The 57671-nt window shown below is 65.1% G+C and carries 51 protein-coding genes (2 of these 51 running past the window's edge); 19 read left to right on the top strand and 32 right to left on the bottom strand.

Annotation, left to right across the window (positions count from 1 at the left end; translation table 11 throughout):
• Both ACIBG0_RS25480 and ACIBG0_RS25475 read left to right on the top strand, forming a co-directional pair.
• A protein-coding gene (locus ACIBG0_RS25480) for a PucR family transcriptional regulator (protein ID WP_397035475.1) crosses the window boundary here: on the top strand, window positions 1-447 show its end. It extends 795 nt beyond the left edge of the window; 447 of the gene's 1242 nt are visible here — the last part of the coding sequence; its start codon lies off the left edge, out of view; it ends in the stop codon at window positions 445-447.
• 95 nt (window positions 448-542) lie between these two features.
• Window positions 543-1004: a DUF2231 domain-containing protein gene (locus ACIBG0_RS25475; RefSeq protein ID WP_397035474.1), complete on the top strand. Its 462-nt coding sequence runs from the start codon at window positions 543-545 to the stop codon at window positions 1002-1004.
• A 247-nt stretch (window positions 1005-1251) separates the two neighbouring features.
• Here the strand turns inward: ACIBG0_RS25475 and ACIBG0_RS25470 are convergent, their stop codons facing one another.
• Window positions 1252-1914, bottom strand: coding sequence for a response regulator (locus tag ACIBG0_RS25470; RefSeq protein WP_397035473.1), 663 nt, complete (start codon window positions 1912-1914; stop codon window positions 1252-1254).
• Window positions 1911-3074 (bottom strand): sensor histidine kinase, encoded by a 1164-nt coding sequence (locus ACIBG0_RS25465; protein ID WP_397035497.1) that lies wholly within the window; start codon window positions 3072-3074, stop codon window positions 1911-1913. The genes ACIBG0_RS25470 and ACIBG0_RS25465 overlap by 4 nt, the downstream gene beginning before the upstream one ends.
• A 211-nt stretch (window positions 3075-3285) precedes the next feature.
• Here ACIBG0_RS25465 and ACIBG0_RS25460 point away from each other — a divergent pair, with 211 nt between their 5' ends.
• Window positions 3286-4188 carry a sterol desaturase family protein gene (locus ACIBG0_RS25460; protein ID WP_397035472.1) on the top strand — a complete coding sequence of 301 codons (903 nt, stop codon included), beginning with the start codon at window positions 3286-3288 and terminating at the stop codon, window positions 4186-4188.
• Window positions 4189-4223: 35 nt separating this feature from the next.
• Here the strand turns inward: ACIBG0_RS25460 and ACIBG0_RS25455 are convergent, their stop codons facing one another.
• A complete protein-coding gene (locus tag ACIBG0_RS25455) occupies window positions 4224-5027 on the bottom strand; it encodes a nuclear transport factor 2 family protein (RefSeq protein WP_397035471.1) in 804 nt (267 codons plus the stop codon).
• Between the two features lie 341 nt (window positions 5028-5368).
• Between ACIBG0_RS25455 and ACIBG0_RS25450 the strand changes: the two genes are divergently transcribed.
• Both ACIBG0_RS25450 and ACIBG0_RS25445 read left to right on the top strand, forming a co-directional pair.
• Window positions 5369-6115, top strand: a complete 747-nt coding sequence (locus ACIBG0_RS25450) for a thioesterase II family protein (RefSeq protein ID WP_397035470.1) — start codon at window positions 5369-5371, stop codon at window positions 6113-6115.
• 57 nt (window positions 6116-6172) lie between these two features.
• The gene (locus ACIBG0_RS25445; RefSeq protein WP_397035469.1) at window positions 6173-6556 is read left to right on the top strand and encodes a hypothetical protein; all 384 of its coding nucleotides are present in this window, start codon (window positions 6173-6175) and stop codon (window positions 6554-6556) included.
• Window positions 6557-6640: 84 nt separating this feature from the next.
• Here ACIBG0_RS25445 and ACIBG0_RS25440 read toward each other — a convergent pair whose 3' ends face one another.
• Window positions 6641-6841 (bottom strand): hypothetical protein, encoded by a 201-nt coding sequence (locus ACIBG0_RS25440; RefSeq protein WP_397035468.1) that lies wholly within the window; start codon window positions 6839-6841, stop codon window positions 6641-6643.
• A gap of 270 nt (window positions 6842-7111) precedes the next feature.
• Between ACIBG0_RS25440 and ACIBG0_RS25435 the strand changes: the two genes are divergently transcribed.
• Window positions 7112-8260: an alpha-hydroxy-acid oxidizing protein gene (locus tag ACIBG0_RS25435; RefSeq protein ID WP_397035467.1), complete on the top strand. Its 1149-nt coding sequence runs from the start codon at window positions 7112-7114 to the stop codon at window positions 8258-8260.
• 2 nt (window positions 8261-8262) lie between these two features.
• Here ACIBG0_RS25435 and ACIBG0_RS25430 read toward each other — a convergent pair whose 3' ends face one another.
• The gene (locus ACIBG0_RS25430) at window positions 8263-8886 is read right to left on the bottom strand and encodes a TetR/AcrR family transcriptional regulator (protein WP_397035466.1); all 624 of its coding nucleotides are present in this window, start codon (window positions 8884-8886) and stop codon (window positions 8263-8265) included.
• A 92-nt stretch (window positions 8887-8978) separates the two neighbouring features.
• On the opposite strand from ACIBG0_RS25430, the gene ACIBG0_RS25425 reads away from it, so the two are divergent.
• Complete coding sequence (locus ACIBG0_RS25425) at window positions 8979-10262, top strand: glycosyltransferase 87 family protein (RefSeq protein ID WP_397035465.1); 1284 nt, start codon at window positions 8979-8981, stop codon at window positions 10260-10262.
• Here ACIBG0_RS25425 and ctaD read toward each other — a convergent pair whose 3' ends face one another.
• Complete coding sequence (ctaD, locus tag ACIBG0_RS25420) at window positions 10263-11999, bottom strand: cytochrome c oxidase subunit I (protein WP_397035464.1); 1737 nt, start codon at window positions 11997-11999, stop codon at window positions 10263-10265.
• A gap of 391 nt (window positions 12000-12390) precedes the next feature.
• Here ctaD and ACIBG0_RS25415 point away from each other — a divergent pair, with 391 nt between their 5' ends.
• Window positions 12391-14337, top strand: a complete 1947-nt coding sequence (locus ACIBG0_RS25415; RefSeq protein ID WP_397035463.1) for a cytochrome c oxidase assembly protein — start codon at window positions 12391-12393, stop codon at window positions 14335-14337.
• A 1-nt stretch (window position 14338) separates the two neighbouring features.
• Here the strand turns inward: ACIBG0_RS25415 and ACIBG0_RS25410 are convergent, their stop codons facing one another.
• Together ACIBG0_RS25410 and ACIBG0_RS25405 are read right to left on the bottom strand one after the other, a co-directional pair.
• On the bottom strand, window positions 14339-16621 hold the full coding sequence (locus ACIBG0_RS25410) for a heavy metal translocating P-type ATPase (RefSeq protein ID WP_397035462.1): 2283 nt from the start codon (window positions 16619-16621) through the stop codon (window positions 14339-14341).
• 16 nt (window positions 16622-16637) lie between these two features.
• The gene (locus ACIBG0_RS25405; protein ID WP_397035461.1) at window positions 16638-17372 is read right to left on the bottom strand and encodes a zf-HC2 domain-containing protein; all 735 of its coding nucleotides are present in this window, start codon (window positions 17370-17372) and stop codon (window positions 16638-16640) included.
• Window positions 17373-17437: 65 nt separating this feature from the next.
• On the opposite strand from ACIBG0_RS25405, the gene sigC reads away from it, so the two are divergent.
• Entirely contained in the window at window positions 17438-18004 is a 567-nt protein-coding gene (gene sigC, locus ACIBG0_RS25400) for an RNA polymerase sigma factor SigC (RefSeq protein ID WP_397035460.1), read from the top strand.
• A 196-nt stretch (window positions 18005-18200) separates the two neighbouring features.
• Here sigC and ACIBG0_RS25395 read toward each other — a convergent pair whose 3' ends face one another.
• From ACIBG0_RS25395 to ACIBG0_RS25385, 3 genes are read right to left on the bottom strand one after another with little or no spacing between them, the layout of a single operon-like run.
• Entirely contained in the window at window positions 18201-19052 is an 852-nt protein-coding gene (locus ACIBG0_RS25395; protein WP_397035459.1) for an ABC transporter ATP-binding protein, read from the bottom strand.
• The gene (locus tag ACIBG0_RS25390; protein WP_397035458.1) at window positions 19049-20098 is read right to left on the bottom strand and encodes a FecCD family ABC transporter permease; all 1050 of its coding nucleotides are present in this window, start codon (window positions 20096-20098) and stop codon (window positions 19049-19051) included. The genes ACIBG0_RS25395 and ACIBG0_RS25390 overlap by 4 nt, the downstream gene beginning before the upstream one ends.
• The gene (locus ACIBG0_RS25385; RefSeq protein ID WP_397035457.1) at window positions 20095-21138 is read right to left on the bottom strand and encodes an ABC transporter substrate-binding protein; all 1044 of its coding nucleotides are present in this window, start codon (window positions 21136-21138) and stop codon (window positions 20095-20097) included. Before ACIBG0_RS25385 ends, ACIBG0_RS25390 begins: the two co-directional genes overlap by 4 nt.
• A gap of 209 nt (window positions 21139-21347) precedes the next feature.
• Between ACIBG0_RS25385 and ACIBG0_RS25380 the strand changes: the two genes are divergently transcribed.
• On the top strand, window positions 21348-21809 hold the full coding sequence (locus ACIBG0_RS25380) for an STAS domain-containing protein (RefSeq protein ID WP_397035456.1): 462 nt from the start codon (window positions 21348-21350) through the stop codon (window positions 21807-21809).
• A 13-nt stretch (window positions 21810-21822) separates the two neighbouring features.
• On the opposite strand, the gene ACIBG0_RS25375 is transcribed toward ACIBG0_RS25380, so the two are convergent.
• The 6 genes from ACIBG0_RS25375 to ACIBG0_RS25350 all read right to left on the bottom strand — a co-directional run bounded on the left by ACIBG0_RS25375 (window position 21823) and on the right by ACIBG0_RS25350 (window position 30679).
• Window positions 21823-23001 (bottom strand): DoxX family membrane protein, encoded by a 1179-nt coding sequence (locus ACIBG0_RS25375; RefSeq protein WP_397035455.1) that lies wholly within the window; start codon window positions 22999-23001, stop codon window positions 21823-21825.
• Between the two features lie 658 nt (window positions 23002-23659).
• On the bottom strand, window positions 23660-25423 hold the full coding sequence (locus ACIBG0_RS25370) for an amidohydrolase family protein (RefSeq protein WP_397035454.1): 1764 nt from the start codon (window positions 25421-25423) through the stop codon (window positions 23660-23662).
• Between the two features lie 4 nt (window positions 25424-25427).
• The gene (locus ACIBG0_RS25365; RefSeq protein WP_397035453.1) at window positions 25428-27101 is read right to left on the bottom strand and encodes a class I adenylate-forming enzyme family protein; all 1674 of its coding nucleotides are present in this window, start codon (window positions 27099-27101) and stop codon (window positions 25428-25430) included.
• 20 nt (window positions 27102-27121) lie between these two features.
• Window positions 27122-28162 (bottom strand): NAD(P)-dependent alcohol dehydrogenase, encoded by a 1041-nt coding sequence (locus tag ACIBG0_RS25360; protein WP_397035496.1) that lies wholly within the window; start codon window positions 28160-28162, stop codon window positions 27122-27124.
• Window positions 28162-29301, bottom strand: a complete 1140-nt coding sequence (locus ACIBG0_RS25355; protein WP_397035452.1) for a serine hydrolase domain-containing protein — start codon at window positions 29299-29301, stop codon at window positions 28162-28164. The genes ACIBG0_RS25360 and ACIBG0_RS25355 overlap by 1 nt, the downstream gene beginning before the upstream one ends.
• Window positions 29302-29311: 10 nt before the next feature.
• Window positions 29312-30679 (bottom strand): flavin-containing monooxygenase, encoded by a 1368-nt coding sequence (locus tag ACIBG0_RS25350; protein WP_397035451.1) that lies wholly within the window; start codon window positions 30677-30679, stop codon window positions 29312-29314.
• Window positions 30680-30833: 154 nt separating this feature from the next.
• Between ACIBG0_RS25350 and ACIBG0_RS25345 the strand changes: the two genes are divergently transcribed.
• A complete protein-coding gene (locus ACIBG0_RS25345; protein ID WP_397035450.1) occupies window positions 30834-31454 on the top strand; it encodes a TetR/AcrR family transcriptional regulator in 621 nt (206 codons plus the stop codon).
• Here the strand turns inward: ACIBG0_RS25345 and ACIBG0_RS25340 are convergent.
• The 4 genes from ACIBG0_RS25340 to galK all read right to left on the bottom strand — a co-directional run bounded on the left by ACIBG0_RS25340 (window position 31451) and on the right by galK (window position 36000).
• The gene (locus tag ACIBG0_RS25340; RefSeq protein ID WP_397035449.1) at window positions 31451-32680 is read right to left on the bottom strand and encodes an epoxide hydrolase family protein; all 1230 of its coding nucleotides are present in this window, start codon (window positions 32678-32680) and stop codon (window positions 31451-31453) included. The two genes, ACIBG0_RS25345 and ACIBG0_RS25340, sit on opposite strands and share 4 nt — an antisense overlap.
• A 73-nt stretch (window positions 32681-32753) precedes the next feature.
• Window positions 32754-33005, bottom strand: coding sequence for a hypothetical protein (locus ACIBG0_RS25335; RefSeq protein ID WP_397035448.1), 252 nt, complete (start codon window positions 33003-33005; stop codon window positions 32754-32756).
• A 12-nt stretch (window positions 33006-33017) separates the two neighbouring features.
• Complete coding sequence (locus tag ACIBG0_RS25330) at window positions 33018-34709, bottom strand: sodium:solute symporter family protein (RefSeq protein ID WP_397035495.1); 1692 nt, start codon at window positions 34707-34709, stop codon at window positions 33018-33020.
• A gap of 154 nt (window positions 34710-34863) precedes the next feature.
• The gene (gene galK, locus ACIBG0_RS25325) at window positions 34864-36000 is read right to left on the bottom strand and encodes a galactokinase (RefSeq protein WP_397035447.1); all 1137 of its coding nucleotides are present in this window, start codon (window positions 35998-36000) and stop codon (window positions 34864-34866) included.
• Between the two features lie 173 nt (window positions 36001-36173).
• Between galK and ACIBG0_RS25320 the strand changes: the two genes are divergently transcribed.
• The 3 genes from ACIBG0_RS25320 to ACIBG0_RS25310 are packed head-to-tail and all read left to right on the top strand — an operon-like array spanning window position 36174 to window position 38973.
• A complete protein-coding gene (locus ACIBG0_RS25320; protein WP_397035446.1) occupies window positions 36174-36764 on the top strand; it encodes a pyruvoyl-dependent arginine decarboxylase in 591 nt (196 codons plus the stop codon).
• A complete protein-coding gene (locus ACIBG0_RS25315) occupies window positions 36761-37387 on the top strand; it encodes a hypothetical protein (RefSeq protein WP_397035445.1) in 627 nt (208 codons plus the stop codon). Before ACIBG0_RS25320 ends, ACIBG0_RS25315 begins: the two co-directional genes overlap by 4 nt.
• A complete protein-coding gene (locus tag ACIBG0_RS25310) occupies window positions 37387-38973 on the top strand; it encodes a diguanylate cyclase domain-containing protein (RefSeq protein WP_397035444.1) in 1587 nt (528 codons plus the stop codon). Before ACIBG0_RS25315 ends, ACIBG0_RS25310 begins: the two co-directional genes overlap by 1 nt.
• Before the next feature lie 85 nt (window positions 38974-39058).
• Here ACIBG0_RS25310 and ACIBG0_RS25305 read toward each other — a convergent pair whose 3' ends face one another.
• The 9 genes from ACIBG0_RS25305 to ACIBG0_RS25265 all read right to left on the bottom strand — a co-directional run bounded on the left by ACIBG0_RS25305 (window position 39059) and on the right by ACIBG0_RS25265 (window position 50484).
• The gene (locus ACIBG0_RS25305; RefSeq protein ID WP_397035443.1) at window positions 39059-39781 is read right to left on the bottom strand and encodes a DUF6319 family protein; all 723 of its coding nucleotides are present in this window, start codon (window positions 39779-39781) and stop codon (window positions 39059-39061) included.
• A 449-nt stretch (window positions 39782-40230) separates the two neighbouring features.
• Window positions 40231-41682, bottom strand: coding sequence for a PepSY-associated TM helix domain-containing protein (locus ACIBG0_RS25300; RefSeq protein ID WP_397035442.1), 1452 nt, complete (start codon window positions 41680-41682; stop codon window positions 40231-40233).
• A gap of 318 nt (window positions 41683-42000) precedes the next feature.
• A complete protein-coding gene (locus ACIBG0_RS25295; RefSeq protein ID WP_397035441.1) occupies window positions 42001-42564 on the bottom strand; it encodes a hypothetical protein in 564 nt (187 codons plus the stop codon).
• Between the two features lie 169 nt (window positions 42565-42733).
• Complete coding sequence (locus ACIBG0_RS25290; protein WP_397035440.1) at window positions 42734-44392, bottom strand: acyl-CoA synthetase; 1659 nt, start codon at window positions 44390-44392, stop codon at window positions 42734-42736.
• Between the two features lie 151 nt (window positions 44393-44543).
• On the bottom strand, window positions 44544-46169 hold the full coding sequence (locus tag ACIBG0_RS25285) for an acyl-CoA synthetase (RefSeq protein ID WP_397035439.1): 1626 nt from the start codon (window positions 46167-46169) through the stop codon (window positions 44544-44546).
• A 190-nt stretch (window positions 46170-46359) separates the two neighbouring features.
• On the bottom strand, window positions 46360-46866 hold the full coding sequence (locus ACIBG0_RS25280) for an ArsR/SmtB family transcription factor (RefSeq protein ID WP_397035438.1): 507 nt from the start codon (window positions 46864-46866) through the stop codon (window positions 46360-46362).
• A gap of 108 nt (window positions 46867-46974) precedes the next feature.
• Window positions 46975-47601, bottom strand: coding sequence for a hypothetical protein (locus tag ACIBG0_RS25275; protein WP_397035437.1), 627 nt, complete (start codon window positions 47599-47601; stop codon window positions 46975-46977).
• A 233-nt stretch (window positions 47602-47834) separates the two neighbouring features.
• A complete protein-coding gene (locus ACIBG0_RS25270; RefSeq protein WP_397035436.1) occupies window positions 47835-49055 on the bottom strand; it encodes an acyl-CoA dehydrogenase family protein in 1221 nt (406 codons plus the stop codon).
• A 34-nt stretch (window positions 49056-49089) separates the two neighbouring features.
• Window positions 49090-50484 (bottom strand): acyl-CoA dehydrogenase family protein, encoded by a 1395-nt coding sequence (locus ACIBG0_RS25265; protein ID WP_397035435.1) that lies wholly within the window; start codon window positions 50482-50484, stop codon window positions 49090-49092.
• A 129-nt stretch (window positions 50485-50613) separates the two neighbouring features.
• On the opposite strand from ACIBG0_RS25265, the gene ACIBG0_RS25260 reads away from it, so the two are divergent.
• Window positions 50614-52527 (top strand): hypothetical protein, encoded by a 1914-nt coding sequence (locus ACIBG0_RS25260; protein ID WP_397035434.1) that lies wholly within the window; start codon window positions 50614-50616, stop codon window positions 52525-52527.
• 275 nt (window positions 52528-52802) lie between these two features.
• Window positions 52803-53768 carry an SMP-30/gluconolactonase/LRE family protein gene (locus tag ACIBG0_RS25255; protein ID WP_397035433.1) on the top strand — a complete coding sequence of 322 codons (966 nt, stop codon included), beginning with the start codon at window positions 52803-52805 and terminating at the stop codon, window positions 53766-53768.
• Between the two features lie 37 nt (window positions 53769-53805).
• On the opposite strand, the gene hisN is transcribed toward ACIBG0_RS25255, so the two are convergent.
• Window positions 53806-54588: a histidinol-phosphatase gene (hisN, locus tag ACIBG0_RS25250; protein WP_397035432.1), complete on the bottom strand. Its 783-nt coding sequence runs from the start codon at window positions 54586-54588 to the stop codon at window positions 53806-53808.
• A gap of 104 nt (window positions 54589-54692) precedes the next feature.
• Window positions 54693-55280 carry an NADPH-dependent FMN reductase gene (locus tag ACIBG0_RS25245; RefSeq protein WP_397035431.1) on the bottom strand — a complete coding sequence of 196 codons (588 nt, stop codon included), beginning with the start codon at window positions 55278-55280 and terminating at the stop codon, window positions 54693-54695.
• A 216-nt stretch (window positions 55281-55496) separates the two neighbouring features.
• Between ACIBG0_RS25245 and ACIBG0_RS25240 the strand changes: the two genes are divergently transcribed.
• From ACIBG0_RS25240 to ACIBG0_RS25230, 3 genes are all read left to right on the top strand, one after another.
• On the top strand, window positions 55497-56354 hold the full coding sequence (locus tag ACIBG0_RS25240) for a helix-turn-helix transcriptional regulator (protein ID WP_397035430.1): 858 nt from the start codon (window positions 55497-55499) through the stop codon (window positions 56352-56354).
• Window positions 56355-56418: 64 nt separating this feature from the next.
• Window positions 56419-57534, top strand: coding sequence for a peptide chain release factor 2 (gene prfB / locus ACIBG0_RS25235; protein WP_397035429.1), 1116 nt, complete (start codon window positions 56419-56421; stop codon window positions 57532-57534).
• Window positions 57535-57671 carry the 5' portion of a mechanosensitive ion channel family protein gene (locus ACIBG0_RS25230; protein WP_397035428.1) on the top strand. It continues 721 nt past the right edge of the window, so 137 of the gene's 858 nt are visible here — the first part of the coding sequence; the start codon lies at window positions 57535-57537; its stop codon lies off the right edge, out of view.

The following is a 57671-nucleotide window of genomic DNA, read 5'->3' as shown; positions in this document are numbered from 1 at the left end:
GTCGATGTCTTCCTCGCCGAACGTCGCGCGGTCGAGCGGAATCTGCTGCCTCATGCGGTGCAGGAGGCGACCGATCTGGCCGAACTGGCCCGCCTGCTCAACCGGCCCAGCGGGCTGTACGACCTGGATGATCTGCTGCTCGAGTACCAGTTGACCCGGCCGGGTCCGGCCCGGGACCGGCTTGCCGACCGTATTGCCCCGCTGCTGTTGCGCCCGCACCTGTTCGAGGCGCTGGAGGCGCATCTGCGGCACGGGTCCGATCGCAAGGCAGCCGCGGCGCAGGTGCACGTGCATCCCAACACCTTCAGCTATCGGCTCAAGCGTATCGCCGAGCTCACCGGTATTGATCCGAGCGAGCCCAATGGTTCGCGGTTACTGGCGGCGGCGCTCACGGTGCATCGGTTCTATCCGGTGGGTGAGGCCGCGGAGGTCGTCGAGGGGGACTGATTGGCGGGATGAACCGTGTACCGCCCTGATCCGTGAGGTGAGGCAGGTACTTGGGCCGCGACAGCCGCGGCGGCCACGAACTCCGGGAGTGCACCATGTCGACGATCAACGGGTTACCCGCGCATGTGCTGCTGGTGCACCTCATCGTGGTCTTCGTTCCGCTGACCGCGGCACTGCTCATCTTGTCGGCGGTCTGGCCCGCGGCTCGTCGGCGGCTGATCTGGCTGGTCACCGGGTTGGCCGCGAGCACTGTCGCGCTGACCCCGGTGACGACCGAGGCGGGGGAGTGGCTTCAGCACAAGCTCGGCGGATCCCCCGCCATCGATGAGCACGCAGATCTCGGCGACACGATGATCTACTTCGTGGTGCCGCTGTTGCTCGTAGCGGCATTGCTCATCGTTGTCCACCTGCGCGACGAGCGTGGACGTCCGGTGCGGCGCGTGGTCACTGTGCTGGCGGCGGTATTGGCGATCGCCGCAGGCGGTGCGGCGACCACGCAGGTATACCGCGTCGGAGATTCGGGCTCACATGCTGTGTGGGGTGCCCAAGCGCCGTAGTGGCATGATCGGTAGCTGCATGGCTGTGCGGCTGCGGCTTCAGCTCCTGAGCGAATCCCTCACTTCCAGGGCCGGATTCGACCAAGAGTTGGACGACCGGCCGGGCGAAATATCTGACCAGACCCGATGCACGGTGTCCCCCAACTCCAACTCGCATCGGTCTGGGTGTCGCCGACGAAGCCCAACGGCTGGGGAGTATCGCGCAAGGGCTATCGCTGGTGCGGCCGAGTGCTGGGATACGCGACAGCTAGTGGCTGTGGGGAGGGACGAGGCCGTGTTTGTGGGCGTACACGACAGCGTGGATGCGGTCGCGCACACCGAGTTTCGCGAGTACTCGGGATACGTGTGTTTTGACCGTCTCTTCGCCGACGCCGAGTGCCGCGGCGATCTCGGCATTGCTGCGCGCATCGGCCAGTAGCAGCAATACTTCTCGCTCCCGGGCGGTCAACTGCTCGACCTCGGATGGGCTGTCGGTTGGAGCGAGCGTGCCAGCGAACCTCGATATCAACCGTCGCGTCATCGACGGGTCGATCAGGGCATCACCACGGGCCGCGATTCGGATGGCGGCCACCAGCTCCTCCGGCGGCAGGCTTTTCAGTAGGAACCCGCTGGCACCGGCCTGCAGTGCGCGGTAGAGGTTGGCGTCGCTGTCGTAGGTGGTGAGTACAAGGACGCGAGTGCCGCCCGCCGCGACAATCGCCGCGGTGGCCGCGAGTCCGTCCAGCTTCGGCATGCGGACATCCACAATCGCGACATCCGGGCGCAGCCGGGCGGTTTCGGTGATGGCACAGCGGCCGTCACCGACCTCGGCGACGCATTCGAGATCGGTCTGACTGTCGACCACCGCGCGCAGTCCGGAACGGAACATGCTGTGGTCATCGGCGATCAATACGCGCACCGGTGCGTTCACGAACCTCCGATCGGCAGGGAAACCCTGGTGTGCCAATGGTTTTGCGCATCGTTCGGACCGAATCGCAGTTCACCGCCGAACAACTCGGCACGTTGGCGAATCCCGCTGAGCCCACGGTGCGCCGCCGTATCGCCCACCTCGGCGGTCTCGGCGAGCGGGTTGATCGACTCCAGCACCACGCGGTTGGGCTGATAGTCCACGACCAGCTGCGCATGCGCGCCGTCGCCGTGGCGCAGCGCATTGGTCAGCATCTCCTGCACGATGCGATAAAGGGTCAGGTTCAGCGAATCCGGCAGCGCGACCGCCGTACCTCGCACGGTGAAATCGACGGCGAGACCCGCCGCGCGTACTCGCTCCAGCAGATCCTCGATATCGGCGAGCCCGGGCTGTCGCTGGCCGTCCTCCTCGCGTCCGTGTAGCAGATCGAGTTGACGGCGCAGGTCGACCATGGCCGCGCGACTACTCGATTCCACCGCGGTCAGCGATCGGGCGGCGGCGGCATTCCCGGTGTCGGCCATGGCGATGCGCGCCGCGCCGGCATGGATGCCGATGGCGCTGACGTGATGGGAGATCACATCGTGCAGATCCCTGGCAATGGCGGCGCGTTCCTCGGCGACGGCGCGGGCGAGTGCGCTGCGCTGCTCCTGTTCGCGCAACTTGGCCTGCTGCTCCAGATCGGCGATATACGCGCCCCGCGCCGCCGTATACCGGCCGACCAGCCAAGGCACCACACCGGCCGATACCGTCGAGGCCAGCAGCAACCGCCAATCATGTGAGGTATTGCTGCTGATCAGTAGATGCGCGCTGGCGAAGCCGGCGCTCATCGCGATAACGGTCAGCACCGATTCGGGACCGACCATCCAGGCGCCCGCCCGATATCCCGCCACCAGGAATCCGACATCGGCGAAGCGTGCGGCGAAGCCGTGCCGGTGCAGCATCATGGCCTCGGCCAGGCGCAGCGCCACCTGGATCAAGGCCACCACACCGGCGGTGCGTGGCGGCGCGGCCAATGCCAGATCGGCCGCGACGATGGCGATCAGCACCGCGGCGGTCTGCCATGGGGCCACCGCGAAGATCCCATTCAGCGTCAACATCGCGGCATCGACCGCCGCGGCCGCGACGGCGACCACCAGCGATTGGCGGGCCAGCGATCTGCTCACATCCAACAGTTCGCACCACCTTCGCGCCGTCCGGGTCGAGCCGTCCGCGGGCGATCCTACCCAGCGTTGGTCCATATTCCGCGAAAGTCTGCCTGGGCGACAGCCGCGGCGCATCCCCCGCCCGGGGGACGGCAAATCCCTCGTCAGCGCGATGTTTGCCCAGGCCAGCGCCCGTAACGTGGCGGTGGAGCAGCACAGCGGAGGAGCCATTGTGATTGGTGCGCAGTTATTCATCTACGCCTTACCGGCGTTCGCCGTACTCATGTTCGTGGAGTGGATCGACTATCGCCGCGACCCGGACCGTCCGGCCAACGGTCACTCCGGACGGGATATGGCCTCCAATATCACCACCTACCTGCTCGGCCGATTCCTGAAGCCGGTGTTGCAGTATCTGATTCCCTTCTCGGCGGTGGTCGTCGCGGCCGCCATCACTCCGCTGCACCTTTCGCCGACCACATGGTGGGTGTGGGTGCTCGGGCTGGTGATCACCGACTTCTGCTACTACTGGGCCCATCGCGCCGACCATCGGGTCCGGCTGCTGTGGACCGCGCACAGCGTGCACCACTCTAGTCAGTACTTCAATCTGTCGACGGCCATCCGCCTGCCGTGGGTGCATCCGGCCGCCACTGTCGTGCGCGGATTCGCCTGGGTGCCGGCGGCTTTGATCGGGCTACCGGCGTGGATGATCTTCCTGCTGCAGACCATCGGGCTGCTCTACCAGTTCCCGATCCACACCCAGCGCATCCGCACCCTGGCGCGCCCGATCGAATTCCTGTTCAACACCCCGGCGCACCACCGCATTCACCACGGTTCGAATCAGCCCTATATCGATAGGAATTACGGCGGCGTCTTCATCGTCTGGGACCGGCTCTTCGGCAGCTTCGCCGCGGAGAGCGAACCCATTCGCTACGGCCTCACCAAGAACATCGGCACCGACAACCCGCTGAAGGTCAATTATCACGAACTCGGCGCGCTGATCAGTGATGTGCGCCATGCGAATACGTGGCGCGGGCGCCTCGGCTACATCTTCGGACCGCCCGGTTGGACCGAAGCGGCGCCGGTCGATCCGACGGTCATCCCAGCCGCAGCGCGCGAGGGATCGGTCGCCGCTTAGCTTTCGCGGTGTCTGACCGTCGCCGCGAACCAGGTCTAGATCGAGTGAATGAATATGCGGATGGCGGTGATTCGTCGACTGTCCGGGGCGAACTCGACAAAGGCGACACCCTGGGCGGCATCGAGCTGGACGCTGGCACTCACCGTGCGTCCGGCCGCGATCAGCTTGCCCCACTGCATATTTCGAGAACGATTGGTGAATTCCTCCAGCGAGATTCTGGTTCCGGCCAGTTCGATGATCGTGCGTTCGCTGAGCAGGCGACGAACCCGCGAGATGTCCGTGGCGGCTGCGGCCGAGAATATCTGGGCCGCAACGCGTTTGCCCGACCGGCCGATACCGCCCAGCGCCTGCATCATGCCGAGCATGCCATCGAAGCCCTGATTGGCGATCAGCTGCGGGCCCAATTTCAGTGCGGCGCCGAGTCCGGGCAGTCCGGTGCGCAGAAGCTGCACGATCATCGCGGCCAACTCCCAATGGGCGGCCAGCCGGGTGATCTTCCAGACGCCGTCCTGCTCGACGAGGTCGTAGCGCAGATGCATGGGCACCGCGACGGTGGCGCCGGTCGACATGGTGGTGCGGATCAGCAGGTCGCGGACTACGGTCGACGGGCCGACGAAGTCGTGGTCGACCTGGAAGGCGATGGTATTGGGGCCGATGAAGGTGTCGTAGAACCGTTCGATCGCGGCGCGGCCGATATGCGGGCGGGAACCGACCGGATCGTTGACCGTCGCCTCGGCGGTGAACAGTTCGACCCAGGCCACCTTGTCATGAGCCGTCACCGCACGCGGTGACGCCTGGACGGCCGCGATCAGGTCCTGGGCTGTGGAATCCAGCGGCATGGCAGTTCCTCCTCGCTACTGCGTCTTATGGTAGAACATGTTCTAATTTCGGCGCTGCGGGGTCGGTGCGCCGCTGGACCGGCGACACCATCCCCGGCTCAGCCGGCGCCCGTCTCGGCCACTCTCGCCGTCATGGATACGGGGCGGTGTCGATGTCGATGTCGCCTTGATCAGCGCCTGGTACGGGCGGGAGGGCGTGCTGATCTCCCATGACGAAGTTCGTCGCCGAAGCCGGTGGCGGCCTGGTCGCCGTGCTGTACGAAAGTTGCGGGTGCGCAGGCGTACCGAACCGCGATTTATGCTGAGCACCAAATGCTGAACTGATCTGGAGATAATCGCGGATGACCGAATCCACTGTGCACGAGCGCTGGCTGCAGCGCCTACGCCCGCACCCGCGCCCGGTGGCGCGCGTGATCTGTTTCGCACATGCCGGTGGTTCGGCGAGTTCGTTCGCCACACTCGCGCGAGCCATCGACGGGCCACTAGAGGTGCTCGCGGTGCAGAGTCCGGGGCGGCAGGACCGGCACAGGGAACCGTTGTTGGAGACGGTGGCCGAATTGGCTGCGGGCGCGCTGCCCGCCGTGCTCGAGCACCGCGAGCTGCCGATCGCGCTGTTCGGACACAGTCTCGGTGCGGTGGTCGCCTTCGAGGTCGCCAGGCTCATGGAGGCCGAAGGTGTAGCGCCGCTGCATCTTTTCGCATCGGGACGGCGCGCGCCGTCGTCGCTGCGGTACGAATCGGTGCATCGGCGATCGGATGCCGGAATCCTCACCGAACTGCGGCTGCTCGGCGGGCCGGGAGTCGAAATGCTCGATGATCCCGAGATCGCCGCGGCATTCCTGCCGGTAATTCGCAGCGACTACCGTGCCGTGGAGACCTATCGGCCCGACCCGGGCGCGCGCGTGGGCTGCCCGCTGACGGTACTGGTCGGTGACCGCGATCCCCGGGTGAGCGAGGCCGAGGCCGAGGCCTGGCAGTCGCATACCTCAGGCGCCTTCGAGCTGCGGGAATTTCCCGGCGGGCACTTCTACCTGTGGGATCGGCTGCCAGAGGTCGCGGCCGCGGTCCAGCGGGAGCTACTCGTCTAGCGTTGGCACCGCGGCGGCACCGAGCACCGGGCCGCGTTGCATGGCACGCTGGCGCCCGTGTCTGAATCGCCGAATCTCACAGGGCAGGGGCGCGTCGCGTCGGTACTGCGTTTTGCGACCGAGCTCATCGCCTGGATCGCGACGCCATGGGCGCTGGCCGGGCATTCGGTTGTGCTGGCGGTGTTTTCGGTGGTTGCGCTGATCGGGCTGCCCACCGTATTTGCTACGCCGGGTGACAAGAAGCAGGTGCTCGTCGCCGTACCAGGGTGGGGCACTATCGCGCTGGTAGTTCTGCAACTGGTCGCGGCGGTCGTCGCGGCATGGGTGGTCTGGCCGGTGTGGCTCGCAGTTCCGGTCAGTGTGTTGGCGGTGCTCACCGTGCTCATGGAGCTGCCGCGCTGGCGCTGGCTGTGGCGTGCCGGCGGTCTCGTCATCCAGTGATGCGCGGACGAAATTGTGGTCCTACAGGCCGTCGACCGCCACGACCGTCATGTCCCGCGCGGTCGTGCCCTGCGATTATCGAGGCTAGAATTCGCCGCTGGTCGCCGGATCGGCCAGCGCCCCCTCCGCGGTTCGTAGTCGGTCGGTGAGTGCGGTGAGTAAGTCCATGGACTCGGCGGATAGACCGAGCGCCAGTTGCACCAAGCGGCGTAGTGGACGGCTCTTGATCTGATCGGCCACCAGAAGGTCGTGGTCACCAGGTCTATCGAGGTAGTCGGGATTCACGGCGCGGTTCTCACAATCTGTCAGCTGCTCGGTGGATTACCCGTCGCTCCAGCGGTTAGTCGCGCTACAGCAGGTACGGCCGTCGGACCTCGATGCGCAGGTCATCCGGTGCGAACACTACGAGACTGTGACGCACATCGCACAGAGTCCTCGGCTGTGCCGTGGTCGAATGTTTCGCGGTTCGTCCGGCGTTGATCATGGACATTAGCGTCTAATATTCCGGCAAGCGGAGGCCACCCCTCCGATCGACCCCTACCGAAGGGCAGAACAGTGGCGTTCGGCGACTATCAGAACGAGATCTACTTCGCCGCCCTCGGCGGGCATGCGCCCGAGTTCCCGATGGATTTCGCGACGCTCGAGGCAAAGGCCTCGGCCGCACTGCCGGCAACGCTGCACTCCTATATCGCGGGCGGAGCCGGCGACGAGTTGACCCAGCGGCGCAATGTCGAGGCATTCGAGGACTGGGGTGTAGTGCCGCGGATGCTCGTCGGTGCGACCGAGCGCGATCTGTCGGTACACGCCTGGGGACTCACCTTTCCCAGCCCGATCTTCATGTCCCCGGTCGGTGTGATCGGCTTGGTCGGCGATAAGCACGGTGATATCGCAGTCGCCGAGGCGGCGGCGAAAACCGGTGTGCCAGCGGTCTTCTCGACGCTCATGGCGGATCCGCTGGAGCAGGTCATCGCGCACGCGGGTGCGACGCCGAGCTTCTTCCAGCTGTACACGCCGAAGAATCGCGATCTGGCGGCGAGTCTGGTGAGCCGGGCCGAGGCGGCCGGATATCGCGGCATCACGGTCACGTTGGACACCTGGATTCCGGGCTGGCGACCACGTGATCTGTCGAGCGGGAACTTCCCGCAGTTGCGCGGGCATGTGCTGAAGAACTACACCTGCGATCCCGTTTTCCAGAAGATGGTCGGCTCGGACGATCCACAGTCCATCGTGCTGCACTGGGTACAGACCTTCGGAAATTCGCTGACCTGGGACGATCTCGAGTGGCTTCGGTCGCTGACCGAGTTGCCGATCGTCCTCAAGGGCATCTGCCATCCCGATGACGCGCGCCGCGCGATCGATGCGGGTATCGACGGCATCTACTGCTCGAATCACGGTGGGCGCCAAGCCAATGGCGGTCTGAGCGCACTGGAGACGCTGCCCGGCGTGGTCGAAGCCGTTGCCGACCGGGTGCCGGTGCTTTTCGACTCCGGCGTGCGGTCGGGCACCGATGTGATCAAGGCCCTCGGACTGGGTGCGACGATGGTCGGCATCGGCCGTCCGTATGTGTACGGCCTTGCGCTGGGCGGGGTTTCGGGTCTGGTGCACGTATTGCGGATGATTCTGGCGGAGGCGGATCTGCTCATGGCGGTGAACGGCTATCCGGATGTCGCCGCGGTGCGCGAGAATATCCGGTCGCGGCGCTGAAGCTACGGTGTCATCAGGCTGATCAGGAATCGGGTAAGCACCTCGGTGATCCCGGCGAGGTCGGTCTGCTCGTCACCGGTGCTCCACTGGTGTACCAGGGCGAGTAGTGCGCCGAAGTATCCGATCACGGCGGTATGGAAGCCACCTGGCGGCTCGAAATCGGGTCCGAGCGTCCGACGCATCTGGTTCTCGAAGAAGTCCATCCACAGCGCCCGCTGCTCCAGCCTGCGTTGCTCGACGCGTTCACCGACCCCGACGACCTCGACATGCGCGATCCGGGCCACGCGCGGGTCACGTCCGATCGATTCCGCGTAAGCCCGCACCGCCGCCTGCGCCAAGCCGACCGCGTCACCCGTTGCCGCCATCGCGGCGGTGACCGCCTGCCTGGCCTCGGTCTGGATCTGGTCGTACACCGCGATCAACAGATCATCGCGGTTGCCGAAATGCTCATAGAACTGGCTGCGCGCCAATCCGGCCGCCCGGCACAGCGCGGTAATCGAGCTGTTCTGGTAGCCGCTCTCCCCGAATACCTCGACTCCGGCGGCCAGAAATTGCTCCCGCCGTCGCGCACGGCGGGCGGCAACGGGCCGTCCGTCGTACATCCGCGATGAGGAGCCAGCAGGCATCCGAGGACCATACCGGTCCTACCGAGCGGTGTGCGTCGCACGCGCGGTGCCACTACCGTGGGTCGGCGAGTCCGGACCCCGATCGCTGGGAGATGAGCGTGCCTGTATCGACGATCGAGACCACGGCGCCGCCAACCGCGGCACCGACAGAGCCCGAACGCCGCGCCATTCCCGCCGCGGCGTGTTGGGTGATCTCGATCCTCGGGGCGGTCGCCGGTGTGTACTACATCCACCAGGTGCGGCAAACGATGCAGGTCATGATGCATCTGATGGATCTGAGCGTCTATCAGATCGCCGGGCACCGCGTGGTCGACGGCGCCTCCATCTATGACACGCCGCTGCTGGGGCAGACTCGAGGCGTCTGGGAGTTCGTCTACACGCCGTTCGCCGCGCTGCTGTTCGTTCCGCTGGTCGATCTGCACGGTGACGTCTTCACCTACGTCGGTGCCTTCGGCAACTTCGCCATGCTCACCGCGTCGGTGTTGGCGGCGCTTTCGATGCTCGGCTACCGTCGCGACCTGCGGTTGGTGTTGATCGCCGTGCCGATCGCCGGACTGCTGATGTGGTGCGAGCCGGTGCGCGAGACCATGGCCTTCGGTCAGATCAATATCTTCCTGTTGATGCTGGTGCTCGCCGATATGGCGTTGCCCGATTCCTCACGCTGGAAGGGCGTGCTGACCGGGATCGCAGCAGGCATCAAACTCACCCCCGCCTTCTTCGTGGTCTATCTGCTGGTGACCCGCAGGTATCGGGCGGCCGTTACGGCCATCGGTGTATTCGCGGCGACCGTACTCATCGGTCTCGCGGCCATGCCCAAGGACTCGCTGTCCTTCTGGAGCGGTGCGTTCGCCGACCCCACGCGCGTCGGTGTGCCGGAGAATCCGCGCAACGAATCATTGCGCGGTCTGCTCGCACGCACCATCGGTGTCCAGGGTGTACACCAATTGCTCTGGCTGGCAGGCGCTTTCGCGATTGCAGCGGTATGCCTGTATCTGGCACGTCGGCTGTCGCTGACCGGATACGAACTGCCCGCGGTGGTGCTGGTCGGACTCACCACCACCGCGGTGTCCCCGTACAGCTGGGTTCACCACTGGGTATGGCTCGCACCACTGCTGGTCTATCTGGCAGACCTGGCCTTGCGCAGACGCGGTGCGGTCACATCGATCGGGCTGCTCATCGCAGTGGTGGTCGCATCCGGAGGTGTGATCGCCTTCTTCGACCCGACCATGAGCAGCATCTACGACTATCCCGCGGGAAGCCACCTCGCGACCTTCCTCCACAATGGATACATCTGGCTGACGCTCGCATTATTCGGTGCGGCCGCCGTTGCGCTGCGACGTTCGGCACGTGACGCACTCCCCGCCCCGGCGCGGTAATCAGGCCTCCGAAGCGTCCGCCGGTTCCCGTTCCGCGACCGCGGCGGCGTGTTTGGCGCCCGAGCCCCAACCGACGTGCAATTCGGAGCGCATGCGATCGGCCATGTGCGGGTAGTGCAGCTCGAAAGCGGGACGCTCGGAACGGATGCGCGGCAGTTCGTAGAAGTTGTGCCGCGGCGGCGGGCAGGTGGTGGCCCACTCCAGTGAGTTGCCGTAACCCCACGGATCATCCACCGTGACGACCTCGCCGTAACGGTAGCTCTTGAACACATTCCAGATGAACGGCAGCATCGACGCGCCCAGGATGAAGGCACCGATGGTGGAAATCGTGTTCAGCGTGGTGAACCCGTCACCGGGCAGGTAGTCGGCATAGCGGCGCGGCATACCCTCGGCGCCCAACCAGTGCTGCACCAAGAAGGTGGTGTGGAAGCCGACGAGTGTGGTCCAGAAGTGCCACTTGCCCAGGCGCTCGTCCAGCATGCGTCCGGTCATCTTCGGGAACCAGAAATAGATCCCCGCGAATGTCGCGAACACGATGGTGCCGAACAACACGTAGTGGAAATGCGCGACCACGAAATAGGTGTCGGTGACGTGGAAGTCCAGGGGTGGGCTGGCCAGGATGACGCCGGACAGGCCGCCGAAGAGGAAGGTGACCAGGAAGCCGAGGGAAAACAGCATCGGCGTCTCGAAGGTGAGCTGGCCGCGCCACATGGTGCCGATCCAGTTGAAGAACTTCACACCGGTCGGGACGGCGATCAGGAAGGTCATGAACGAGAAGTACGGCAGCAGCACCGCACCGGTGGCGTACATGTGGTGCGCCCACACCGCGACCGATAGCGCGCCTATGGCCAGTGTCGCGTAGACCAATGTGGTGTAACCGAATAGCGGCTTGCGACTGAATACCGGGAAGATCTCGGTGACGATGCCGAAGAACGGCAGCGCGACGATGTACACCTCGGGGTGGCCGAAGAACCAGAACAGGTGCTGCCACAGCACGACGCCGCCGGTGCCGGCATCGTAGATATGCCCGCCGAGGTGGCGGTCGTAGGCCAGCGCCATCAGAGCCGCGGTCAGAATCGGGAAGGCAAGCAGGATCAGGATGCTGGTGACCAGGATGTTCCAGGTGAAGATCGGCATCCGGAACATGGTCATACCGGGAGCACGCAGGCAGACCACAGTGGTGATCATATTGACGCCGCCGAGGATGGTGCCGACACCGGAGACCGCCAGCCCCAGGATCCACAGATCCGCACCCGCTCCCGGCGCGTGCTCGATGGTGCTCAGCGGGGTGTAGCCGGTCCACCCGAAGTCGGCGGCGCCGCCGGGCGTGACGAAGCCCGCCGTGGCGATGGTCGCGCCGAACAGGTACAGCCAGTAACTGAGGGCATTGAGCCGGGGGAACGCCACATCCGGCGCACCGATCTGCAGCGGCAGCACGCAGTTGGCGAAACCGAACAGGATCGGCGTCGCATAGAACAGCAGCATGATCGTGCCGTGCATGGTGAACAGCTGGTTGAACTGCTCGGGTGACAGGAACTGCATACCGGGGCGTGCCAACTCACCGCGCATCAGCAGCGCGATGAGACCACCGATGAAGAAGTAGGTCATCGCGCTGGTCAGATACATGACCCCGAGGACCTTCGGATCGGTGGTCGTGAGCATTTTCCAGAAATAGGAGCCCTTCGGCCCGACCCGCTGCGGATAGGGCCGCGCAACTTCGAGTTCGGTCGTAACCACGGCCGTCGCCACCTTCCGATCGCTGATCAGCCTTGTCCGGATTATGCGCCTCTTCGATCCGCGACATGCGTGCTTTGCGCCATTGCCGCCGACTTGTCTGCTGTCACGGTATGACTCCGGCTGCGATCACGGTGGGATGTGCTCTGGTGCGACACCTGCTATTTCCGCATCCACTGCTTCTTCGCCACGGGCGTGCGATTCCTGCACCGGTTGCGGTGCGCGCTCGGATACCTTCGGCGCCGTGAACCCCGTCGCCGTCCGGCTGTGACGCCTGCCATATGACGTGCATCACACTGGTCGCGGACCGGGAACCAGCCGCTGGCAGCGGCCGACCTGTGTGCGAGGGCTGGCACATCCATGGCCGTCGCGGATCTTTGGCAATCGAGGATTGGTGGAAAACGTGCAGGTCAAGCGCTCCGATCACCTCGTGTGGCTGATCGCGGCGCTCGCCGCCGGCGCGCTCGTGTTGCTCTCTGTGCGCGCGGCCGGTGATATGCCCTACCGGTCGGCGGGCATCGCGTATCCCGGGCTCCCGGATGTCGTGTTCTACATCGTGCTGCGGGTGGTCGCCGCACTGGCGGGTGCGTTCACATTCGGCGCATTGATTTACGCGCTGTGCTGCACCGTTGTTACCGCGCGTGGGCGGGTCGATGTGGACGGCTATGCCGGGGTCCGGGTGGCGGAGCGGGCGAGTCTGGTGTGGCTCGGCTCGGCGCTGGTCCTGATACCGGTGAGTGCGGCGAATGGTGGTGGGTTGTCGATGGGTGTCGCGCTGGAGCGAGGTGCGGTCGGCGCGCTGGTCGATGCGAGCGAGCAGCCGAAGGCATGGATTGTGGTCTCGGTGCTGGCCGGCGTGGTCGCGCTGGTTACGCGGATGACTTTGGCGTGGACCGGACTGGTGGTGCCGACTGTGCTCGCATTGATCGCGGTGCTGCCGCCCGCAATGGTCGGCAATGCGGGGGAGGGGCCGAATCACGACTTCGCCACCGGCGCGATGATCATCTTCCAACCGGCGGTCTCGGTGCTGCCGGGTCTGGCCTGGTGTGTGGCGGCGCAGTTCCGGCGGAACCGCTCCCAGGCCGCGGTCCGGCGGTACGGGCTCATCGGGCAGTTGTGTCTTACCGCGGCCACGCTCAGCGGGCTGGTGCTCGGTGCCGTCCTATTGCCGTTGTCGGCGCTGGTCAGCACGGACTACGGTCGGCTCGCCCTGGTGCTCGTCGGGTCGGCCGTCGCAATCGGGATCATGCTGAGAAGGATTGCTGCCGAAGATGTTTCGAGCGTTCTGATCTCAGGAACCGGCGCGCTTTCCTTAGTCGCGACGGCTGCTCTGGTGTCGATGGCCGTCCAACCGGCGCCCGCCTTCGCCGACCGCTCATTCACCGCGCAGGAGGTGTTCCTCGGCTTCGATCTGCCGGGGCGGGCCGACGTCTGGCGACTGATGACCATGTGGCGCTTCGATATCGTCCTCGGTACCGCAGCTCTCACCGGTATCGCGCTGTACGCCGTCGGCGTACTGCGCCTGCGGCGGCGGGGGGACACCTGGTCGCCATGGCGCACGCTGTCGTGGACCAGCGGCTGTGTCGCCCTGCTGATTTCGACGTCGTCGGGCATCGGCGCGTACGGCTACGCCATGTTCAGCATGCACATGATCACGCATATGGCGCTCAATATGTTCGTACCGGTGCTGCTGGTACTCGGCGCGCCGGTGACCCTGCTGCTGCGTACCGTTCCCGCCGCGCCCAAGGACGCGGTTCCCGGTGTGCGCGAATGGGTTCTGTGGATATTGCATTCCCGCCCGACCGCGATACTGGCCCATCCCGGCACCGCGATCGCGGCGTTCGTGCTCTCGCTCTACGGCCTGTACTTCACGCCGCTGTTCCAGAACCTGATCCGTTATCACTGGGGCCACGTCTTGATGAACGTGCACTTCCTGATCATCGGCTATCTGTTCTACTGGGCCATTATCGGCATCGACCCGGGTCCGCGCCGCCTGCCGCATCTGGGTCGGCTCGGTATGTTGTTCGCCATCATGCCCTTTCACGCCTTCTTCGGCGTCGCGGTGATGTCGATGAACACCATTATCGGCGAGCGTTTCTACGAACAACTCCAATTGCCCTGGCATATGGACCTGATGGCCGATCAGCGGGTCGGCGGCGGCATTGCCTGGGTCTCCGGCGAAATCCCGATCCTGCTTGTGGTCGGTGCGCTGCTGACACAGTGGGTGGCCCAGGATCGTCGCACCGCGGTGCGTTCCGATCGCAAGGACGACGAGTACGGCGACTCCGAACTCGCTGCCTACAATGCCATGCTGGAGAAATTGGCGCAGTCGCGCCGTTGATTCAGCGCGCGAACCGCACCCGCCGCAGGCGCAGACTGTTGGAGACAACGAAGAACGACGAGAACGCCATGGCCGCACCGGCGATCAACGGATTCAGCAGGCCGAGCACCGCCACCGGGATGGCGACCACGTTATAACCGAAGGCCCACACGAGATTTCCCTTGATGGTGCGCAGGGTGGCATGGGCGAGTTCGATGGCATCGGCAACGGCGGCGAGATCGTCGCGGACCAGGATGACATCGGCGGCCGCGATCGCGACATCGGTACCCGTCCCGATGGCCATGCCGAGGTCGGCGGTGGCCAGCGCGGCGCCGTCATTGATGCCGTCGCCGACCATGACGATGCGGCGGCCCTGCTCCTGCATGCGGGTAATGAGTTCGACCTTGCCCTCCGGAAGCAGTTCGGCGACAACCTCATCGATGCCGATCTCATCCGCGACCGACTGTGCGGCATAGGCATTGTCACCGGTGAACATCAGGATGCGCAGCCCGAGAGCGTGCAGTCGGGCGATGGCATCGGCGGCGGTGTCCTTCACGGTATCGGCGACCGCGATCACCGCGCGGGCCGCACCATCGACTACCGCGAGCACTACGGTGCGTCCCGCGCGTTCCTCCTGGCACACAGCACGACTCAGCGTCTGCGGGACGTCGATACCGTGATCGTTCAGTAGGCGGAGACGACCGACCATTACCTCGCGACCCGCGACTACACCGCGTGCGCCCAAACCCGGTAGTGCCGTGAAGGATTCGACCACCGGCAGGTCGTCGAGCAAGGTCCTGGCGTGCCGGGTGATGGCGGCGGCCACAGCGTGTTCGGAGGCCGCCTCCACCGCACCCACCAATCGCAACACTTCGTCCTCGGTCGCCGAATCCGTGACGGTCACCGCGACCACGCTCATCACGCCGTTGGTGACCGTGCCGGTCTTGTCCAACACCACGGTGTCCACATCGCGGGTGGCTTCGAGCGCCTGGTGTCCCTTGATGAAAATGCCGAGCTGGGCTCCGCGCCCGGATGCCACCATCAGCGCCGTCGGAATCGCCAGCCCCAAAGCACACGGACACGCGACCACGAGCACGGCGAGGGCGGACGAGGCGGCCCGGTCCACACCGGAACCGAGCAGCCACCAGGTCGCGAAAGTGCCTGCCGCCACCGCGAAGACGAACGGCACGAAGACCGAGGAGACCCGATCGGCGACGCGCTGCATGCGCGCCTTCCCGGTCTGTGCCTGCTCGACCAACCGGATCATGCCGGACAGCTTCGTATCCGCGCCCACCGCGGCCGCCTCCACGACAAGCCGACCGGTGAGCGCGGTAGTGCCACCGATGACGGCCATCCCCTCGGTCACCTCGACCGGAATGGATTCGCCGGTCATCGCGCTGGCATCCACACTCGACTCGCCGGAAACCACCAAGCCGTCGGTGGCGATGGTCTCACCGGGGCGAACCACGAACCGCTGTCCCTCGACGAGTTCACCGATGGGGACCCGCATATCGCGATTGTCGCGGGTCAGCACCGTGACCTCGCGCGCGCCGAGTGCGGCAAGCGCACGCAGCGCACTGCCCGCCGAACGCTTGGCCTTCGCCTCGAAATACCGCCCGGCGAGCACGAATGTGGTAACCCCCGCCGCGGCTTCGAGATAGATCGCATCACCGGACCAGAACGCGTCCCATACGCCGTTCGGGATTTCGGTTCGCTCCGCGTGCAGGAACATGGTGTCGAGCGACCACAGCGTCGCGGTCGTTACGCCGACGGAAACCAGTGTGTCCATACTCGCCGTAAAATTCTTCGCGCCCACCAGGGCCTTTCGGTGGAATGGCGCGGCTGCCCACACCACCACGGGCAGCGCAAGCACGGTCAGGATGATCTGCCAGCCGGTGATCCGGGTGGCCGGGACCATCGCGAACATCACCGACAGATCGGCGAGGGGGAAAAACAGCAGTAGTGCGACGACCAAGCGGCGGAACAGATCCCGGACTGCCGCCTCCTCGGGGGCACAGGAGACGGGTCCGATGCTATCGGTGATCGGCTGCGCGCCGTAACCCGCCGCGACCACCTCGGCGCAGAGCTGGTCGGTGGAGATGTCCTTGGCCGCATCGACGGTGGCGACGCCGGTCGCATAGTTCACCGAGGCCAGTACGCCCTCGACCTTATTGAGCTTGCGTTCCACTCGGTTCGCGCAAGCGGCGCAGGTCATTCCGGATACCGCGAGCGAAATGCGGGTGGTTTCGCGTTCCGGACCAGTGCTGAGATCTGGGGCGACCGCCGCTCGCGTTGCTGTGTTCATTCAATTCCGTTCGGTGTCAGGCGGCAGGATCTTGGGTAGAGCGGAGATGGCCGGTGCGGCGGCCGAATCGGGCGCCGGGTGGCAGGACGAGTTCGGTGGGCGCGGGATTGCTAGTCCGTGACGGCGGCGAGGTTTGCGGTCGGCGGGTGCGATGCACCACCACGACCAGCACCAACGCGGCGACCAGAATGCCGTGCGAGAGCACCCGGGGGATCGGCACGACCCCCGAATACAGATCACCGATGACGAAGGCGGTGAGCGTTGCCACCAGCACGCCCAGTACCGGCAGCACACCGGAGGTGGCGTACGGCCGCAGCGCGCAGTAGATAAATCCGATGCCGATCGCCAGGCTCCATGCCGTCGACTCGTTCATCAGGTGCTGAGTCATTTCAGCGTCGTGGTGATGCGTCATGCCGAAGTCGAATCCGGCGAACTGGCCGATCGCCAGCACACACTGCACGATCCCGAGCAGACCGAGCAGCAGCCTGAGCCACTTCACCTCGGAAAGCAATGTCCGCCACACCGATCCGCGCGGACGCTCCAGATCGGCGGCCGCGAATATGGCATCGGTGAGATCGGGTGCGTACGCCGAACCGCCGCGCAGCAGGCGCGAGGTCTCCACGGCGGCCGCGTACCAGGAACAGCACTGCGCGCACTGTTCCAGGTGTTCGTCGACACGCGCCGCGGGCACGGTTTCGCGTTCGCCATCGATCCGGGCCGACAGTGCGGTCCGGCAAACCTTGCACTCCACGTACAGATTGTCGTCCGCCAGCACCGCAAAGTTCCCGAGGGCGCGCAGGGGTTATTGTCGAACCCATGCCGACGCCCGCCGAGGATGACGAGACGACTCAGCTGGCACTAGCGGCGGCGCGTGGGGATCGACGAGCTCTGGAAGCTTTTATCCGGGGTACCCAGAAGGATGTCTGGCGATTGTTGGCCCATCTCACCGAGCTGTCGCGTGCCGATGATCTGACCCAGGAGACCTATCTGCGTGCGCTGGGCAGCATCAAACGCTTCGAGGGTCGTTCCAGCGCCCGGACCTGGTTGCTGTCGATCGCGCGCCGTGTCGTCGTAGATCAGGTGCGAATGGCCGTGGCGCGGCCGAGCATTGCGCAGGGCGTCGATTGGGTTGCCGCGGCGGACCGTCTGGTGGCGCGGCGCGATGGGCTCGCCGACATCGTGGAGCTGAAGCTGTTGCTCGAGGATCTGTCCGCGGAGCGTCGGGAGGCGCTGGTGCTGACACAGGTGCTCGGTTTGTCGTATGCCGAGGCCGCGGCGGTGTGTGGGTGTCCGGTGGGCACGGTGCGTTCGCGGGTGGCGCGTGCTCGCGAAGACCTCATAGCCGCAACGCGCTTCGGCGGTAAGCGTCGCGCCAACGGCTGACTCTGCAGCGTCGCATCCCTGCTCTGCTCCGCGGCATCCGCGGTTCGCGAATCCCCGAGTAAGGCGGCAGCTTTCGGACCTCGCGGGCAGTTGGCGGTCAAGGTATTGCGGTGTAACGCAATCAGATCGACGGTGAGCGCCCGCGAACGGCAGATTCCGCCTTCCGCTGAGTAGGCGAATCCCGGAGGAGCGTTGTTCAGCGGGCGGCCAAAGGCTGTGCGGCGTAATGCAATCGAACGATGCCGTCGTCGTGCACCTCGGCAGTGGCATTGACACCGAACACTTTCCGCAGCAGTTCGGGCGTCATGACCTCGAGCACGGCACCCGCCGCCACGACCTTGCCGTGATCGAGCACGACCAGCTGATCACAGCAGCGCACCGCGAGATCCAATTCGTGCAGTACCGCAAGCGTGGTGATACCGGTCGAGCGGACCAGGTCGAGTAGTTCGAATCGAGTGCGCACGTCGAGGTGGTTGGTCAGTTCGTCCAGCACCAGCAGGCGCGGTTGCTGTGCGAGCGCCCGGGCGAGCAGCACCCGCTGACGCTCACCACCCGATAGTGAGCCGATCGGGCGCTCGGCATAGTCGGTGACATCTGTGCGCGCCATGGCATCCGCGACCGCCGCATGATCGGCGACGGTGTCCCGGCTGAACAGCGCGTGATGCGGATTGCGGCCGAGCCAGATCAGCTCGTCGACCGTCAATTCCGTCGCGCCCGAACCATTTTGCAGCACGGCCGCGGTAGTGCGTGCCGCCGCGCGCACCGACAGCGAACTGATATCGGTGCCGTCGACCAGCACCACGCCCGCATTCGGTCGCAGTGTCCGATAAATGGTCCGCAACAACGTCGTCTTACCGCTCCCATTCGGCCCCACCACCCCCACGAGCGCCCCGGGCGGTGCGTGCAACGTCACCGCATCGAGCACGCGCGCACCCCCGAATCCAACCGCCACCCCCACGACCGACAAGTCGGCCATCTGGGCACCCTGTGACTCGACCGGACGCCCAGTGCGCGGGGTGCCCGGCGCATGGGCGCGCTGCCCGGTCACGCCGAACCTCCCTCGTGGCGGAGTAGCCAAAGGAAGAACGGTGCACCGAAGGCGGCGGTGAAGATGCCGAGGGGAAGTTCGTTGGGAGCGTTGATGGTCCGCGACAGCAGGTCGACCAGGACGAGATATGCCGCGCCGAGCAGTGCCGCCAGCGGTAGCACCCGACGGTGATCCATGCCGAAGGCCAGCCGTATCAGATGCGGAATCATCAAGCCAACGAAGCCGATTCCGCCCGCCACCGCGATGAGCACGCCGGTCAGCAGGGAGGCCAGTACCAACAGGATGATTCGGGTAGACCGGACGTCGATGCCCAGCGCCGTGGCCTGTTCGTCGCCGGTGCCGAGCACATTGAGGCGACGACCGAAGGCCAGCACGACGGCGACGACCATGAGGACCACCAGCGTGACCGGTCCGAGTCGGGACCAACTCGCGCCGGAGACACTGCCCATGGCCCAGAACATCACCGCACGAAGCTCATTCGGTGTCGCACGTAGTTGGAGGTAGTTCGTCGCCGCCAGCAGGAGATATCCGACGGCGACACCGGCCAGCACCAGACGGGTCGGTGCCAGCGTGCCACGCCGCTGTCCGAGAGCGAAAACCACTGCGGCGGTTCCGATTGCGCCGATGAAGGCCGCGGTCGAGACGCCTATACCGCCGAGTGCCGCACCTGCGGTGACGATTACGGTCACCGCGCCGAGTGCGGCGCCCGATGACAATCCGAGCACATACGGATCGGCCAGCGGGTTATTCACCAGCGCTTGCAGAATCACACCCGAAATCGCCAAGCCGCAGCCGCAGAGCGCGGCGAGAATGACCCGGGGGAGGCGATAGTTCCAGATGATCTGGTCGACGGTGAACCCGACATTCGGTGTCCCACCCGACAAGTGGGCGAATATGACCCGCAACGTATCGGCTATCGAGACTGCGACCGATCCCGCACCGATGGATACCAGCATGACCACCAACAGGATCGCCAGCGAAACGGCAATGGTGAACGGCAGGGGCGCGGTCGCCGACAACCGCCGTCGTCGAAGCGTGGTGGTCATGAGAACTGTAGGGGGTGTACGAGTCTGGCGATCTTGTCCACGGCGATGTCATTGCTCGGTCCGAGATAGATCGAATCCGAGAGCACCGTGTAGTTGCTGTTCTTGCTCGCGTTCCACTGCGGAAACTGCTCGAGGATCCGCCTGGCCGCGCCATCGATATCGCGATTGCGGTAGTTGACCACGATGAGCCCGTCGATCGAGGTGATGGCGAGCATTTCCTTGCTGATCGTCACGAAAGTGGTTCCGTCTGTTCGGTTGAACGGATTCACCGCACCGGCCTTTTCGATTACGTCGTTCCAGATGCCGCCTGCCGCGATGGCCGAAAAGTCGCCCCCATCGCCCATACCCATATCCGGGAAGATGAGCAGCACATTCTTCTTCGGCTGGCTCGCCACCCGCGCGGATGTCTCGGCGATCTTGCGCTCGAGGTCTTCGATGAGCTTCTCGGCGCGACCGGGCACATCGAAGATCGTGCCGAAATCGCGCAGCATGGCATAGCTGTCCTCGACGGTCGGCATGCCGGAGACGGCACCGGTCGGAGCGCAATTGGTTCGGGGAACATAGGTATTGGCTCCCGCACCGGACAACTCGGCACGAGTGGCGAAACCCTGATCGGCGGAGAAGCCGCCACCTCCGGTGGAGATGACGAGATCGGGATGCTGGGCAAGCATGGCCTCGCGGGGGATGTCCTGCAGGTTGTTCGGTGTAATACCACCGGTCGGCAGGGCAGCGATGGCCTCGGCGCGGCCGGACACGTCGGAGAAGCCGTAGGACTGCGCATTGGCGATGACGCGGTCCGCGACGCCGAGAGCGACCAGCGACGAAACCTCGCCGACGGAACCGCCGTTCATCACCACAACCCGCTTCGGTGCCTCGGTGAACGTATAGCTCTTGCCGCAGTTCTCCACGCTGACGGGATATTTCGTGACGCCCTCGGTCGCTGCGGCGGGTGCGGTGGACGCGGATTCGGTGACCGTGGTCGAACATCCGGCGACGGTGATGGCGCCGACGGTCAAGGCCAGCACAGCGCTACGTTTCATGGGCGGGATCTTTCGATGCGATCGCCGGTTTCGGTAGGGCGCATCCGCACCGCTGTATGCTGCATGAACACTTAGTCGTACGGCATCACGCCATGGTTCCCGGTGATTTTTCGTATCCGTTACCGCGTGGCGCGCAGGATCCCTGTACAGACCCAGCCGATCCTGCTTGACTGGTGAGATAGGTCCGACCGGACCGCAGGAGCCAGCGCATGTCGATCCATTTCGCTTATCCGGCAGGTAGACCCGCTGACCGTGACAAAACCGAACACGGTGAGCGCGTCGATATTTCGACCGTGTCCGGAGCTCGGATCATCCAATTCACGGTGAGCCATCCGCGTGGTGATGTCACGCTGGTAGTTGTGGCGGGCGAGGTCGATTTGTCGACCGCGCCGCGACTGCGGGAGAAGCTATTGCGCGCCTTCGGTTCTCAGGGATCCATCATGGTTGTCGACTTGTCCCCGGTCACCTTCTTCGCCGCGGCCGGACTGACGATCCTGGTCGAGGCGCAGGCGGCCGCCGAAAAGGCCGACCGCCGAATGGTTTTGATCACCACGGTGCGCTGTGTCGATCGAGCCATAGAACTCACCGGACTTGCCACGAACTTCTGCCGCGTCCCTTCGTTGGCCGCGGCACTCGCGGGCCCTACACCGGGATGTGCTGCCCCGGTGTAGGGTTCGCGCGAATTCAGCCGCGCCGCGCCTCCACGCGGGCACGTGCCTTCGCAATCCGTTCCTGTGCGAGCGCCGCCCGGTCCTGAGCCCTATCGAGCTTGCGCAGCGCCCTGTCCACCCGCGGCTGGGCCTTCTTGGCACGTCGCTCGGCCTTCGCGGTCAAGCGCGCACCGCGCTTCTGTGCTTTCCCGGAGAGTTCGGCGCCGCGCTTGCGCGCGGTCGAGGCGAGTTCGGGTCCGCGCTCCTTGGCGAGTTCGGCGAGCTCGATGCCGCGGTGCTGGGCCTTCTCCGCCAAGCGCGCACTACGCTTCTGGGTTTTCTCCGAGAGTTCGGCGCCGCGTTCGCGTGCGGTCGAGGCGAGTTCGGGTCCGCGCTCCTTGGCGAGCTCGGCGAGTTCGGCGCCGCGGTGCTGAGCCACTTCGGCGAAATGCGCACCTCGCTCGCGCGCTGTCGCGGCGATTTCAGGGCCGCGTTCCCTGGCGAGCTCGGCGAGTTCGGCGGCCTTCTCGGCCCACTTCGCACTGCGTTCCTTGGCCAACTCAGCCCATTCCGGACCGTGTTCCTTGACCGTATCCGCGATATCGGACCCGCGCTCCTGCGCGGCCGTCGCGACCCGCGTCGCCGCGACATCGCCGAGTTCGCGGGCCCGCGCGGCGGCATCGACCGCGTGCCGACGCAGGCTCTCGCTCGTCGCCGAATCCGTTGCGGTGAACGGCAATGCGGCCGAAACGGCTGCCGTGGCATTGCTCGCGGCGCGTCGACCACGCCAGCCGAGCGACGGCCTGCCCTCGGTATCCGCGCTGGCGATCATCAGACCGCCGAGCAGACTCACATCCTTGAGGAAGGCGTTGCGCTTGGCCGCCTTGCGTTCCGGATCCTTCTCCGCCCAGAAATCCTGTTCGGTGAGCGTCGCGGGAATCACGGTCGCGGCCAGGGTGAGCGAGGCCAGGCGCGGAAACTTGCCGAGGGCAAGCAGCACACCGGCAGAGACCTGGGTGATCGCATTGATCCGCACGACCGTCCCCGGATCCGCTGGCAATTTCGCGGCGATATTGTCGGGCAGCGATTGCTGACCCTGCTGGACCAGGGTCGATGCCGCTTGGGTGCGCGGCTCGGGGTGGACCAGCGCGTCGACCCCATCGGCGACGAACGCGGTCGCCAGCAGTGGTCGGGCAAATCGGCGTAGCAACATGACGTCCCTTTCCTCGATGGCTGAGGTCCGGGTAACCGCGTTCGGCGCCGTCAAACAACAAGATCAACACCCGAATCAGGGATTGACCGGGTGTTCTGTCGCGCCGAACGGCCGTACCTACGGACTGGACAGAAAGGTGGTGATGATGTTCGTTACGGTCTCTGGATTCTCCACCATAGGCAGGTGGCCGCAATCCGTGAGCTGAATTCGAGTGTGTGGATGCAGTGTCTCATCCGGGCGGGCCCGGCGCGGGCGGACAGGATGCGATTCTGCTTGCCCAAGATGGCGCAGATCGTGGGGTTGAACATATCGGCATAGGTCGGGAGTCCTGCACCAAGCCGTGCAGCGCCTGCAACCGGCCCTTGTCGCCCCAGTGCGCCATGAGCCGCGCGGTGAGTGCTGCAGTGTGCGCCGCCGCCCGCCTTCGCCGAGCTGATCGGCCACGATTCGGGAGATGAGCGCAGCCGGCAGCGCCAACCTGCTGGCCACCGGCGCCAGCGGGAGTCCGGCGCCCCAGGCCACTGCTGACGCGGTCATAGACCCGATCCCGACCGCGATGGGCGAAGATCGCCACGTCACCTCTTGCGAACGGATAGGCGAACACCTGTGTTCGCCAGTAACGCTTGAAGTAGCGCGAATCCGGCGACGAAGCGAATTGCTAGCGGATGGTCGGGCGAGGTCGGGAGTTCGCCCGGAGGAAGCGTCCGGTGCGGCGTGCACCGAGCGCCGGTGCTGCCACGCCCGCGCCGAAGACGTACTGCCCGCCGACGAGCACCGCGACCACCGTGGCGTCATTGCGATTGACCATGCGCGACAGATTGTCGAATGCCGCGATCGGTGCTTCGGCGTACCCCTCCACGGTCTCGTCCAGCTGGGCGGGATCGATGACGACCAGATCGGCGCGGTCACCCGGACGCAGATGGCCGGCGTCGATGCCGTACCAGTCGGCCAGTTCGCCGGTAATGCGGTGCACCGCACGTTCGAGGGACAGGAACGGATGCCCCGCGCGCTCGGCGTCGTACACCCGTCTTAGAAACCGCAGCCCGAAGTTGTAGAAGGCCATATTCCGCAGGTGCGCGCCTGCATCCGAGAAGCCGAGCTGCACACCGGGATCGGCGGCGAATTTATCCAGCACCTGCGGCCGGTGATTGGAAATCGTTGTGTGCCAACGCACCTTGCCACCGTATTCGACGACCAGGTCCAGGAACGCGTCCACCGGATGCAGGCCACCGCGATCCTGCCCGACCTGACCGAAGGTCTTGCCGATCACCGAAGCATCCGGACACTCCACGATTTCGGCGTCGAAGAAATCGCGATGCCACACCCGCGGCCCGAACTTCTTGTCGTAGTCCTTGCGGAATCGGCGTCGGTAACTTTCGTCACGCAGTAGTTCCCGGCGCTGCTCCAACTGGTTGGACAGGTGCAATGCGGCAGCGCCCGAACCGAATTCCTCGAATACCGGCAGATCGATACCGTCGGAGTAGACCTCGAACGGCACCGGCAGATGCTGCCAGCGGAAGTCGCCGCCCAGCCGATTGAGCACCCGCGCGATAAGCGGAAAGATCTGGGCGACAGCGGGAATGGCCTTGATATCGGCCGCCGACAGCAGGCTGACCTTGAGGGGTTTGCGGAAGATGCCGAGGCTGCTCGCCGCCATCGCCACCAGACTCTGCGGCCGGGCCACATCCGGACCACCCTGCAGCACCCGGCCGCGACGCCGCAGGATCGCGTTGAGCCTGCGGCGTTCGCGGGTGGTCGCGTAGGTCGAGGGCAGCGTGCGTGACCGGCAGACCTCACCGTCGAGCTTGTCGAATAGCAGCTGTTGGGAGGACATGCCGACGAAGCCCGCGGTCAATGCCTCCTCGAGTTTCGCTGCCATGGCGGTCAATTCGGCATCGGTAGGCCGAACCTCCTTGCGGGTGGCGCGATCCAATCCCATCTCCGCTGCCCGGATATCGGAATGCCCGATGAAGGCGGCCAGGTTGGGTCCGAGCGGCAGCGCCTCGAGTGCCTCCACATATTCGTGCGCCGAAGTCCAGGACTTGATTTCGGTCATTGCCGCAATCACATGTTTGCGCGGAATGGCCTCCACCCTGCCGAACAGGTCGCCGGCGTCCGATGCGTCGACATGCACCGTCGACAATGAGCACGATCCGAGCAGCACGGTGGTGATGCCGTGCCGGATGGATTCGGCCAGCGCCGGACTCTGCAGCACCTCGACGTCGTAGTGCGTGTGGATATCGATCATGCCGGGAATCACCCATTTCCCGGCGGCATCGATGACGTGTGGGCAGTCGGTCTCGTCGAGCGGTTCGGCCGAAACCGCGGCTAGAAAACCTGCCCGGATTCCGAGGTGACGGATGACCGACGGCGAGCCGGTGCCGTCGAACCACCGTCCGCCTCTGATGATCGTGTCGTACATGGCTTCACTCCGCGGTGGACAGGGCTTCGGCGATTCCGGCCCGCACGACCTTGCCGGTCGCATTGCGGGTCAGGGGAGTCGTGGTGATCCGCCACCGTGCGGGCACCTTGTAATACGCGATGCGCTGCTTCGCGAAGTCCGCCAAATCCTGTTCGGTTGTGGCGGAAGCGTTATCGACCACAACCAGGGCCGCGACCACCTGGCCGAGATCGGCATCGGGCACCCCGACGACGGCGGATTCGCGCACCGCGGGATGCTCGTCCAGACACTGCTCGACCTCGGTTGGATAGACATTCTCGCCACCGCGCAGAATGAGATCCGAACGCCGGCCGGACAATCGGAGTCGGCCTTGGTCGAGGACACCGATATCGCCGGTGCGCAACCAGCGCTCGGGCGTGATGGCCGCGGCGGTCGCGGCCTCATCGGCCCAGTAGCCGAGCATGACATAGGGGCTGCGCACCCAGATCTCACCCTCGACGCCCTCGCCGACGGGTTCGCCGAGCGCGTCGCGGATCTGCAGGTCGACTCCGATGACCGGGCGGCCGACGGTATCCGGAAAGGCGGCCAGTTCGGCCGGTGCGGCGATGGTCGCCGCGGTACTGCATTCGGTCATGCCGTAGCTGGTCACCAATGCGGTTTTGGCGACCGGAAGTTGTTCGCGCAGTTGCTGTTGCAGCGCGGCCGAGGACGGTGCTGAATTGAGCGAGAAGGCGGCCAGCGAGGTCAGATCGTATTTCGACAGATCCACTTCGAGTAAACGACTCGCCATGGTCGGCATCGCACCCCAATTGCTGATCCGCTCGCGTTCGATCAGCCGCAGTATCCGGTCGGCATCGAACGCGCCCTGGTATATGACGGCGGTATCGCCGGTCACCATGCGTGGCAACACCAGATTGTGCAGGCTGGCGATATGAAACAGTGGGGAGGTGAGCAGGAAGCGGCGGCCCTTCGGGCTGCCGTCGTCTACGCCGCCCTGGAAGGCTGCGGCGAGCGCGTCGTTGAACCGGTGATAGTCGATGACCGCCACCAGGTTTCGATGGGAATGCACCGCGCCCTTGGGGCGGCCGCTGGTGCCGCTGGTGTAGAGGATGACCGCGGGATCGTCCTCGTCCACCGGAGTATCCGGTAGCTCCCCCTCGCCGAACTCGGCTATCAGGGCGGGCAGGTCGGTCTCCATGGTGAGCACGGGAACCCGAATATCCAACTGTGCCACCTGGCCCGCGCGTTTCGCATCGACGATCAGGACCTTCGCGCTGGTGTGCTCCAGACCGTAGGCGATTTCGCGCGGCATCCACCAGGCGTTGTACCCCACCGCGATCGCACCCAACGTCTGCGCCGCCCAGAAAGTCACCACCCATTCGGGAGTATTGGCGGCGAGTATGCCGATTCGGTCACCCTTTTCGACGCCGTATCGCTCCCGCAGCGCACGAGCCAACGCTGCGACGGCGGCCACGTGCTCGGCATAGGACATCCGCCGGTCCTCGGTGACCAGGTAGTCGCGATCATCCAGGGCGACCGAGGCCGCGAGCACTTCGCGCAATGAGCGCACCCGATCTTTGATCACCGGAATCGGTGCGCCGAGCACATCTTCGACTGTCATCTCGAACGGCCCGCCGGGACCGGTCAGCCGCGCGACGGCCTCAGCGGCCAATGCCTGTGGATCGAAGGGCTTTGTCATAGCGACACTTCCTCATGGGTTCAGGGCACTAGTACTGCGCGGCCGGTAATGAGTCCGCGCTCCAGTCGGTCGAGCGCTGCGCGGCCGTCCGCCAGTTCGAAGCGTTCGGTTTCGACAGTGAGCCGACCCGACTGGGCCAGGGCTACGGAGTTGATCAGGTCGGATTTGGTGCCGCCGTAGGACTTTCGAATCGAAGCGCCCCATGGCCAGCCCGGACCACCCGCTGGCCCGGCCGTGATTTCCGGTGCGCCACCGCCGAGCCCGATCATGCGGTATGCGCCATTGGGGGCGACCGATTCCACCGCCAGCCTGGCGGTCGCATCGACACCGACGAAGTCGAAGACCGCATCGGCACCACGGCCATCGGTGCGGTCCAGGATTTCGCGCGCGGTATCGGCACCGGCCAGCAGGCCCTTGGCCGCACCGCAGCGGGCGGTCAAGGCGAGTTTGTCCTCGCTCACGTCAACGGCGATCACGTGCGTCGCGCTGGTCGCGGTAAGGATCTGCACCGCGACATGGCCGAGTCCACCGATGCCGATAACCACCGCGACAGCACCGGGGTACAACTGCTCGCGTGCACCGTTGATGGCGTGATAGCTCGACAGCGCCGCATCGGCCAGCGGCGCGGCCTGCAGAAAATCCAGCTCCCCTATCGGCACGAAAGAGCTGGCGGGTATGCGGATGTACTCCGCCATCCCACCGTCCGGACCGAGTCCCGGGCACGGCGGCATGGCGGTGCGCCCGGCGGCGCGACATACATTTTCATTGCCGCTCACACATTCTCTGCAGACACCGCACGACCAGCACAGATAGACGATGCCGCGCTCACCGACCCGTCGAGCTTCGATCGCACTGCCGACCGCCTCGATGGTGCCCGCCACCTCGTGCCCGAGCGTCAGCGGTTCTTCGCGCATCTTGAACGGAATATGCAGCACATGCAGATCGGAATGACAGATGCCCGCCGCACCGACCCGCAGCAGCAGATCAGTCGGCCCGATCGTGGGCACCGCGACCTCGCGCAGTTCGAGCACACCGGGTTCGGTGAGCTGCAATGCCCGCATCATGTGCGCACCACCGAAAACACGGCGCGCAGGTAGGCATTCGCTCGATCGGAGCCGATGAGTCCCGGAGCCATCTTGTTCATGGTGTAGGCGAAGGTGACTCGATGATCGAGGTCGTTGACCACGATGGCACCGCCGAATCCGGCCCACCAGCAGACCTTCCCGTCGGGCACCTCCGGGGCGGTCTGCGATTGCGGCAGCCCGTAACCGAGGCCGAAGCGCAGCGGCAGCAGCAGTGCCAGATCCGCACCGTCGGACTGCTGTTCGAAAATCAGATCGATGGTCTTCTCCGACAACAACCTTTGCCCGTGCAGTGCACCACCGCAGGCCACCAGCGACTGCACCGCCGCCACCGAACGCGCATTGCCGTGCCCGTTCACCGCCCCGATCTCGGCCTCGCGCCATGCGGCGCTATTGGCCTGCGGGATATCGAGCAGGGGACTGGTGAGCGTCTTGACCAGAATGCTGTCCTGATCGAGCGCGGCCATATCGAATTGCAGCAGCGGGGGCGGGACGAGCGGTGCGATGCGGTCGTGATTGTCGGGTGCGGTGCCGATATGGAAATCGGCATTCAACGGTCCGGCCAGTTCCTCGGCGAAGAACTCGCCAAGGGTGCGGCCGGTAATTCGACGAATCACCTCGCCGACCAGATGTCCGTAGTTCAGTGCGTGATAGCCCGATGCGGTGCCCGGCTCCCACCACGGCGCCTGGGTAGCGAGCCGCGCGCTCGCCGCCTCGGTGTCGTAGATATCTGCCAGCTCGATCGGCCGCTCCCAACCGGAGACGCCGGAGGTGTGACCGAGCAGATGACGAATCTCGATATCGTCCTTGCCGTTCGCGGCGAACTCCGGCCAGTAGTGCGCCACCTTCTGCTGCACATCCAGCTCACCGCGCTCCACCAGCAGCAGCGCCGATAGTGCGGTCATGGTCTTGCTGATGGAGAAGACATTGACCAAGGTGTCCTCGGTCCACGGCACGGTCCGCTCGAGATCGCGGTGCCCGCCCCAGATATCGACGACCGGTTCGCCGTCGACGGTCACGCAGATCGATGCCCCGAGCTCCGCACCCGAGGCGATCTGATCGGCCAATTCTTTTCGCACACCGGCGAATTCGTCGGTACAGAATCCTGATGTCGTCATCGCGCCGCCCTTACGCGTTCTCGAGCGCCCTCGCGGGCACCGGTAACGCATTGCCGGCGGCGGCGGCTCGCTTCGCGCCCCTGGCCATTTCCCGGTTCATATCGCGCACATAGGGCTCGAACTCGACCTGGATCGTGTGCCGAGGCGAATTGTAATACCGTCCGGTGCGGCGCTGTTCGGCCGCCGCGATCTCGGCATTCATCTGCGCCTGCGACGGCGGCAGGTACTTGCCCGTCAGATAGGCCGCGACCAACTTGCTCTGCTGCTCGGCGAAATTGACCAGCGTCGGCAGCGGTTGGGCCAGACCGAGATAGAACAAATTGTCCACACCCGGTTTCATCATCTGTTTGAACAGCGGGATGCGATTCTGCTCGTCCGGCACCAGTCGCGGATCTGAGAAGAACGGGAAGCTGATGTGGTAGCCGGTGGCGCAGACGATGACGTCCACCTCTTCGGTGCTGCCGTCGGCGAAGCGCACCCGCGGCCCCTCCAGTGCGGTAATGGCCGGTTTGAAGGCGATGTCCCCGCAACCGGCGCGATGCAGGAACTCCTCACTCGCCGACGGATGCGCCTCGAATGGTTTGTGATCCGGTTTGGGCAGCCCGTAGAACTCCATATCGCCGCGGAACTTCCGCACGAATCGCTGCTTGAGCTTCAAGCTGACCTTGCGCGGAATCCATGGCGGCACACTCTGTTTGTCGCCTACCTTGCCGTTCACATATTTCGGCAGTACCCAGACCCCGCGGCGCGCGGAAACGGTGAGCCGCTCGGCCACAAAGCGCTGGGACAGCTCCGAGGCGATATCGAGGCCGGAGTTGCCCATGCCGACCACCACGATCTTCTTACCACGCATATCCACCGGATCGAACGGATCGTTGTAGGCGTGACTGTGGATCAGCACGCCGTCGAATTCGCCGGGATAGTCCGGAATGCGCGGATCCCAGTGGTGCCCATTGCAGACGATAAGTGCGTCGTAGGCCCTGGTGCGGCCATCGCTAGCGGTGATGAGCCAGCTGCCGTCGTCTTGACGTTCGGCCGCGGTGACCTTGGTATTGAACAGGATCTTGTCGCGGAAGCCGAAATGGTCGACGTAATCCTTGAAGTACTGGAACAGCTGCGAGTGATGCGGGAAGTCGGGCCATTCCTCGGGCGCCGGATAATCCTCGAAGGCAAGCCGGAACTTACTGGTGTCGATATGCAGCGACTGGTAGCAGGCCGACATCCCGTTGGGATTCTTGAAATACCAATTGCCGCCCACCTCATCGCTCGCTTCGAAGACCTCGAAAGGAATATCGAAGTCCTGCAGGCGTTTTGCGGCGGTGATTCCGGAGGGGCCCGCGCCGATGACGCATACCCGGGGCAGATTGCTGTGAGTCAATTCCGTAGTCCTCGTCCGAAGGATTGCCGTCACGTGGGCGGCACCGGATCCGGTGCGGCGAACCATCCCGCGCCGCCTGCGACACGTGGAGTGACGTAGGCAACAAAGTAGCACTCACTAGACGCACTGTCTAGTGAATGACATGATGTCTAACATGCCGACCAAATCGAACCCGCCCGGACCGAGTCTGCGCGACGAACAGAAGCTGCAGACCCGCGCCAGACTGGTGGAGGGCGCGAAGGCGCTGTTCATCGAACGGGGTTATGCGGCGGTGCGGGTCGACGACATCGCCGCCGCCGTCGGCTGCAGCCGGGCCACCTTTTACTTGCACTTCAGTAGCAAGCTCGAGATCCTGCGCGCCATTGCCCAACAGAGCACCGCGCCGACCGCACTGTACTTCTACGAGGATCTGGACCGGGTGCTCGACACCGGCTCCCGCGCGGCATTCGTGGACTGGGTGACCCGCGCCATCGCCTGGTTCCACGAATACAAGGACCTGCTGCCGGCATGGGACGAGGCCACCGCACTGGAACCGGAATTCCGCGAAATCGCCCGCCGCGGCATCCTTGCCCTGCCCAATGCCATGACCTCCTACCTTGCCCGCTGGCCCGAAAACCGCCGCGACGAGGCCCGCCTACGCGTGGAACTCCTTGTCGCCCAACTGGAACGCTTCTTCACCCGCTGGGCCATGCAGGGCACCATCGATGTCTCCGCCGATCAGGCTGCCGAAGTACTCACCGACATCTGGTTCCCGGCTTTACAATCCCCCGCTTAGCGGCGGCCACGGAAGGTGCGGCGCAGGTCCTGGGTCCAGAGGTCGGGGATTTCCCAGGGGATGAAGTGGCCGCCCTTGTCATGGGCAGTGAGGTTGACGTGGTTGTACCAGGGGCCGCGATCGCTGGCGCGGAAGTGCTCGACGCGGTCGGCGGTGGTGACGCCGGGCGGATTTTCGTAGCCGACGAAGGTGATTCCGGTGGGCGCCTCGACGACGGGTTGGCGCTCGTGCGACGGGGTCCAGGGGTAGCGGTTGTTATTGGCGTAGGTGCGGATCGAGGTGCCGATGGAATTGGTGGCCCAGAAGATCATCGCGTGGGTGAGCAGATCGTCCTTGGTGAAGACGGTTTCGATATTGCCGCCGTCGTCACTCCATGCCATCCAGCGCTGGAGTATCCAGGCGAGCATGCCCGCGGGTGAATCGGACAGGCCGAAGGCCAGGGTGCTCGGTTCGAGGACGTGCGCCGCGAGGTGGACGCCGAAACGATGCTCCAACTCGATGATTCGGGCATAGACATCCTTGGGCAGGCCGTCCGGAATGGGACGCCCGCCGCTGATATCCCAGGCGCGGTCGCCCTCGAACAGCGTCAGCTTCTGGCCCGAGCCGATATGGATGGCGTACAGCTCGTCGGCGTATTTATGGCCGAGTTGACCGGTGACCAACGCGCCCACATCGCACCCCGCGGCGGCGTATTTGGTGTAGCCGAGAGTTTCGGTCATCAGGATGTGCCAGAGATCGGCGACCTTCCAGAAGTTCATATCCGGGTGCTTCGGTAGCGGACTGGAGAATCCGAAACCGGGAAACGACGGCACGATCACATCGAAGGCATCGGCCGGATCGCCGCCGAACGCACCGGGGTCGGCGAGCGGATCGATGACCTTGGCCCAGTGCCAGAAGGTCCACGGCCAGCCGTGGGTGAGGATCAGCGGTATCGGATTCGGGCCGACACCGGGTTTGCGCAGGAAATGCACCGGAACGCCATCGACCTCGATGAGGTAGTTGTCGTAGGCGTTGATCGCGGCTTCGGCCTTGCGCCAGTCGTATTCATGCTGCCAGTACTCGACCAGTTCTTGAAGGTAGCCGCGGTCTACGCCGTAGTAGCGGTCGTCATTGCCCACATCGTCGGGCCAGCGCGTCAGTGCGAGTCGCTGCCGTAGGTCGGTGAGCACCGCATCGGGCACATGAATAGGCGTCGGCTGGAACGGGAACGGGTCGGCGTGACTCAAAGATCTCTCCTGCAACCGCTTCGCGAAATCTCGGATGTCCCGACCGTAACACCGGCGAAATCGCGAGCTCGAGTCATGCCTCGGGAGGCGAATCCTCCGTACTGGCGGGTGCGTCCTTGGTCGGCACCGCGACCGGCCGCAACAACACCCAGACCAGGAACGCGATCGCCACCGCTCCCATGCCGAGACCAGCCCAGATATTCACATTCACCCCACCGGTCTTGGCCTCCTCGGCCCCGGTGTTGTGCACCAGTCCTGTCACGACCAGCACGACGGCGTAACTGCCGAGCAGCGCGCCGACAATGGTGCGGATATCGAAAAGCATCGACTGGCCTCCTTATCCGACGATGATATTCAGTGCGATGACCAGGACCAGCGCAATCCCCGCCAGCAGTACCGGCCGTTGATACCAGGGCAGATCCGCTTCGTCCGGATCGTGGCGTAGTTCCTTCGGCGTCTGCGAATACACCAGCCCGACCAGCTCGGCATCCGGCTTCGACTGCGTCACCTGGGTAACCGCGACGCTGACCACGATATCCACCACGAACGCCACACCGGCCGCGACGAAACTCGAACCCTGACCGGACAATTCGAAAACGCCCGCCTTGTGCAGAATGAAAACGACAATGGCCGAGGCGGTTCCGAAGACCAGTCCCATCCAACCCGCCGTCGGCGTCATCCGCTTCCAGAACATACCGAGAATGAAGGTCGCGAACAGCGGTGCATTGAAGAAGCTGAACAGCGTCTGCAGATAGTCCATCATATTGCTGAAATTGCCTGCGATGAAGGCGGTTCCGATAGCCGCGACCGTCGCGCCGACCGTCGCGAGGCGACCGACGTTCAGGTAGTACCCGTCCGGCCGATCCCGCCGCACATACTGCTGCCACAGGTCATAGCTGAACACCGTATTGAAGGCGGAGATATTGGCCGCCATACCCGCCATGAACGCCGCGAGCAATCCGGCGAGCCCGACGCCGAGTAGCCCGTTCGGCAGCACATCCTTCATCAGATACAGCAGGGCCTGGTTATAGGTGGCATCGCCGGAGTAGTTCGAACCGGTCGTCTCCGCCGCCTTGTACTCACTCATCTGCGGTACCAGCACCGCGCTGATCATGCCGGGAATCACCACGATCAACGGAATGAACATCTTCGGATACGCGCCGATGATCGGGGTGCGCCGCGCGGCCGAAATGGAATGCGTCGCCAGCGCGCGCTGCACCTCGACGAAGTTGGTGGTCCAGTAGCCGAAGGAGAGCACGAATCCGAGACCGAAGACGATGCCGACCACCGAAAGGAAGTCATTGGCGAACCCGCTGAGCGCATTGCCGGGCCAGGAGTCCAACTGCGGGCCACCACCGGGGGACGCGGTCACCTTGTCACGCAGCCCATCCCAGCCACCGGCCTTGTGCAGACCGACCAGCGTCAGCGGCAACAGCGCGGCGACGATCACGAAGAACTGCAAAACCTCGTTGTAGATCGCCGCCGACAACCCGCCGAGCGTGATGTAGGAAAGCACGATCGCCGCGGCGACGATCACCGACACCCACAGCGGCCAACCCAGCAGCACATTCAGAATCGAACCGAGCAAATACAGATTCACCCCGGCAATGAGCACCTGCGCGATCGCGAAGCTCAACGCGTTCACCAGATGGGCGCCGGTGCCGAAGCGTCGCCGCATGAATTCCGGGACACTGCGCACCTTGGAGCCGTAGTAGAACGGCATCATCACCACACCGAGGAACAGCATGGCAGGCACCGCGCCGATCCAGAAGTAGTGGAAGGTGGGGAAGCCGTATTCGGCGCCATTGGCCGACATGCCCATGATCTCGACCGCGCCGAGATTGGCGGAGATGAAGGCGAGACCGGTCACCCAGGCGGGCAGTGATCGTCCGGACAGGAAGAAGTCGATACTCGACGAGATCCGCTGCCTGGCCAGCAGACCGATGCCGAGTACGAAGACGAAATACAGCGCTACCAGCGCATAGTCGACGGGCTGCGCGTCCAGGCGCAGTGTCGTCTCGGCCTGTATCGAGACGGCATCCAGCGCCGATGAGTAAGCGGTCGAATCGGCAAGCGGCACAGCGTCGTCCCTCCAGGCGATGAAACTGGACGTCTCGCGTTCTACTGTGCGTGATTGTGCCGTACCCGCGCGGCACATTCACGCACAAAAGTTGGACAGTTGCTCACACGATGCGGTGCGCACCGGCACCGGGCACGACGACGAAGGTGCGCGGTGCCTCGAAACCCGATTGCGCGAATCGATCTCGCACCGCGTCCGCGACCGCCGCGGTGACGTCCCGATCGACGAGCGCGATGACGCTGCCGCCGAACCCGCCGCCGACCATCCGCGCGCCGTGCGCTCCGGCGTCGAGCGCGGCGGATACCGCGGCGTCCAGTGCCGGTGTCGAAACCTCGAAATCACCGCGCAGTGACTCGTGTGCCGCGGTCAGGATCGGTCCGATCTCGCGCGGATCCGCACCGCCTCGCAACTTTTCGGCAACCGCGAGCACTCGCGCATTCTCGGTCACCACATGGCGCGCTCGCCGCCGCAGTATCGCGTCGCCGATGCGCTCCACAGCCGCCGCCGATTCGATATCGCGCAGTGCCGGAACATCGAGCGCCGCAGCGGCCGCCTCGCATTGGGCGCGCCGCCGTGCGTAACCACCATCGATCAGCGCGTGCGGCTGTCCGGTATCGATCACCAACAGTTCCAGCCCGAACCGATCGAGATCGAACGGAATCTGTTCGTGCGCGACACCATCGTGGGCGACCAATCTGCGCACATCCAGGAACAGCGCGTGTCCGGCCGTGCACAGAATCGATGCGGACTGATCGAGCAGTCCGGTCGGCACTCCGGCGTAGTCGTTCTCGGCGGCGCGGGCCAGATCGATCAATTCGCGATCGGTGACGGTGGGTGCGAATAGATCTCGCAGCGCGACCGCCACCGCACACGACAGCGCCGCCGAGGAGGACAATCCGGCGCCGATCGGCACCGCACCGTCCAGTTCCAGATCGACTCCGTCACCCACATATCCACGCCGCGCGAATTCGGACACAACGCCCAGCGGATAACGCGACCATCCCGGCACCCGATCCCGTTCGGCGGCAAGCTCGCTCACCGCGACCAGCACGGTCTCACCCGGGCGCTGCCGCGAGACCACCCGGACCCGTCCGTCGGTGCGCGCCTCCGCTCGACACTCGACTACCAGCGGCAATGCGATGGGCAGCACGAAACCGTCGTTGTAATCGGTGTGTTCACCGATGATGTTGACCCGCCCCGGCGCAACCCACTTCGGCACGAATTCCTCACTTCGTCGCATTGCCAGTGCCCACGCACGTCATCCGAGCAACCCTGGGCACCACACCCTACGAGACACGCCACCGGAGCATGTATTTCGGCCTGCGCGGATGCGTGATCGATCTTCTTGACGCACAGTCGAATTTGACGCAATACCGGCCTAAAAAATCCGGCCGGTGGCTTCGGGAGGGCATTATGGTTCTGACAACCCCACGCGGCGGCCTACTCGGGCTGCAGTGGATCGATCGACTACTCCCGCCCATGGGCAGGCCGGACCGCAGCGATCAGCGTGACTCCGGAGCTCCACTGACGATCGAGATCGGCGCGGCGACGGGGACCGGCCCGACAGCTATGTCGGCCTTCGATGCGGCACTGCGTGACCTGGGAGTAGGTGATGCCAACTTGATCCGCCTGTCATCGGTCATTCCACCGCGCGCTGTGCTGGCCCGCACCGCGCGCGTCCGCAAACCGATCCGCTGGGGTGATCGGCTCTACTGTGTCTATGCCGCGCAGCACGCGGATGCGGCGGGTGAGCGCGCGGGCGCGGGCATCGGCTGGGCGCTGCGCGACGACGGTTCCGGCGCCGGACTTTTCGTCGAACACGAGGCCGAGACCGCCGCGCAGGTCGCGACGCTCATTCGCGCGAGTTTGACCGATATGACCCGCAACCGACCGCAACGTTTCGGCCCGATTCAGCTGTGCACCACCGAGGCCCACTCCGATGGCACTCCGACCTGCGCACTCGTGCTGGCGGCGTACCACACGACACCGTGGGGACAACAATGACAGCATTGCGCAGCGATTCCATAGCAGGTTGTGGTCGAGCGACGGGTGGGCTGCCTGAGCTGAAAGTCACTCTCGAATCGACCATTCCGGACGACCGGATCGACATGTTCCACCTGCTGTACGAGGAGGCCTTCGGCCCCTTGCGCACCAAGGCCATTGCCAGGCAGGTGCTGCACCGATCGGAATTCCGCGAGGAGATGATCGATCCGCGGGTTGTCAAACATGTCGCGCGCACCGCGACCGGCGAGCCCATCGGGGTGACGACTTTGACCAAACATCTCGAGACTGTTCCGTGGATCAGTCCGGAGTATTTCGCTGCCCGCTATCCCGAACATTCGGCACGCGACGCGATCTACTACGCGGGTTTCACCCTTGTTGCGCCAAGTGCCCGACAAGGAGCCGCATTCCATGCCATGATCAAATCAGTTGTCCAGGTATTGGTGGCCGAGCGCGCGGCGGTCGGTTGGGACATCTGCTCATACAACAACACTCGGTTTTCCTTCGCCGACAGCATTCGAGCGGTGCTCGATGAGCAGGCGGCGAACGTCGACGTCGCGGTGGAGGATTCGCAGACCTACTACGCGGCGCGGTTCACTGGGGATGGAGCGACCAAGGGGGGCTGATGACCGTCAGCGAAGAGCAGTCGACCACCATTCGGCACCGCCAGGAAATGCGCTGGTGCACAGTATCTCTCGCGCTGACCGCAGCTGGTCTGGCGGTGCTGCTCTTGATCGATGTCCGGCCGGTGTCGCTGCTGACCATTGCCGCCGTGGTGCTCGCGGCGCTCATCATGATCTGTATCGGCCTGCGGCGGTATCGTCCCGAGCGCCCCCTGCCGTGGTATCTGCTCTCGGCGTCGGCGGTGCTGTTCGCCGTGGGTACGGCCACCCGCGAGGTCGACAGCCACAAGCTGCATCCGATCGACGACCTGTTCACGCTCGCAGGGTATCTCGGCACCGGAGTTGCCGCGGCGCTGTGGCTGCGCCCGCGCCAGGTCCGGCCGAACTACGATCTGCTGCTCGACTCGGCGCTCATCGGTCTCGGCGCACTGCTCGCTTCGTGGACCTTTCTGATCTCACCGATCCTGCAGTCGCACGACACCGTCGCGCACACGGTGGTGGCCGCGACCTACCCGGTGCTCGATGCACTGCTGCTGAGTTTGGTAGCGCATTCGATGGCGACCGCGACTCGTTCGGAGACCTCGCTGCGCCTGTTGCACGTCGGGTTGATCGCGGTGCTGATCGGCGATTTCGGGTACAGCCTCGACGCCGTCGGGCGCGCACCCGTCGCGCACGAGTTATTGCTGGTGCCGCTGCTGGTGGCCTATCCGATCGTCGGCGTCGCGGCGCTGCATCCGACCATGGCGAGTCTCGGTGCGCCCCGGCGCATTCACCCGCACCATTCGCGGCAGCGGGCCAGCTTCATCGCGGTCGCTTTGATCGTGGCCTCGCTGATTCCGGTGGTCGGTTCCAGTCTGGACCCTCTCGATCGGGTGGTGGTCTCGTCACTGTGTGCGCTGCTGCTCATCGGCGTGCTGGTGCGCAGCGAACGCGCGATCGTCCGCAGTGCACGCAGTGAACGGCGCGCGCAATACCAGGCCGATCACGACATGCTCACCGGATTGCTGAACCGTGCCGCGCTGCTGCGGGCGCTGAATCGCAATCGCGATCACTGGATCGAGCAACCGCTGTGCCTGCTGTTCATTGATCTCGATGGCTTCAAGATGGTCAATGACAGCTACGGCCACGCGGTCGGCGACGAACTGATCGCGAATGCGGCATCCCGGATTCGGCACCTCATCCGGCGCGACGATGTGGTGGCCCGCTACGGCGGCGACGAATTCGTGGTGCTCGCACCGCTGGACCGACAGGAGGCCACGATGCTCGCGGAGCGACTACTCGGCGCCTTCGTTCGGCCGTTCGAGCTGAGCGCGGGCGAAATTCCGATCACCGCGAGTGTCGGGCTGGCCTGCGGCAGCCCGCGCAGCTCTGACGACACCATCTACGACCTCATCCGAGAAGCGGATTCGGCGATGTACCACGCGAAGGAGTACTCGCTCGGCTATGCCTTCCACGACGATCTGCGCCACGGTCCGGAACCACGCCGCACCGACGCACGCCACAGCAGTGCCGACTCGGGACGCCGGATCTGGCGCCCGAGCGGCAGGTCGTTCAATGCCAGCGGCACGTCCACCAGCACCGCGGTCTGATCAGCCGAGCACCACAATCTGTTCGATCGGCACTGCGATCCGATCCGTCCAGCTCTGTGGGTCTGACCAGCAAAAGCGCCGCGATCTAGTCGGACAGTTCCTCGAGCAGTCGCCGCGCTTCTTCTAACTCGGCCTGTAACTGCTGCACTTTGGACTCCTGGACCACCCGGGCCGCCTCCAGGATTCCGGCAACCACCTCGGCCACCTCCGGATGCAACACCTTGGCCGCCTGCGCCACCGCGGAGCTGGTCACCGGCAGACCGCGCACGGACTTCTTTTTTCCGCTGACCACATCGACCGACCACTCGCCGTCGGCGGTACCTGTCAGCGTCACCGTCACTTCCGGTGCCTTCGCCTTGCTCCGCGCGGCAGTAGCCTTCGCCGCAGGCTTCGCGGTGCCCGCGGGCTTGGCCGGTTCCGCCGCAGGGGCAACGGGTTTCGAGGCCGGGGCGGGTGGGGTGGGGCTCGGGACCGGCTGGGGGGCCGGTGTCGCGGTGCTCGTCAAGGTCGACGGCTGGGTCACCGTGGATTCCTTCCTGGTTGTCGACTTCGGCTGGGCAGAGCTTGTGGTTGCCGCCTTATCGCGCGGCGGCTTGGTCAACGTCACTTCGGTCGGAGAAAAGGACAGTACATCCTTCGATCCGGTCGGCTTGACCCGCAGGAAGTCGCTCTCGGATCGATCACCGATCTCCACCACCTTGCCGGACCGTCCCTCCGGCACGCCCACCGCGGCCGCGGTGAACCACACCATCGGCGGGCGACCGCCGGCGATGTCCGTGGCGATCTGCTGAATCTCAGTGTCCGACAATGGCTGTGGTCTCGTTCGTGGGGACGGCATGGTGCACTCCGAGCGGTATTCGTGGATGGCTGCGTGCACAGATGATGCCGTACACCACCGACACATTCACAAGCCACCACCGAATCCACCCGGAATCAGCCGAACTTCGAAATCGCAGCGAACTCACAGCAACGGTACTGTCGCGGGTGTCAAGAGCGTTCGGCGTCCACGAAAGCGGGACTGAAGTCCCCGGATTCTGGCGCGTTTCCAGCATTAACGAGCGCCCCGCCCGGTTGTGGCCGAGGGGGCGCTCGTATTCGGTTGTGCGGCAGTTGTTCACGACCGAACTAGGGCTGGTGGTAACTGCCGGAGCCCCTCACGCCCCGGCAGTTCAGTTGCTGCGTCCCGCGACACCGCACATGGCATGGCGCGGCGATGACGTGCACGGCACGTAATCGGTGTCCGGGAATATCCCGCGACTAAGCCGTGACGCGTTTGCCCACGACCAGGCCGACAATGACGTCGACACCGAGGAAGCCGAGCAGGCTCAGCCCGACCAGCGGCACGAACCAGCCGACAACCAGCGCCGCCGCCACGATGGGCAGCGCCAGCCACGGCGCGGTCTGGCGCAATGCGCCGCGACGTGGCGCGCGTCCGATGGCGAGCCGCGAAGCACCGCGGGTCGGCCGTCGCTTCCACCACATCAGGTAGCCGAGCATGAGCACGACTACCAGCCCGATCATCACCGCTAGCAGCAGTAATTGGTTGAGCAGCCCGAACATCAGGCCCATGTGGAATTGGATGCCCCAGTTGGTGAGCTTGGCCATGATCGGCCAGTCGGCGTAGGCGAGTTTGTCGGTGACCGTGCCGGTCACGCCGTCGACGGCAACCGAATCGACGGTGTAGGTGCCGGACATGCGCCGTTCCTTCACCGCGAATGCGACGCCGGGTTCGGCCGGAACGGCGATCTCGGAGCCCTGGGTTATGCCATTGGCGCGGGCCGCCGTATAGACCCCGTCGAGCTGTGCGATCCGGGTCGGCATAGCCATCGGCGCGGGCGCGTGGTCGCCACCGCTGCTGTGATGCTCGCCCCCGGCATGCCCCTGCGCGGTCGCGCCCGGCAGCGCGGTGCTCACAGCGGGTGTTGTCCAGCTGAGCCGCTCGCGCAGTTCGGTGATGCTCTCGCCAGCATAGGTCGACCAGGTCATCCCGGTCGCCGAGAGCAGCAGGATCACCGGCATGATCCAAATACCCACGGCCCCATGCCAATTCATTGAACGGCCACGGCCGGTTTGTGAACCGTCCGGTGCCAGCAGCCAAGCCGCGGAGTTGCGGTTGCGGCGTCCGCGCACGCGACGGATCCACAGCACCAGACCGGCCAGCGCCACGACCCACAACCAGGACGCGGCGAGTTCGCTGTAGATGCGACCCGGCTCGCCCAAGTGCAGATCCCGATGCAGCCTATCGATCCAGGTGCGCATCGGAAGCGCACCCGAACTGCCGTAGACCACATCGCTGCCGACCGGCTGCGCGGTATATGGATTCACGAAGACCGCACGCCGTTCGGATTCGCCGAGTGACGGGTCTTCGAACAGCACGCGGGTGGTGTCATCGGCCTCCGGTGCCGGAGCCACCGCGACCAGCTTCAGATCTGGCTCGGTGGCCACGGCCGCGGTGACCTGTTCGGACAGCGGCCGCATTTCGCCATGCGCCTCGACCTTCAACAGCTGGTGCGAGGTGATCGATTCCACGGTCGGGGAGATGGCATAGAGCGCTCCGGTGACCGCGGCGATCAGGATGAACGGTGCGACGAAGATGCCCGCATAGAAATGCAACCGCATCGCGAGGGGATAGAGGCCGTTGCGCGACCGCGTTTCCTTTGTCGGAGCGGGCGATTCGGCATCCGGTGGACTGGTGTCCGTAATACTCATGACTATTCGTTTCTGGAGTTCGGAAGAACCCGGAAGATCGTCGGCCGTTCGTAATCGGCGAATGGTTGTCGGAATCCGCTGGACGCACGGTAAAGCGGGCAAACGCCAAAATTCATGACAGACAGCGGATCCCGGCATTCGCCGGGGCGAGGAGGGCGCCGCACGACAACTGGGCGAGTCCTGACTCGGCAGCCCTGCTGACCGACGAACCAGCAATCCAAGGATCGATTTCAGATGGTCATATGAAATCTCGCCTCGCAAAGGCGTTGCGCGGTAACGACGACGCACGAGCGGGGCCCGTGCACCGGGTAAGGAATATCAGCGACCGAACGCCAACGGCGGCCCGCGCGTGTGCAGCGATTCCGCGGCGAATATGCGCAGCACAACACGATCGCGATGCGTCAGGCGCAGCGACGCCGGCCCGGGTATCGCGGGCGGGTGGTACCGCATCGGCAGCACCCGCGAGAGCAGCGCGCAACCGCTTCGATACGCGGCCTCCGCGCCTCGGATAACCACCGCGGCGAGTACGGCCGCCACGAGGTGGGCGGCCACCATACCGGGCGTGAGCTGTGCATCGAGGTGACGCATATGCCCCGAACTCCAGCCCATGGTGACGTGCCCGAGTAGCTGACCTGCGGCGAGGACCGAGATCAGTCCGATCGAGGTGTCACGCAGCGGTGCGAGCCCGGCGACCAGTGCGCCGACAACGGCGCAAGCGGCGGCGAGGAGTACGAGCGTGGCGCTGTCCGGTGGCATCCCATCGGACGCACACCCGTGTGCCGCAACGGATACGGCACCGGAGATCGAACCGGCACATGCGCCGCGCACTCGCGCGACGGCGCTGCGATGCCCCGCAGCGGCCGGGCCGAACTCGATACTCACGCGCTGATGATAGCCGACGAATTACCCATCGGTCCCCACCCGGGCGGCGGACGAAATTCATGGGACGCATCAAGTTTCCAGCTGGAGAAATGCAAATGCCGCACACCTCCGGATTTCCGGTCTCGATTCCGCGGCCGGGAATTCGAAGGTGTGCGGCCCCGAATGTGACTCAGTTGGCGTCGATTTCCATCTCGATCAACGGCTTGCGCAGCAACTTACCGGTCGCATTGCGCGGCAGCTCATCGAGGAAGATCACCTCGCGGGGCACCTTGTACCGCGCCAGATTCGCCTTGACGTACTCCTTGATCTCCTGTGCATCGCGCTTGGACTCCGGACCGGGAACGACGAAGGCGCGCAACCGCTTTCCGAATTCGCGATCGTCCACACCGACCACCGCGGCCTCGAAGATATCGTCGCGCCCCGCGATCAGGTTCTCCACCTCGAGCGGGAAGACGTTTTCACCGCCGGAGACGATCATGTCGTCGTCGCGGCCGTCGATGTAGAGCAGGCCGTCGGCGTCGAAATGCCCCACGTCACCGCTGGACATCATGCCGTCCACGATTTCCTTGGTGCGGCCGTCGGTATAGCCGGTGAAGGCGAATCCGTTGTCCACGAAGATGGTTCCGGTCACATTCGGCTCGGTGATCGGCTTGCGGTTCTCGTCCAGCAGCACGATCCGGATACCGACCGGCGCCTTGCCCGCGGTGGTCGGTGCCTTGCGCAGATCCTGCGGGGTCGCGACGGTCATAACCGCGCATTCGGTGGAGCCGTACAGGTTGTAGAGGCTGTCGCCGAAGTAGTCGAGGGTGCGGGTGACCACATCGGGTGCGATGGCCGAACCCGCCGCGAAGATCACCTTGATACTGCGCGGATCGTACTTGGCCAGCACCTCGTCGCCGACATCGAGGATGCGCTGCAGCATGGTCGGCACCACGACCAGCGAATCGGCCTGGTAGCGCTGGATATTCGCCAGCGTCTGCTCCGGATCGAACCGGCGCTGCTGGAAGATCACCCGGTTGCCGAGGGCAAGACCAAGGGTGAACTGGGAAAGACCGGTGCCGTGGAAGATCGGCGCGGCCATGATCATGGTGCCGTTATTGGGCAGCGGCACCCGATCCACGAACTGAGCCGAGGCGAACGGGCTGACGCGGTCGCGCGGCGCACCCTTCGGCGTGCCGGTGGTTCCGCTGGTCAGGATGACTATGCCGCCGGGCTTCACGGGTGCGGGCACCGGCGCGGTCGATCGGCCTTTGATCAGCGATTCGATGGTCGCAACCGCCGGATCGACATTGTCCTTCTCGTCCATCCAGGTGAGCACCCGGGGGATCTCGGCCGGGATCGCGCTCATCAGGTCGAGGAATTCACTGTCGTGCAGTACGGCCTTGACGTTTTCGCGCGCGGCCACATCGGCGAACTGCGGTTTCGCGAAGCCGGTATTCATCAGCACTGTGCGCACGCCGAGCTTGCCGGTTGCGAGCAGGCTCAACACCATGCCGCGATGGTCGCGCGCCAGCAGGGCGACGACATCACCTGGCCTGAGACCCTGCGCTTGGAGTCCACGGGCCAGGGCGCTGGACTGGTCGTTGAGTTGGCCGAAGGTGACCTCACCGCGCTCATCGACAATGGCCGCCGCATCCGGTCTGGTCTGCGCCGCGTGCATCACGACACCGGCGAACGGGCCGAATTTGAGCACATTGAACGCGGACCGCGCCGCCTGATCGGGTCGGAGTGGATTGAACAGGCGCCGCTTGACCATGACATTCACGCCCTGGGCGAAATCGCCCGCTTTCCGGACAGAGTCATTCAACGCAGGCAGGGATAGGGACATTCGTCAACGCCTTCCGCGGTCCACCACCTGGACCGGGGGTGGTGTGGACCGCAACTTCGGGATCCAGTGCTGCCGCTAACAATAGCAAGCATCTGTGACTCGCTGTGTCACGTATCTCAGTTGTCCCGCTCTGCGTCGCTATAGCCCAGGTTCAAGCCTTGACCTCGTACTCGACGAGTACCCTACGCAGCAGTTTCCCGGTGGTGTTGCGGGGCAGGTCGTCGAGAAAGACAACTTCGCGCGGCACCTTGTAGCGAGCCAGATTCTCCTTGACGTAGGCCTTGATCTCCTCGCCGTCGGGGGAGTGACCGTCCTCGGGGACCACGAAGGCACGCAGACGCTTGCCGAATTCCACATCATCGACGCCGACGACGGCCGCGTCGAATACGTCCGGCCGCTCCAGCAGCAGGTTCTCCACCTCCTGCGGAAAGACGTTCTCGCCGCCGGAGACGATCATGTCGTCATCGCGGCCGTCCACCATCAGCAGGCCGTGTTCATCGAAGTGGCCGACATCGCCGCTGGACATATAGCCGTCGATGATCTGCTTATGCCTGCCGTCGGTGTAGCCCTCGAACGGCGCACCGCTGCGGACGAAGATGCGCGCGGTGGTATTGATCGCGCTGACCTGCTTGTCATTGTCGTCGTAGAGCCGGACCTCACAGGTGATCGGCGCGCGACCGACAGTGCCGGGGGCGATGGCCAGATCGTCCGGGTTCGCCACGGTGGCCACGGCGCATTCGGTCGAGCCGTACAGGTTGTAAAGGACCGGGCCGAAGATCTGCGTTGCTTTGACGCACAACTCCGGCGAGAGTGCCGAACCCGCGAGCAGAATGCATTTCAGTGAAGTGGTGTCGTACTTGGCGCGGATCTCCGGTGCCAGTTCGGTCATCCGGTGCAGCATGGTCGGCACCGCGACCAGCATTTCGGCCTTGTGATCGGCCACCATCTTCAGCGTGGCCTCGGCGTCGAAGCGGCGGCGCACCACCACCTTGTTGCCCATCGCCGAGGCGACCAGATAGGTGCCGAGCCCGGTGCTGTGGAAGATCGGCGACACGATGACCTGAGTTCCCCTGACCGGGAATGGAATTCGGTCCACCATCTGCGCGGTTGCCAGTGGAGTCACCTTGCTGCGCGGTGCGCCCTTCGGCAGGCCGGTGGTGCCGCTGGTGAGGATGACGAACCCGCCCGGCTTGGACGGTGCGGGCAGATCCGCGGTCGAGTTGGCGGCGATGAGATCGTCGAGAGTCTGGGCGCCCTCGGGCAATTCGGTGCCCTCGTCGACCCAGGTGAGGTAGCGCGGCAGACTCGGCGGCAGCGCGTCGAGCAGGCCGAGGAATTCGCTGTCGTGCAGTACGGCCTTGACCTTCTCGCGCTCGCAGACCTCGGCGAACTGCGGTTTGGCGAAGCCGGTATTCATCAGCGCGACTCGCACGCCGAGCTTGCCCGCCGCGGCCATGGCCAAGATCAGGCCGCGATGGTCGCGGGCCAGCACACCGATGACCGACCCTTCGGTCAGATTCGCCTGTCGCAGCCCGCGCGCAACGGCGGTCGACTGTTCGTCGAGTTGCCGGTAGGTCAGTTCGCCACGCTCGTCAACCAGCGCGGGGGCGTCGGGCACGACTCGAGCCGAATGCCGGATCAAGGTCGCCTGCGGCCCATAGACCTGCGATTCCTTCACGGTTCGCAAGGCTTCCAACGGCTTCGTGGGATCGCTGACCCCGCGCGCCCGCAGCACCCCGAATGCCTTCACAACCTCCAGCGCATGCGCCAACTTCATCGTCGACCACCTCTACAGCAACTCGCGTCGGCACTCGCCCCAGCGATCTGAACCACCGTCATGTCCCACCAACCGTATCAGCGCTATGACCCACATCACACTCGTCGACGTGCGGGCTGGACAGATGATCACGCGGAAGCCATGGCGGCGAACCGCGAGAAGCTGCCGCCATCAGTCCACCTGATCTCGATCACCTCCGCGCGGTGGCCAGCGCGACGAGTAGGGGGACGATGCGGTTCGGGGGGACTTCGAAGCGGTTGTCGCCGACCGTGTGGAGCCAGCCGGTGGCGGCGAGTTGGCGCAGGTGGTGGTAGATCTGGCCGGAGCTGCCCACTTCATCGAGGTCGGTGAGTTCGGCGGCGGTTCTGCTGCCGAGAACGATCTCCCGAAGGATGCGCAGACGGACTGGACTGCCAAGGGCAGCGAGGCATTCAGCGGCATCGTCCCAGTTGTAGCCGACGAGGTCATCGGTACTGAACTGGACCTGCCAGTCGAACTGTTCCGCGCTGGGTAGTGAGCCAGAACCAGCGAACATCACTCCGCCATTGGGCTGGTCCGCATTCGCAAACTCCTCATGAAGCCGCCGCAGCGCCCACCCTCCTTGCGGGGCGGATCCACTCGCTTGCCCGCTGCCGTTGATCAGATCCATGGCCGCGAGTCGGCGTTCGAGTTTTGCTAGTCGGTCATCCACGCTCACGAGCGCAAATTTACGGAGTCAGATAATTGCTGGCAATGGTTCAGCATTGGCTGATGTGACGCATAAGCCCGGCACGGTTGATCCGTGCCGGGCTCACGTGTCGGACGGTCAGTTGTAGATAGAGCCGAATGACGGAACCGAGATGGTTGCGAGTTTGTACTCGAAACCGTCGGGGTGGGCGTCGCTGACCGGGACGGGCCAGCGGTGCCACAGGGTGCCGTAGACCGCGCCGACGATGACGCCGGCTCCGGTGTCGATCGGGCGGGTGCGGATGGTGGTGTCGACGGTGGCGTCAGTGTGCTCGGAGAGCACCTCGGTACCGCTGCGGCCATTGGCCAGATTGATCCACAGGACCTGGAGCTTTGCCCCGGTCTGATCCGGCGCGATCATGCCGGGTCCGCCGAAGAATCCGAATCGCAACCCATCGTAACCGAGGGCGACGCCGGACCCGTAGACGCCCGGACCGTCACCGCGTCCGATATCGGATTGCGCCGGGATCTGGAACGGCTGTGCTGGCAGTGCCACCTGCGTGGCGACCTGCCCGGATGCCAGTAGCCGGTCAACTGCCAGTTCAGCGGCGGCATTGCCGATGGCGGCCTTGCGCAACTGCTGTGTGGCCGCATTCCAGTCGATCGTCGTCGGTGCCGCCACGGCGTGACCCGCGAATACGGCGACGAATGCGGTGGTAGCCGCGAGGGCGGCAGTGAAGCGACGTATCAAACCCAGCCTGTGCATAACCAGTCTCCTGTTGGGAATCTTGGTACTGCTCGATGGAATTCGTCCGCTGATCAGCTCGCCAAGATACCGTGCGCTACTTCACCGGTTACGGCGGGTGTCTCGAACCCTGCGTGGCCGCGATCGCGGAGCGAGCTGCGTCGGCGCCATAGCGTCCGCCACGACCGAGAAAACAGGAAAACCGGTGCGCGTCGTTCGCACCGGTTTCCCTTGTAGCACTTGCTAGTTCAGCATCACTTCAGCTCGGCGCTGGTCTTACCGAGAATGCGGCGTGCCACGATGAGCTGCTGGATCTGCTGGGTGCCTTCGAAGATATCCAGAATCTTGGAGTCACGGCCCCACTTTTCGAGCAGTGTGCGCTGCGAGTAGCCAATGGTGCCCGCGAGTTCGACTGCTTTGAGGGTGATGTCGGTGCCGGTGCGGCCCGCCTTGGCCTTGGACATCGAGGCTTCCAAGGAGTTCGGCTTCTTGTTGTCGGCCATCCACGCGGCGCGCAGCGACAGCAGGTACGCGGCCTCGTAATCGGCTTCCATCCGCAGGAATTCGGCGGCGGCCGCGGGCTGGTTATTGGCCGGGATGTCGTAGGACGGCTCGATGCCCGCATCCTTCAGGATGGCGCGCAACTCCTCGAGCGCCGCCCGCGCGACACCGACCGCCATCGCGGCCACGAGGGGACGGGTGTTGTCGAAGGTCTGCATGACCCCGGCAAAACCCTTCTCCACGTTGACTTCCGGGCTGCCGAGGATGTTGTCCTTCGGAATCCGGCAGTCCTGCAACAGCAGTACTGCGGTATCGGAAGCCTTGATGCCGAGTTTGTGCTCGAGCCGGGCCACCGAAAGTCCGGGAGCATCGCGCGGTACGACGAACGACTTGATCGCCGCGCGGCCCAGGCTGCGGTCCACCGAGGCCCACACCACGATGTGAGTGGAGCGCTGACCCGCGGTCACGAAGATCTTCTCGCCGTTGAGAACCCACTCGTCGCCATCGAGAACGGCGGTGGTGGTGACGGCGGCGGAGTCGGACCCGAAGGACGGTTCGGTGATGGCCATCGAGGCCCACACCTTGCCGAAGCGCTCGAGCTGCTCATCGGTGGCCACGGCGGCGATGGCCGCATTTCCCAGACCCTGGTAGGGGATCGACAGCATCAAGCCGACGTCGCCCCAGGAGGTTTCGAGCGCGTTCAGCAGCGCGGACATATTGCCGCCGTTGGAGTTTCCGAGCAGTTCGGTGGCGTGCTCGTCGGTATCGGAACGACCGCCGGCCGCACCGCCGATCTTCTGGGTGCCGGAGTCGGCCAGGCCCTCGACCATGGCGGCCATGGTGTCCAGCTCCACCGGGTACTCGTGCTCGGCGAGGTCATACTTGCGCGAGATCGGCCGGAAGATTTCCTGGGCGACCTGGTGGGCCTGGTTGGCGCTGGCCCGCAGCTTCTTGGGGAGTTCGAGATTGATCATGGTGATGTCTCCTGGAAAATAAGGAACCGGCCGGTCAGACGAGCACGACACCTTCGGCGACGCCGATGGCCCGCAGATCGCGGTACCAGCGCTCGACCGGGTGTTCCTTGGTGAAGCCGTGGCCGCCGAGCAACTGCACGCCGTCGAGGCCGATCTGCATGCCCTTGTCGGTGGCCAGCTTGCGGGCCAGTGCCGCCTCGCGGGCGTAGGAAAGGCCCTGTTCCGCGCGCGCGGCACCCCGCAGGGTCACCAAGCGCAGGCCGTCCAGTTCGATCGCCATGTTCGCGACCATGAACGCGACCGCCTGGCGGTGCGAGATCGGCTCGCCGAATGCCTCGCGCTCGTTCACATACGGAATCACGTAGTCGAGCACGGCCTGTCCGGTGCCGATGGCCAGCGAGGCCCAGCCGAGGCGGGCCAAGCGGACCGCGTCGGCGTACTCCTCGGCGCGGGTGGTGGCATCGCCATCGCCGAGGATGGCGTCGGCGCCGACCGCGACATCGTTGAGCAGCAGGCGACCGAGCCCGGCGGCGCGCAGACCCATACTCGGATCGGCCTCGATGACCAGACCCTTGCTGTCCGACGGCACGATGAACAACCCGGGGCGGCCGTCGAGTTCGGCGGCCACGATGAATAGTTCGGCATCACCTGCGGCCGGGACCAGGCTCTTCACGCCGTTGAGGCGGTAACCGCTCGGGGAACGGGTGGCCTTGGTCTGCAGGGCGAACGGGTCGAACAGTGCCCGCGGCTCGCTGATCACGACCGAGGCCTGTGGCACGTTCTCGCCGGTGAAGGCGGGCAGGTAGGTCTGCTGCTGTGCGTCGGTGCCCCACTGGGACAGGGCGACCGCCACACCGCTCGGTGCGAGAATCGGCAGGGCCAGCCCCATATCGCCATGCGCGAGCGCCTCGGCGACCAGCGAGTTGGTGACCGCGCCGCGCTCGGCGGCGGCGCCTTCGAGTTCCTCGGGCACGTTGATCAGGGTGATGCCGAGTTCGGCGGCGCGATCGAGCAGGTCGCGCGGGGCCTTCGCGGAGTTGTCGGCCTCGTAGGCGGCCGGGCGCAGGATCTCGGCGGCGAATTCCTTCACCGTCTCGACGATCATCTGCTGCTCGTCGCTCGGGGTCAGATCGAAGAAGTCCTTGTTCTTGGATTCGTTGTCCGCCAGGCGTTTCGGCGCACCGCCGCCGGCGACCTTGCCGAATGCGCGAGTCGCGGCACCGAGAGTGCGGAAACCGGTCTTGGTGCCTTCATAGGTGACCCGCTCGATCGGCTTGCGCAAGTTGTACTTCTCGGCGAGCTCCGACCCGGTAATGGTCGTCATCACCCGCATTGCCGCGCCCATCCAGTCCCGCTTGGGGTGGTTCAGGCCGACCGCGGACGTGTCTGGACGTCGCGTCGTTGCGCTGTCTCGAGTGCTCATCATCACCTGTTTTTCTCGGGTGGGTGGGTGAGGTCTTTTCCCAGCTATCTTACTCCTGAGTAAGGATATCTTACTCCAGAGTAAGAAGTGCGTCGAGGTGCAGCATACGCCGCCGAACTGTGTCAGGCTGGACAAGTGCCCAGAGTCGTGGGACGACCGCTGTGCGTCGTCGCTGTGCTGTTCGCCGCGCTACTCACCGCATACGCCCCGCGCTACGGCTATCACCGGGACGAGCTGTACTTTCTGGCGTCGGCCCGGCATGCGGATTGGGGCTACCCGGATCAGCCGCCATTGACTCCGCTACTGGCCCGCGCGATGTCGGCAATCGATACCGATTCGTTACTGCTGCTGCGGCTTCCATCGGTCGCGGCCGCGACATTCGTCGTCGTTGCCGCGGGCTTGATGGCGCGCGAGCTCGGCGGTGGGCGCGGGGCGCAGCTATTGGCGTCGCTCGCCGTCGCGAGTGCGGCGATGGTGATGGGGATTGGTCATCTGTTGAGTACCGCGTCGTTCGATATGGCGGCGTGGGTATTGGTTTGTCTGCTGGTGCTGGCGTTGTTGCGAGGCGCTGAGGGAGGTTCTGGGCGACGCGCGCGGGGCGCCGAGGCGGACGGTTGTGCGGTCGGTTGTGCGGGCGGGGGTGGTCCTGCGCCGTCGGATGCGTGCGACGGTGGGCGTGGACGCTCGGATTCCGGCGGTCGTTCCGCAACGGATGAGCGCGATGGTGCGCGTGGTCGGGTGGGGCCGGATGAGCAGGAGCGCGCGATTGATCGGGCTGGGCCAGTTGGGCCCGTGGATATGGGAGTTCGGGGCGCGCCGGATGAGCGTGAGATCGCGAATGGTCGCGTCGTGGCGGATGGGCGTGAGGGTGTAGGTGGTCGGGTGGGGCCAGTTGGGCCCGTGGGTACGGGAGTTCGGGGCGCGCCGGATGAGCGTGAGATCGCGAACGGTCGCGTCGCGGCGGATGGGCGTGAAGGTGTAGGTGATCGGGTCGGGCTGGATGCGCGCTCGAGTGTCGGTAGACCGGCGCAGGCTCGATTGTGGCTCGGGGTGGGGCTGGTTGTCGGGATCGGGTTGCAGAACAAGGCGCTGCTGATCTTTCCGGTCGTGGCGCTGGTGCTCGCGCTGGTTATCCTCGGCCCACGAAAGGTATTCGCCACCAGATACTTTCCGATGGCGGTCGGGGTGGCGGTGGTGATCTGGCTGCCGTATCTGGTGTGGCAGTGGCGCAATGGCTGGCCGCAGTGGGAGATGAGTCGAGCGATCGCGGGCGGATCTTCCGGAACTTCGGATTCGCCGATGATGTTCGTGTTGTCGCAATTCGGGTTGATGGGTCCACTGCTGGTACCGCTGTGGGTATTGGGGCTATGGCGGCTGTGGCGCGATCGGAGTCGGCGTGCGTTTCCGGTCGTCTATGCGGCGCTGTTCGTGGTGTTCCTCGTCAGCGGCGGTAAGGCGTACTACCTGGGCGGGATGTATCCGATCCTGGTGGCCGCGGGTGCGGTACCGGTCGCCGCCTGGTTGGGTAGTCGGCCAATCCGTTGGGCAGCGGTGGGTTCGATGATCGCGGTGAACGCGATCGTCTCGGCGGTGCTGTTCCTTCCCGTATTACCGGTGGGGCTGCTGAAAGATTCGCCAGTACTCGCGATCAACTACGACGCGGGCGAAACCATCGGCTGGCCGCAGTTCGTGCGACGAATAGCCGAGGTACGCGCCACGCTCGGACCCGATATCGCCATCCTTACCGACAACTACGGCGAGGCGGGCGCGATCGAACACTTCGGCGGCGAATTCGGATTGCCGACTCCGCACAGCGGTCACAACTCCTACTGGTGGTGGGGTCCGCCCAGCGACACGGCCACCGCGGTGATCGTCGTCGGCCTCGATCGTGACCGCCTCATCCGGTACTTCGCCGAAGTCGAGCCCGCCGGTCACATCGACAACGGCCTCGGCATCGCCAACGACGAACAGGGCAAACCGCTGTTCATCTGCCGTGAACCGCGCGTACCCCTGTCCGGGATATGGCCCGCGGCGAAACATCTGAGCTGAGCTGTCCGATTGCAGCCATCCACGGGCCCGACGGCAACGAACAACGATGGACGCCTATCTACCTAGGTGCCGTCCCCAGTGCTCGGCCGTGTGTTTTCGTCGAGGCTGAATTCCGCTGTACGAGTAAGGAGATGCCATGGTTCTTCGCATTGTCGATCAGTTCGTCTCCGGGGTCCTGAATATGATCGCGACGCTGTTCGTACCGTGAGACGGGTCGCCCGGGGCGGGGTGTCCGTCCCGGGCAACACTCCAGCACGGCTGTTAGGTTGTGCCGCATGGCAAGACGGCCGCGGAGTCGGCGACTGAGTGCAACGCTGCTGACGGCGGCGATCATGGCGGGCATCTTGTCCGTGGGGACGGCCGAGGCGCAGACACCGTCCGGATCGTGCGCGGACGGGTGGGACGTTTCGACGATCGTCAGCGGGGTCGGCAATCTGGAGAATCTGGATACCGACGGGTCCGGCGGTTTCTATGTCACCGGAATCCTCGACGGATACCTGGCCCACATCGATGCGGCGGGTAGGTTCGAGAAGTTGGTTACCGGTCTGGATCATCCGGCCGGTGTGCGGGTCGTCGGGCGGTCCGTGTACTTCGTCACAGGCGACGGTGTGGCGGAGGCGCCGGGCACTCTGCGGCGCTACGACATAGACACCGGTATGGTGACGATTCTGCTCACCGAGTTGAACGGTCCGAACGGCCTGCTCGAATTGCCCGACGGTGACCTGGTATTCGCCACCATCGGCATCACCGGCCCGCCGACCGGCATCTCGCGGTATCGGCCGTCGACGGGGGAGTACACGAAGACCTGGTCCAACCTGCCATGGACCAATGGACTGGCGCTCGCCCCCGACGGCAAGTCGATCTACACCGACAATATGACCCTGCGCGTCTTCCGGGTAGCACTCGACGATCCCGATAACGCGACGGTCGTCGCCGGTGCTCCCGATCTGGTCGCGCTGTTCGACGATATGGAAGCGACCCGCGCGGACCAACTCTTCGTGGCCGACCACATCCAGGGCGCGGTGTACCAGATCGACCCGGCCACCGGTCGGGGCTGCACGATCATCACCGGCCTGATCAAACCCGGCCCGGTCCGCAACCCACCCGACGGCGCCACCTCCGTGCGGATCGCTCGCGACGGTGACGGGTGGGCACTGTTCGTCACGAGCATGGATGGAACCCTGCGTCGACTACGTCCGCCCGCGGGCATCGACCTGACCCCGGCCGATCCGAGGCGATAGGAAGGACTGTGCCCGAACGCGACCGCGTTCTCGAGGCTCAGTTCAATCGGGTGAGAACAGTGTCGTGGAGCAGGGAGTTGGTGGCGATGGCGTCGCCCCCGTGCGGGCCGGGAGTGCCTGAGAGCGAGGTGAAGCGGCCCCCGGCTTCGCGGACGAGGATGTCGAGGGCGGCCAGGTCCCACAGGGAGACTTCGGGTTCGGTGGCGATATCGACCGCGCCCTCGGCGAGCAGGCAGTAGGTGAAGAAGTCGCCGTAACCACGGACCCGCCATACCGCATCGGTGAGGTCGAGGAACTTCTCGCGCAGGCCGCGTTCGCGCCAGCCCGACAGGCTGGAGAAGGCCAGGCTCGCCGAGCCGAGTTCACCGACCGCGGAGACCGAAATCGGTTTCGGCGCATCGGAATCGACGATGGCCCAGGCTCCGGAACCGGCCGCCGCCCACCAGCGCCGCGCCAAGGCGGGCGCACTCACCACGCCGACCACCGGAACGCCGTCCTCGAGCAGCGAAATCAGCGTCGCCCAAATCGGCACCCGCCGCACGAAGTTCTTGGTGCCATCGATCGGATCGATCACCCACTGCCGCCCGCTGAACTCGACGTCACCACCGAACTCTTCCCCGAGCACCGAATCCTTAGGGCGCTCCTGCCCGAGGACCTGGCGTATCGCCTTCTCCACCGCCAGATCCGCATCCGAAACCGGTGTCAGATCCGGCTTCGAATCGACCCGCAAATCCAACGCCCCGAACCGCGCACGGGTAATCCCATCGGCCTCATCGGCCAACCGCAGCGCAAGTTCGAGATCAGAGGAGTAATCAGCCACCCCCGAACCCTATCGCCCACCCACTGTGCGTCGGCCGCATCCCCGCTGCCGCATAAGCAGTGCCCACCTCGCAGATGTCGTACCTTGTGCGTGGCAGCCGCGAGTTATGCGGCGGCCGGGACGGAGCGAGCGGCGGCGAGGGCACTTGCCCACCAGTGGAGTTGGTCGAGCATGGCCTGGGCGGCTGCGGCGGGTTCGGTCGGGTCGAGGAGTTTGCCGTCGGCATCGAAGAGCAGGTAGTAGCGAGGGAAGCTGACGTAATTGCGGACGGTGTGTGCGTTGAGCTCGTTGAAGACCTGGCGCAGGTGCTCGATGGCGAGCAGGCCGCCGCTCGCGCCGCTGTAGCCGACGAAACCGATTGCCTTGCTGTCCCATTGGGTGAAGTGCCAATCGATGGCCGCCTTCAGTGCGGCCGGGTAGCTGCGGTTGTAGTCGGGGGTCAGGATGACGAATGCGTCCGCGTCACCGAGCCGCCTGGTGAGGTCGGTCATCCCGGCCGGGCGTTCCGGATCGGGGTTCATCGCCGGGGAAACGGCGGGCAGTGCCAATGGCAGCTCGGCCTCGGCCAGATCGATCAGGTCGATCTCGAACCGGCCGTGCCGGGCGGCCTCCTCGACGAACCAGTTGGCCACGGTCGGCGCGAAGCGTCCCTCCCGGACGCTGCCGATGATTACCGCGAGCTTCAGGGACATGGTGTTCTCCTTCTTCGATCTCGAAATTGTTCGAGTCCCAATCTGCTGCCCGGTGGTGCCATCAGGAAGACCGCGCGAAGAGTGGTAGTGGCAGGGACACCCTCGGCGCCGACCGCGCTTGTACCGTCGAGGTGTGAACGAGCGTCCGCGAGTGAGCCAGCATCAGCACAGCGCGCCGTTGCGCACGACGGAACCGACCGGCAGCGAGGCACAGTCGTGAGCGACAACGAGTTGGGCCTGTTCCTGCGTACCCGCCGCGAGGCGGTGACTCCAGCCGAGGTCGGCCTGCCCACCGGGCCGCGCCGCCGAACCCCCGGCCTGCGTCGTGCTGAACTGGCAACTCTCGCGGGTGTGAGCGTGGAATACATCACACGCCTCGAACAGGGGCGCGACCGCCGCCCCTCACCGCCGGTGCTGTCCGCACTCGCCGACGCCCTCGCCTTGACACCGAGCGAACGCATCCACCTGCACCGTCTCACCAAGGGCGCCGATCCGGGATTCAGCTGCATGGGCGGTGCGCAACCGCCGCGCGAAGTACGTCCGGCGGTCCGCGCGATCCTCGATCACTTGGAACCCGCGCCCGCGCTGGTCGTCAACCGACTGCGCGAAGTGCTCGCCTGGACCGAGGGATACGAACGCCTGATGGCGCCGATCGGACTACTCGATAACGAACACCACGCCAATCTCGCCCTGTTCGCGTTCACCGACCCTCGGGCCCGGACCGCCTATCAGGACTGGGACCACATCGCCGACGAACTGGTAGCCGCATTGAAACAGGGCCCGTTCCGCAGCGACCCACACATCGCCGCCCTGGCCGACGAACTCACCGTCGCCGCTGGTGCCGAGTTCACCCGCCGCGTCGAATCCGTCCCCAGCCTCGCCGCCGCCACCGGCACCACCCGCCTCGCCCACCCCGCGGCAGGCAACCTCCGGCTCACCTACGAAACCCTCGAACTATCCGCCGACGACGACCAGCAGCTCATCGTCTACATCCCCGCCGATGACGCGACCGCGGCCGCCCTCGACTCCCTCGCCGGTCGTCGCCCAGGCGGGCTGCGCGCCGTCTCCGGCTGAGGACGCCACCCCCGCACCACCGCGTGTTTCACCGTCTTCGCCCCGCCCAGTAGGCTTGAGCATCGTGCATCCTGACGTCTCCGCTGACCTCGCCGAACTCGACGCCACGCTCAAGACCGTCGAGTCGGTCCTCGATGTCGAGGAGCTGCGTAGACGGATCGATGAACTCGAGCACCAGGCCGCCGATCCCGATCTGTGGAACAACCAGGAGCACGCGCAGCGGGTCACCAGTGAGCTGTCGCATGCACAGAGCGAGTTGCGCCGGGTCGAGGAACTGCGCCAGCGCCTCGACGATCTGTCGGTTCTATACGAATTGGCCGAGGAAGAGGAGGGCGAGGCCAGGGTGGCCGCGCTCGCCGACGCCGATGCCGAGCGGGCCATGCTGCACAGCGACATGGAGGCCATGGAAGTCCGCACGCTGCTCTCGGGTGAGTACGACAAGCGTGAGGCGCTGGTCAATATCCGTTCCGGCGCGGGTGGTGTCGACGCCGCCGACTGGGCGGAAATGCTGATGCGCATGTACATCCGCTGGGCGGACCGGCACAAGTACTCGGTTGAGGTCTACGACACCTCCTACGCCGAAGAGGCGGGCATCAAGAGCGCCACCTTCGCGGTGAAGTCGCCGTATGCCTACGGCACCCTCTCGGTGGAGATGGGCACGCATCGTCTCGTTCGCATCAGTCCGTTCGACAATCAGGGCCGCCGCCAGACCTCCTTCGCCGAGGTCGAGGTGCTCCCTGTGGTCGAGACCACCGACCACATCGAAATTCCGGAGGGCGAGGTCCGCGTCGACGTCTACCGTTCCTCGGGTCCCGGCGGCCAGAGCGTCAACACCACCGACTCAGCGGTGCGGCTCACACATATCCCGACCGGCATCGTCGTGACCTGTCAGAACGAGAAATCCCAGCTGCAGAACAAGATTTCGGCCATGCGAGTGCTGCAGGCCAAACTGCTGGAACGTAAGCGGCAGGAGGAGCGCGCCGAAATGGATGCGCTCAAGACCAACGAGGGCGCGTCCTGGGGCAACCAGATGCGTTCCTACGTGCTGCATCCGTACCAGATGGTCAAGGATCTGCGCACCAACTACGAAGTCAACAATCCGACTGCCGTGCTCGACGGCGATATCGATGGTTTCATCGAATCCGGAATTCGTTGGCGAATGCGAGAGCAGGCGAGCTAGTTGGACGTACCCCAGGCCTTCTCCACCTCCACCGACTTCACCACCTGGCTGCGGTCCTCGGGTCTAGAGATCGTCCTACTGATCATGGGTGCGGTGCTGTTCAGCCGATTCGCCACCTTTGTTCGGGATCGGATCAC

The organism is Nocardia sp. NPDC050630 (assembly GCF_044457245.1).
Taxonomy (GTDB): Bacteria; Actinomycetota; Actinomycetes; order Mycobacteriales; family Mycobacteriaceae; genus Nocardia.
The sequence above is the reverse complement of the archived record's forward strand: the minus strand, read 5'-3'. Positions and strand labels throughout refer to the sequence as shown.

Coding starts and splice junctions, on each gene's coding strand:
- ACIBG0_RS25475 (WP_397035474.1), top strand. CDS start 543: ATGTCGACGATCAACGGGTTACCCGCGCATGTGCTGCTGGTGCACCTC.
- ACIBG0_RS25455 (WP_397035471.1), bottom strand. CDS start 5,027: ATGCCGCTGGATTCCACAGCCCAGGACCTGATCGCGGCCGTCCAGGCG.
- ACIBG0_RS25450 (WP_397035470.1), top strand. CDS start 5,369: ATGACCGAATCCACTGTGCACGAGCGCTGGCTGCAGCGCCTACGCCCG.
- ACIBG0_RS25430 (WP_397035466.1), bottom strand. CDS start 8,886: ATGCCTGCTGGCTCCTCATCGCGGATGTACGACGGACGGCCCGTTGCC.
- ACIBG0_RS25425 (WP_397035465.1), top strand. CDS start 8,979: ATGAGCGTGCCTGTATCGACGATCGAGACCACGGCGCCGCCAACCGCG.
- ACIBG0_RS25410 (WP_397035462.1), bottom strand. CDS start 16,621: ATGAACACAGCAACGCGAGCGGCGGTCGCCCCAGATCTCAGCACTGGT.
- sigC (WP_397035460.1), top strand. CDS start 17,438: ATGCCGACGCCCGCCGAGGATGACGAGACGACTCAGCTGGCACTAGCG.
- ACIBG0_RS25390 (WP_397035458.1), bottom strand. CDS start 20,098: ATGACCACCACGCTTCGACGACGGCGGTTGTCGGCGACCGCGCCCCTG.
- ACIBG0_RS25385 (WP_397035457.1), bottom strand. CDS start 21,138: ATGAAACGTAGCGCTGTGCTGGCCTTGACCGTCGGCGCCATCACCGTC.
- ACIBG0_RS25380 (WP_397035456.1), top strand. CDS start 21,348: ATGTCGATCCATTTCGCTTATCCGGCAGGTAGACCCGCTGACCGTGAC.
- ACIBG0_RS25375 (WP_397035455.1), bottom strand. CDS start 23,001: ATGTTGCTACGCCGATTTGCCCGACCACTGCTGGCGACCGCGTTCGTC.
- ACIBG0_RS25370 (WP_397035454.1), bottom strand. CDS start 25,423: ATGTACGACACGATCATCAGAGGCGGACGGTGGTTCGACGGCACCGGC.
- ACIBG0_RS25365 (WP_397035453.1), bottom strand. CDS start 27,101: ATGACAAAGCCCTTCGATCCACAGGCATTGGCCGCTGAGGCCGTCGCG.
- ACIBG0_RS25360 (WP_397035496.1), bottom strand. CDS start 28,162: ATGCGGGCATTGCAGCTCACCGAACCCGGTGTGCTCGAACTGCGCGAG.
- ACIBG0_RS25355 (WP_397035452.1), bottom strand. CDS start 29,301: ATGACGACATCAGGATTCTGTACCGACGAATTCGCCGGTGTGCGAAAA.
- ACIBG0_RS25345 (WP_397035450.1), top strand. CDS start 30,834: ATGCCGACCAAATCGAACCCGCCCGGACCGAGTCTGCGCGACGAACAG.
- ACIBG0_RS25335 (WP_397035448.1), bottom strand. CDS start 33,005: ATGCTTTTCGATATCCGCACCATTGTCGGCGCGCTGCTCGGCAGTTAC.
- galK (WP_397035447.1), bottom strand. CDS start 36,000: ATGCGACGAAGTGAGGAATTCGTGCCGAAGTGGGTTGCGCCGGGGCGG.
- ACIBG0_RS25320 (WP_397035446.1), top strand. CDS start 36,174: ATGGTTCTGACAACCCCACGCGGCGGCCTACTCGGGCTGCAGTGGATC.
- ACIBG0_RS25315 (WP_397035445.1), top strand. CDS start 36,761: ATGACAGCATTGCGCAGCGATTCCATAGCAGGTTGTGGTCGAGCGACG.
- ACIBG0_RS25310 (WP_397035444.1), top strand. CDS start 37,387: ATGACCGTCAGCGAAGAGCAGTCGACCACCATTCGGCACCGCCAGGAA.
- ACIBG0_RS25300 (WP_397035442.1), bottom strand. CDS start 41,682: ATGAGTATTACGGACACCAGTCCACCGGATGCCGAATCGCCCGCTCCG.
- ACIBG0_RS25290 (WP_397035440.1), bottom strand. CDS start 44,392: ATGTCCCTATCCCTGCCTGCGTTGAATGACTCTGTCCGGAAAGCGGGC.
- ACIBG0_RS25285 (WP_397035439.1), bottom strand. CDS start 46,169: ATGAAGTTGGCGCATGCGCTGGAGGTTGTGAAGGCATTCGGGGTGCTG.
- ACIBG0_RS25275 (WP_397035437.1), bottom strand. CDS start 47,601: ATGCACAGGCTGGGTTTGATACGTCGCTTCACTGCCGCCCTCGCGGCT.
- ACIBG0_RS25270 (WP_397035436.1), bottom strand. CDS start 49,055: ATGATCAATCTCGAACTCCCCAAGAAGCTGCGGGCCAGCGCCAACCAG.
- ACIBG0_RS25255 (WP_397035433.1), top strand. CDS start 52,803: ATGGCAAGACGGCCGCGGAGTCGGCGACTGAGTGCAACGCTGCTGACG.
- ACIBG0_RS25245 (WP_397035431.1), bottom strand. CDS start 55,280: ATGTCCCTGAAGCTCGCGGTAATCATCGGCAGCGTCCGGGAGGGACGC.